The sequence below is a fragment of the Pseudomonas sp. GD04158 genome (genome assembly GCF_029834875.1).
In the GTDB taxonomy this organism is placed as follows: Bacteria; Pseudomonadota; Gammaproteobacteria; order Pseudomonadales; family Pseudomonadaceae; genus Aquipseudomonas; species Aquipseudomonas hydrolytica.
The window spans coordinates 1-57,671 of the sequence record NZ_JAODYT010000023.1; the positions used below are offsets into that span (position 1 = coordinate 1).

Here is a 57,671-nt window from a genome sequence, read left to right on the forward strand (position 1 = left end):
GCGCAGCGGCCACGGTGGTCTGCGGGGAATAGAGCGGCGGGTCGAGCAGCAGGGTGTATTCGCGCAGCAACCGGCCATTCGGCCAGAGCACTTCCACCAGGAAGTTAAGGTAGGGTTCGCGTACAACCTTGCTCGAAGTGACACGAATCACACTCTTGCCATTGGGCTTGAGTACCGGCGTGAACTTCAGGTCGGTCAGGAAGTACTGACGATCAACCCCTGCCTTGACGAATTCTTCAGGAGACGCGAGGCTGGGAATCACCTCATTGGAGGCCAGGTCGCGCACCTCCAGCAATTCAATTTCCGCTACCAACGGCTGATTCAGCGAGGACTGCAGGGTGACTTCACCCAACCCCAGCGCATGCGCCATACCGGAAGACAGCGCCGAAGCCGCTGCAATTGCCAGCACCAGTTTGCGAACCCGAACCATAGCGTTATCCCTTGTTTTATCTTTTTTCTCGGCATGCGAGAGGGTGTTGATAATTGCTGCCTGCATCCACTCCAAGAGCGGCTCCCCATTCAGCAATCAACTCAGCCAGTATTGCCAAGCTAGAAAGATTCTTCAAATTTCTAGGTAAGTATCTTTTACAGATAGTGTTTTATCAATAACTCCGCTATTTGCACAGCGTTCAGGGCGGCGCCTTTTCGTACATTATCAGACGCAATCCACAAATTGAGTTGCCTTGGATCGCTGATACCCGCACGAACTCGCCCGACGTAGACCTGATCCTGCCCCACTGCATCACCCACTGCTGTCGGGTAGTCGCCCGCCTCCACCAGTTCGATACCCTGAGCGCTGTGCAGCAACTGCTGCACTGCTGTGATATCGATATCCGCATCGCCCTGCACGCTGAGCGCCAGGCTGTCGCCGAAGAAAACCGGCACCAGGGCGCAAGTCACCGCCACCGACAGCGCAGGCAGCCCCAGCAGCTGTCGAATCTCGGCGGCCAGGCGCCGTTCCAGCTCCGCATGCCCCTGTTCATCCACCGCGCCGACCTGCGCCAGCACATTGAAGGCGACCTGCCGGTCCACGCCCTTGGGTTCCAGCGGTCGTGCATTGAGCAGTTCGGCCGTCTGCCGCGCCAGTTCCTGCACACCACTGCGCCCCAGCGTCGACATCGACAGCATGGCGGTCAGCTGTAGCTGCTGCGGTTGCAACAAAGGCTTCAACGTGGCGAGCACCAGCGCGCAGGCAACCGCCGAAGGCGTGGGAGCACTGACCTTCCAAGGTTTGGCCAATGCCGGCAGGCCCTCAATGCCAAGCTCGGGCAATACGCAGGGCGCGTGCTCCAGCGGCAGGGCCGAGCTCAGATCGATGAGCGAACAGCCGGCCGCCAGCACAGTCTCGTGATAGGCGCGGGTGACCTCCGCGCCAGCGGCAAAGAAAGCCAGTTGCACCTGGGTGAAATCGAAGGCCTCGAGCGACCTGACCCGCACCTGACGACCGCGGAAGGAAAGGCTCTGCCCCGCCGACTCGCTACTGGCCAGCAGATGCAGATCCTTTACCGGAAAGTCGCGCTCTTCGAGCAATTCGACCAGCGCTTCACCGACATTACCGGTGGCGCCGATCAGGGCGATATTGATGGACTGACTCATGGACGAACCTGTGACGCATAGGGAGCGGCACTGTAACTGCGCCCTCTCGCCCAGGCAATCGGCTTGCTCGAGCCATAAAAGACAAAGCCCCTCTGCCGAAGCAGAAGGGCCCTGTTTGACTCCGAATGCCAGCCTCGCGCTTAGCGCTCCAGCAGGATCCGCAGCATGCGGCGCAGCGGCTCGGCGGCGCCCCACAGCAGTTGGTCACCGACGGTGAAGGCGCCGAGGTACTGCGAGCCCATGTTGAGCTTGCGCAGGCGACCGACCGGCACGCTCAGGGTACCGGTAACGGCAGTCGGGCCGAGATCGCGGATAGAGTCTTCGCGGTGGTTCGGCACCAGCTTGACCCAGGGGTTGTGCTGGCTGATCAGGCCTTCGATGTCGGCCATCGGCACATCCTTGTTCAGCTTGATGGTCAGCGCCTGGCTGTGGCAACGCATGGCGCCGATGCGCACGCAGATGCCATCGACCGGGATCGGGCTCTTGAAGCGGCCGAGGATCTTGTTGGTTTCGGCCTGGGCCTTCCACTCCTCACGGCTCTGCCCGTTGGGCAGCTCCTTGTCGATGTAGGGGATCAGACTGCCGGCCAGCGGCACGCCGAAGTTGTCCACCGGGAAGGCCTCGCCGCGCATGGCTTCGGCCACCTTGCGGTCGATGTCGAGAATGGCACTAGCCGGATCGGCCAGTTCATCGGCGACGGCACCGTTGATCGCGCCCATCTGCTTGATCAGCTCGCGCATGTTCTGCGCACCGGCACCCGAGGCCGCCTGGTAGGTCATGGCGCTCATCCACTCGACCAGACCGGCTTCGTACAGACCACCGAGGGCCATCAGCATCAGGCTGACGGTGCAGTTGCCGCCGATGTAGTTCTTGGTGCCGGCGTCCAGCGCCTGGTCGATCACCTTGCGGTTGACCGGGTCGAGCACGATCACCGCACCGTCGTCCATGCGCAGCGACGAGGCGGCATCGATCCAGTAGCCCTGCCAGCCGGCTTCGCGCAGCTTGGGGAAGACTTCGTTGGTGTAGTCGCCGCCCTGGCAGGTCAGGATCACGTCCAGGCCTTTCAGGTCTTCGATGCTGTAGGCGTCCTTCAGCGGGGCAATGTCCTTGCCAATGGCAGGACCCTGGCCACCGACATTGGAGGTGGTGAAGAACACCGGCTCGATCAGGTCGAAGTCCCGCTCTTCCAGCATGCGCTGCATGAGCACGGAACCGACCATGCCACGCCAACCGATCAGACCTACACGTTTCATAACGACTACACCTATATAAACAGCCCGCCGGACCCACCCCGGCGCAGCCGTGGAAGATTACAGACTACGCAGCGCTTCGACTACTGCATCACCCATCGCAGCGGTACCGACCTTGGTCTTGCCCTCGGACCAGATGTCGCCGGTACGCAGGCCCCGATCCAGCACCAGGCTCACCGCTTTTTCGATGGCATCGGCCGCGGCCACCTGGCCGAAGCTGTAACGCAGCATCATGGACACCGAGAGAATGGTGGCCAGCGGGTTGGCGATGCCCTTGCCGGCGATATCCGGCGCGGAGCCGTGGCACGGCTCGTACATGCCCTTGTTGTTGGCATCCAGGGAAGCCGACGGCAGCATGCCGATGGAGCCGGTGAGCATCGAAGCCTCGTCGGACAAAATGTCACCAAACATGTTGTCGGTGACGATCACGTCGAACTGCTTGGGTGCGCGCACCAGTTGCATGGCAGCGTTGTCGACGTACATGTGGCTCAGCTCGACGTCCGGATAGTCCTTGGCCACTTCCTCGACCACCGTGCGCCACAGCTGGCTGGAGGCCAGGACGTTGGCCTTGTCCACCGAGCACAGCTTCTTGCCGCGCACGCGGGCCATGTCGAAACCGACCTTGGCAATGCGACGGATTTCGCTCTCGCTGTACGGCAGGGTGTCGTAGGCCATGCGCTCGCCGTTTTCCAGCACCTTGCTCTCGCGCGGCTGGCCGAAGTAGATGCCGCCGGTCAGCTCACGCACGATGAGGATATCCAACCCCGCCACAACCTCAGGCTTAAGGCTGGAGGCCTCGGCCAGTTGCGGATAGAGGATGGCCGGGCGCAGGTTGCCGAACAGTCCCAGTTGCGAACGGATCTTCAGCAGGCCGCGCTCCGGACGGATGGCCGGATCGATGGTGTCCCACTTCGGCCCGCCAACGGCGCCGAGCAGCACGGCATCGGCGGCCTTGGCGCGCGCCAGGGTCTCGTCGGCCAGCGGCACGCCGTAGCGGTCGATGGCGGCGCCGCCCAGGTCATCGAAGCTCAGTTCGAAACCCAGGGCGTACTTGTCGTTGGCCAGGTTCAGCACCTTGACCGCCTCGGCCATGATTTCCGGACCGATACCGTCGCCGGGGAGAACCAGAATCTGTTTGCTCATTGCATCCTCATCAAACCGTAGGGTGCGCCGTGCGCACCATTCAAATAGTGAGTCAGTCGGTGTGCACAGCCTAGGCGGCCCCGCACACCCTACTTGATCGCGCCGAACAGCCAGGGGCTGCTCTGCTGGTGTTTGGCTTCGAAGGCCCTGATCGCGTCCTGATCCTGCAGGGTCAGGCCGATGTCGTCCAGGCCGTTGAGCAGGCAGTGCTTGCGGAAGGCATCGACCTCGAAGCGGTACTGCACGCCATCGGGACGGGTCACGGTCTGCGCATCGAGGTCGACGGTCAGTTGATAGCCCTCGGTGGCCTCGGCCTGTTCGAACAGCGCATCGACCTCTTCATCCTTGAGAACGATAGGCAGCAGGCCGTTCTTGAAGCTGTTGTTGAAGAAGATGTCGGCGAAGCTCGGCGCGATCACGGTGCGGAAACCGTACTCGTCCAGCGCCCAGGGCGCGTGTTCGCGCGAGGAACCGCAACCGAAGTTCTCACGGGCCAGCAGCACGCTGGCGCCCTGATAGCGCGGGAAGTTCAGCACGAAATCCTTGTTGATCGGACGCTTGGAATTGTCCTGGTTCGGCTGGCCGACATCCAGGTAGCGCCACTCGTCGAACAGATTGGGGCCGAAGCCGGTGCGCTTGATCGACTTCAGAAACTGCTTGGGAATGATCTGATCGGTGTCGACGTTGGCACGATCGAGCGGGCAGACCAGGCCGGTATGTTGGGTAAAGGCTTTCATCAAAACTCTCCTCAGGCCTGGATCAATTCGCGAACGTCGATGAAGCGGCCGGTCACCGCCGCAGCGGCAGCCATGGCCGGGCTCACCAGGTGGGTACGGCCACCGGCGCCCTGACGCCCTTCGAAGTTGCGGTTGGAGGTGGACGCGCAATGCTCGCCGCTGCCCAGCTTGTCCGGGTTCATCGCCAGGCACATGGAGCAGCCCGGCTCACGCCATTCGAAACCGGCCTCGATAAAGATCTTGTCCAGCCCTTCCGCTTCGGCCTGCGCCTTGACCAGGCCGGAGCCCGGCACCACCAGCGCCTGCTTGACGGTGCTGGCGACCTTGCGACCCTTGGCCACCTCAGCGGCGGCGCGCAGGTCTTCGATGCGCGAGTTGGTGCAGGAACCAATGAACACGCGATCGAGCTGGATATCGGTGATCGGCTGGTTGGCGCTCAGGCCCATGTACTTGAGTGCACGAGTGATCGAATCCTTCTTCACCGGGTCAGTTTCGACGGCCGGATCCGGCACGTTCTGGTCGACGGCCAGGACCATCTCCGGCGAGGTGCCCCAGCTGACCTGCGGCTTGATGTCTTCAGCCTTCAACTCGACCACGGTATCGAACACCGCATCGGCGTCGGACACCAGGTTCTGCCACTGCGCCACGGCCTTGTCCCAGTCGCTGCCCTTGGGCGCGAACGGACGATCCTTGACGTAGGCGATGGTCTTTTCGTCCACCGCCACCAGGCCCACACGGGCGCCAGCCTCGATGGACATGTTGCAGATGGTCATGCGCCCTTCCAGAGAAAGGTCGCGAATCGCGCTGCCGGCGAATTCCAGGGCATGGCCGTTGCCGCCGGCGGTGCCGATCTTGCCGATCACGGCCAGCACGATGTCCTTGGCGGTGACGCCGAAAGGCAGCTTGCCTTCGACGCGCACCTGCATGTTCTTCATCTTCTTGGCAACCAGGCACTGGGTAGCGAGCACGTGCTCGACCTCGGAAGTGCCGATGCCGTGGGCCAGCGCGCCGAAGGCGCCATGGGTGGAGGTGTGCGAGTCGCCGCAGACCACGGTCATGCCCGGCAGCGTGGCGCCCTGCTCCGGCCCGACCACGTGAACGATGCCCTGACGCACGTCGTTCATCTTGAATTCGAGGATGCCGAAGTCATCGCAATTCTCGTCCAGAGTCTGCACCTGGATGCGCGATACTTCGTCGGCGATGGCCTCGAGGCCGCCCTGGCGCTCGGCCTTGGTGGTCGGCACGTTGTGGTCCGGGGTGGCGATGTTGGCATCGATGCGCCACGGCTTGCGCCCGGCCAGACGCAGACCTTCGAAGGCCTGCGGCGAGGTCACTTCGTGGAGGATGTGACGGTCGATGTAGATCAACGAGGAACCGTCGTCGCGACGTTTCACTTCGTGCATTTCCCAGAGCTTGTCGTAGAGCGTCTTGCCAGTCATCAGCCTTACCTCATCAGCGCCTTGTGAGCACATCCGGAAACTGCCTGCGTTATCACCGCCCGGCGTCAGAAGTGCACTTTTCTATGCCCGGGCGAAAAGGCCCTTTGGCTTATGGGGTGAAATGCTATGATCGCGGGACGAATAACTCAAATTCATATTTTTCATCCAGAAGATTCCACAAAGGAATCGATCTGAAGCTGCAATCCGCGAGCTGCCAACTGCCGACAAAAGATGCAGCGGCCAGCTTGCCTTGCAGCCTGTCGCCCGGAGCTGCCTCTATGGATCTGGCCAATCTCAACGCCTTTATCGCCATTGCCGAAACCGGCAGTTTTTCTGAAGCCGGCGAGCGCCTGCACCTGACCCAACCGGCCGTGAGCAAGCGTATCGCCGGCCTGGAACAGCAGCTGGGCGTGCGCCTGTTCGATCGCCTCGGTCGCGAGATCGGCCTGACCCAGGCCGGCCGCGCATTGCTGCCGCGCGCCTACCAGATCCTCAACGTGCTGGACGACACGCGCCGGGCGCTGACCAACCTGTCCGGCGAAGTCAGCGGCCGCCTGACGCTCGCCACCAGCCACCATATTGGCTTGCACCGCCTCCCTGCCCTGCTGCGCGCCTTTACCCGCGCCCACCCGCAGGTGGCGCTGGATATCCAGTTTCTCGATTCGGAAGTGGCCTACGAAGAAGTCCTGCACGGTCGCGCCGAGCTGGCGGTGATCACCCTCGCCCCGGAAACCCGCGAGCCGATCCGCGCCGTGGCGGTGTGGGACGACCCGCTGGACTTCGTCGCCGCTCCGGAGCACCCGCTGGCCCGCGCCGAGGCGATCAGCCTGGCCGACGTGGCCCGCCACCCGGCGGTCTTTCCCGGCGGCAACACCTTTACCCACCATATCGTGCAACGCCTGTTCGAAGCAGGCGGTCTAACCCCCAACATCGCCATGAGCACCAACTACCTGGAAACCATCAAGATGATGGTCTCCATCGGCCTGGCCTGGAGCGTGCTACCGCGCACCATGCTCGACGAACAAGTGGCGCGCCTGCCCGTGCCGGGAATCCAGCTCACGCGTCAACTGGGCTACATCCTGCATACCGAGCGCACCCTGTCCAACGCTGCGCGGGCCTTCATGGCCCTGCTGGATGCGCAGCGCGACGATCTTGCATAGCCGGCCGGGCTTTGACTAACGTGGTGTTACCCCTATCGCATAGGCTCTGCATGACAGCATCAGGTGTCCTCCCGCCCAAAGCGCCTCGCAGAAGAAGGACCGGCCATGGCCAGATCCACTGACCTGCCCCCACGCCTGCCGCACATCCCGGCCAAGGATCCTGCCGAGTTCGAGCAGACCTGGCGCGATGCGCCGCGACTGCTGGCGGCGCTCAACGGGGCCCGACTGGGAGCCTGGTACTGGGACATCGACAGTGGCCAGGTCAGCTGGTCGCGCGGCGCCCAGGCCCTGTTTGGCCTGGACCCCGAACGCCCGCTGAGCAGCAGCGTCGAGTACATCGAACTGATCCCCGACGAAGAACGGGGTGCGGTGCTGCGCCAGTTCAACGCCATTCTCGCCGGCAACGACGGAGGCCGCGCGCTGCGCCATCGCATCCGCTGGCCGGACGGCAGCCTGCACTGGCTGGAGATCAGCGGCAGCCTGCAGCGCGAGGCGGACGGTCGAAGGCGCATGTTCGGGGTGATTCGCGACATCACCCAGCAGCAGGTTCGCGCCGATGCCTTGCGCGCCTCCGAGGAGAAGTTCGCCAAGGCCTTTCACTCCAGCCCGGACGCCATCACCATCACCGAGCGCGACACCGCGCGCTACATAGAGGTCAATGAGGGCTTCACCCGCCTCACCGGCTACAGCTCGGCCGAAGTGATCGGGCGCACGGCCTTCGAGCTCAACATCTGGGCCTTCCCCGAGGAGCGCGCAGTGATGCTCGATCACCTGGCCAAGAACGGCCAGGTGCTGCACATGGAAATGCACGGGCAACACCGCAATGGCGATGTGCGCCTGGTGGAGGTTTCGGTTCAGCCGCTGGATCTCAATGGCAGCTCCTGCCTGCTGCTCACCGCCCGCGACATCAGCGAGCTGAAACAGGCGCAGGCTCAGGTCCAGCACCTGGCCTATCACGATGCGCTGACCAACCTGCCCAACCGCGCCATGCTGATCAATCGCCTGACCCAGCAGATCGCGCTACTCAAGCGTCACGACATGCGCAGCGCCCTGCTGTTCATCGACCTGGATCACTTCAAACACATCAACGACTCGCTCGGCCACCCGGTCGGCGATGCGGTACTGCGCCTGGTAACCGCCCGCCTGGAAGCCACCGTGCGCCTCGAAGACACCGTGGCGCGCCTGGGGGGCGACGAGTTCGTGGTGCTGCTCTGCGGCCTGCAGGGCAAGCGCTCGGAAGTCACCCGTCAGGTCCGCCAGGTCGCCGAGAAGCTGCGCCACTTGCTGGCCGAGCCCATGCTGCTGGACGGGCACCATCTGCAGGTCACACCGAGCATCGGCATCGCCCTGATTCCCGACCACGGCGAAACCCCCGCCGACCTGCTCAAGCGCGCCGACATCGCCCTATATCGGGCCAAGGATTCGGGCCGCAATGCCATTCAGCTGTTTCGCAGCACCATGCAGGACGCCGTCAGCGCCCGCCTGCGTCTGGAGAACGACCTGCGCCTGGCACTGGCCCGCGGCGAGTTCGAACTGCATTTCCAGCCCCAGGTCGATGCCCGCGACGGCCAGGTGGTCGGCGCCGAAGCCCTGCTGCGCTGGCAACACCCTCAGCACGGTCCGCAGTCGCCGGCGCAGTTCATTCAGGTGTTGGAAGAAAGCGGGCTGATCATCGAGGTTGGTGGCTGGGTGCTGACCGAAGCCTGTCACCTCTGCGCCCGCCTGCTGGCCGACAAGCTGATCGACGCCGAGCGCTTCAGCCTGTGCGTCAACATCAGTCCCAGGCAGTTCCGCCAGCACGATTTCGTCGAGCGCGTGGCCGGCTGCCTGCGTACCAGCCAGCTGCCCCACGCCATGCTCAAACTGGAAATCACCGAAGGCATCGTGATCCAGAACATCGACGACACCGTCGGCAAGATGCTGCGCCTGAAGAAACACGGGGTCAGCTTCGCCATGGACGATTTCGGCACCGGCTACAGCTCGCTGACCTACCTCAAGCGCCTGCCGGTGGACATGCTGAAAATCGATCAGTCGTTCGTGCGCGATGCCACCAGCGACCCCAACGACGCCGGCATCATTCGCGCCATCGTCGCCATGGCGCGCAGCCTGGGCCTGGGGCTGATCGCCGAGGGCGTCGAGCAGCAGGAACAGCTGGACTTCCTGCAAGCGCAGGACTGTCACCTGTATCAGGGCTACCTGTTCAGCAAGCCGGTGCCGGAGGACGCCTTCCGCGCCCTGCTCGACCAACATCGCAGCTGAGCCGGCCGCAGGACCGGCAGCTTCGCTTCATCCTTGGTAAAAACGCAGAAGGCGCCCCGCGGGGCGCCTTCTTTTTCGGCATCGACCGGACTCAGTTTTCCAGCGCCGGACGCTGCTCACCGATCGGTATGCGCTTGGGCTTGGCCTCTTCCGGGACGATACGTTCCAGCTCGATATTGAGCAGGCCGTTGACCAGATCGGCACCTTTGACCTCGATATGGTCGGCCAGGCGGAAGGACAGCTTGAAGGCGCGCTGGGCAATGCCCTGGTGCAGGTAGCTGACGCTCTCGGCGCTGCGGTCACGCTTGTTGCCGACCACGCTCAACACGCCACGCTCGACCTGCAGCTCCAGGTCCTCCTCCTGGAAACCGGCTGCCGCGACCACGATGCGGTAGTGGTCCTCGCCGTGCTTCTCGACGTTGTAGGGAGGATAGGAACTGCCAGCGTCGTTGCTGCGCAGCGCGGACTCGAACAGGTCGTTGAAACGGTCGAAACCGACGGACTGGCGGAACAGGGGGGCCAGGGACAGTACGTTGCTCATGAGTATTCTCCTGAAAATTTCAGCAAGGGTCATATCGCGGAACCCGACTTCGGCATCCCGCATTCCCTTAACTGAGGTCAGGTGGAGAATTTTCAAGCGCCTGAAAAATTCGTTTACAGGTCAGGCTCGCCAGCCTCGGCGATAGGGTTTTGCGAACGCCTAGGCCGTGCGCCCCACTACCCGTGCGGATTGATCGCCCCGCACACGACGCGTCCTATGCAGGCGCCGCTACCGCCCCGAGCAGCCTGTCGATGCGCTCGCAATCCTGCTCGCGGCGAACCTCGGCAAACAACGTCACGGCCTCTGGATAGGTGCGCGTAAGCATCGCCAGCCACTGCTTCAGGCGCCCCGGCGCATAACGCGGTGCCAGCTTGCGCCGCGCCTGCCGCCAGAAGTCCTGCAGCAGCGGCTGCAGTTCCTCCCAACTCATTTCCTGCGGCTGTTCACCCGCCCTGACCGCTGCGATCTGTCGCGCCAGGCCTGGGCGCGAGACCAGCCCGCGCCCGAGCATGATGTCGTCCACGCCGCTGATCTCGCGGCAACGACGCCAGTCCTGCAGCGTCCACACCTCGCCATTGGCGAACACCGGCACGGCCACCACCTCCTGCACCCGCGCCACCCACTCCCAGTGCGCCGGCGGCTTGTACCCTTCGACCTTGGTACGCGCATGCACCACGATCTGGCTCGCGCCGCCTTCGGCGAGCGCCCGCGCACAGTCCAGCGCGACGCTCTTGTCCTCGAAGCCCAGGCGCATCTTGGCCGTTACCGGAATCTCGGCCGGCACGGTGCGCCGCACCTCGCGCACGATCGCGTGCAGCAGCTCCGGCTCCTTGAGCAGCACGGCGCCGCCGCGCGACTTGTTCACCGTCTTGGCCGGACAGCCGAAGTTGAGGTCGATCACCGGCGCGCCCAGGTCACAGGCAAAGGCGGCGTTGTCGGCCAGACACTGCGGGTCGGAGCCGAGGAACTGCACACGCATCGGCGTACCGGCCTGGGTGCGTGAGCCGTTGAGCAGCTCGGGGGCGAGCTTGTGGTAGGTGGCCGCGGGCAACAGTCGCTCGCTCACGCGAATGAACTCGGTGACGCACCAGTCGATACCGCCGATGCGGGTCAGTACGTCGCGCAGGATCTCGTCGACCAGCCCCTCCATGGGTGCCAGGGCGATTTGCATGGAGTCGTCCGAAAAAATGGGGCGCACAGTTTAAGGGGTCGCCGGGCATACGCAAGATGATCCACACTGCTGGGGCCACCAACGGAGGACATCCATGCTTCGCATCATGCTCATGGTTTTCGGCCTGCTCGCCAGCGGCGCCCTGGCCGCCGATCCCCTGCCGCGCGGCGTCGAACACATGCCCGCCGACGCCGCGAGCGATGCCCCGGCGCGCCTGATCTTCAGCCGCGACAGCAACGCGCCCAACGCCTGCGACGTCGAGCTCTACGTCAACCAGCAGGTGGTCGCCACGCTGGGGCCGGGAGAGCGCACCAGCCTCGACCTGCCCAGCGGCGAACTGAGCCTCGCGGTAGCCCTGTCGCCAAGCGGCTATTGCGGCGGCCGCGGCCCTGACGCCATGCAATCGATCCTGCTGCGCCCCGGCGAAACCAGGCAGTTCGCGATCATGGTGGAACCTGAGCAGGTCTTTCTCGCGCCACTGCTGAACTGACCGGCACTACAGCTCCAGCGGATAGGGTTGCAGCAGCGCCTTGCCGTAGCCGTCGACGAACTCCGCGGGCATGCGCTTTGGCCGGCCACTGGAGAGCTCGATACAGACGAAGGTGGTCTTGGCCCGCAACAGCGTCACCGCATCCTCGGGACGCAGCAGCTGAAAGCGCCGGTCCATCTTCAACCGCTGGTCGGATTCGACGATCCAGGTCGCCATTTGCAGATGCTGCCCTTCGTAGGCGCTGGCCAGGTAATCGATCTCATGCCGGACCACGGCCATGGCGCGATCCAGGCGGCGGTATTCCACCAGATCCAGCCCGAGAAACTGCGAATGACGCCAGGCACAGCGCTCCAGCCAACTGACGTATACCGCATTGTTGGCATGGCCGAGACCGTCGATGTCCTCGGCGGACACCTGGATGTCGATGACGAAGGGGCTGGGAAGATCCCAGTTCATGGCTTTACCTCCGGGCTTGCAGCCAGCGCGGGATATGCGTGGCGAGCTGGGTGATCGGTCGCAGGCGCAGCGGCGGCCACGCCCTCGAAGCCCCGCATGATACGCCGCTGCCCAGCCAGGTGCAGCGCCATGCTTTCATCGCACCGTGCCATCACGCCATAATGCGGCGAACTCGCCTGCCAGCACGAGAACCGAGCAATTGACTGCCACCCTGCGCCTCCTGTTGCTGATGCTGCTGCCAGTCCTGGCCTGGGCTGAGAGCCTGCCCCTGCCGATCGGCCAGACGCCCGTGCTGCCAGGCCCCTACATGCAGGTCTGGCAAGATCCGCAGGGCCAGGCGGATTTTGCCCAGGTCAGCGCCCTGCCCGACTCGGCATGGCGCGACGTGGGCCGGCGCGATGCCAGCTTCGGCTATGGCGGCAGCGCCTACTGGCTGCGCCTTGACCTGCACAACCCTCACTCCCGCTCGTTCGGCTGGGTGCTGCTGATCGGCAACCCGCTGCTCGACCAGCTCGACGCCTACGGACTGGACGGCGAGCGCGTATACCGCGCCGGCGATCAGCGCCCCTTCGACTGGCGCTGGGTGGAGCACCGCCAGTTGGTGCTACCGCTGAACCTGGAAACGGGAGAGACGCGGCGCATCTGGCTGCGCATGCAGACCGACGGCTCGGCCAACCTCAGCGCCAGCCTGATGACACGCGAGGCGTTCGACCATCAGGAGCAACGCAGCCTGCTGCTGCAGGGCCTGTTCTTCGGTGCGCTGCTGGCGATGTTCGTCTACAACCTGAGCATCTTCTGCATCACCCGCGACCGCAATTACCTCTGGTACAGCCTGTTCGTCGCCGGTTTCAGCCTCTATCAGTTCATCCAGCTCGGCTTCGCCCTGCAGTGGCTGTGGCCCAACGCCATGGCCTGGCATCAACTGAGCTTTCCGCTCAGCTCGGCCCTGGCCACCCTGTTCGGCATCCACTTCACCCAAGGCGCGCTGGAGCTGGACAAGGCGCCGGCGCCTTACCGCTGGGTCGTGCAATCGCTCAAGGCCTGCACCTGGCTGGTCGTGGCCATGGCCCTGTTCGGCCCCTATACGCCGGCATTGTTCGGCAGCTTCATCCTGCTGGTGGCCTGCGCCGTGGCCGCCTTCCTGATCACCCTGCTGCGCTGGCGCGCCGGCTTTGCGGCTGCGCGCCTGTTCGCCCTCGGCTGGTTCGTGCTGATAGCCGCAAGCCTGGCCAGCATCCTCAGCGGCACCGGTCTGCTGCCTTATTCGCTGCTGACCCTGCATGCCCAGCAGATCGGCGGGCTGATCGAGATGACGGTCTTCTCCATCGCCCTGGCCGCTCGCATCCGCCATATCCAGGAAGCCAAGCGCCAGGCCCAGACTCAGCTGATCGCCCAGGAGCGTCATCTGCGCGCCGAACAGGCCAGGCACCTGGAACTGCAGACGCAGATCAGCGAAAGCCTGGAGCAACGCGTGCAGGAGCGCACCGCCACGCTGCAGGAAACCCTGCACCAACTGTCCAACGCCAACCTGCGCCTGGCAGAACTCAATCGCCGTGACGGCCTGACCGGCCTGTTCAACCGCCAGACCCTCAGCGAAGAGCTGACCCGGGCCTGTGCCCGCGCCGAACGCGGCAAGCAGTCAGTGGCCATCCTGATGCTGGATCTGGACCATTTCAAACAGGTCAACGACCGCTATGGCCACCTCGCCGGGGATGCCTGCCTGCGCCATGCGGCGCAACGCATCCAGCAGCGCCTGCGCAGCAGCGATCTGCTGGCCCGCTTCGGCGGCGAGGAGTTCGTCGCCCTGCTCGACAACACCAGCCTGGACGGCGCGCTCGATCTGGCCGAGCAATTGCGCGACGACCTGGCCCGGCATCCCTGCCCCTACCAGCAGCATTCGATACCGCTGAGCCTGAGCATCGGCCTGCACGCCGGCGTACCGCATGACCCGAGCTGCGGCGAGCACTGGCTCGACCTGGCCGATCGCGCGCTGTATCGCGCCAAGGCAGGCGGCCGCAACCAGGTCGTCAGCTACGAAGCCAAGGCCTTCGACGGCGCCTGACGCACCTCGCCGAGCAGCCCCAGCACCGCCTGCAGAAGCAGCGGATCGCCCAGCACCCGATGATGCCCGCCGGCCGGCAAGCGCAGCAACTGGCTGTCGAACCAGGCGCCGTGAATCAGCTCAGCTTCGCTCACGGGCACCACCTGATCATCCTCGGCATGCACGACCAGCCCAGGCAGCTCCAGTTGATAGCGCTGCACGTCGAGATGCGCCGCCGGAATGCCAGCAGTCCTCTCCACCTGGCGCACGAAATGCGAACGTGCCACCGCCGGCAGCCCCATGAAGCGGGCGAAGCCGCGCAACACGGTAAGTATCCGGCTTGGCGCGGAGATGCTCACCAGCGCCTCGGTACGCAGCCCCATCTGCGTTGCCAACAGCGCGCTGGCACCGCCCATGGAATGACCGATCACGGCCTTCAGCGGCGGCAGCTCGCTGGCGGCTTCGAGCAATGCCCGTGCGAACAGCGCCAGGTTGGCCTCGCGACCAGGCGAACGTCCATGGGCCGGGGCGTCCAGCGCCACGACCCCGTAGCCGGCATCGACCAGACCACGAATCAAGTAGGCGAACTGGGTCGGCCGCCCTTCCCAGCCATGCATCAGCAGCACGGTTGGGCCGCTGCCCCAGCGCAGCGCGGAGAGACCGAAGCGCAGCGTGATGCGCTCGGCACTGGTCAGCAGCGGCAGCTCCCAGTCCCGCGGAGGCAGATTGCGCGGCGTCATGAAACGCTCGCGCAGACGACTGGCGACCATTTGCGGAGCTACTCTGCCCAGGGTTGCATTGACGCCACGTACCCATGTCATCTGGTTCATCACCTTCTCCTTCGAGCCTGATTCACACCACTGCCGACTTGGCAGCACGCAACACGCGGTCGGACAGCTCGCCGGGGCCCAGCGCCCGGGCCAGAGCCAGACCACCCACCATCAGCGCCAGGTCAGCCAGCGCCGCATTCGCCTCTTCCGGCGCACTGCTCATCTGCGCCACCATCAATTCAATGTGTTCGGCCAGGGCCTGACGAAAGCCGTCCGGCTTGCGCGCGATTTCCGCCAGCGAACTGGGCAGCGGGCAACAGGCTTCAGGCGTGTCGCGATGCCGACGCGACAGGTAGAACGCCGCCATCAGGGCCCTGCGGTCCACGCCGGCGAGTTTCGGATCGACCGCTGCCACCCCCTCGCGCCGTGCGCTGAGCAACTGACGGAAGGCCTCGAGCATCAGGGCGTCCTTGCTGGGGAAATGGGCGTAGAAGCCCCCCACCGTCAGCCCTGCTGCGGCCATCACCTCCGCGACCGCGGGATCGCTGGGGCCGCGCTCTGCAAGCACGCGCTGCGCAGCAGCGAGAATGCGTTTGCGGGTTTGAATCTTGCCGTCGCTCATGGCCAAGTCCTTTCATATGATGAACACAATATTACGACCGTCATATTAATTTGCAAGTTGCCGCAGCGACCGTTGGTCCGCCGGCAACGCGACGGCGCACAGACCCGAGAAAGAGAAGGCAGAAACAAAAAGGGGCCGCCTCTGAAGAGGCAGCCCCTGGGTTCCGCAAATGCGGCAAGAAAATTGGCGTCCCCTAGGGGACTCGAACCCCTGTTACCGCCGTGAAAGGGCGGTGTCCTAGGCCACTAGACGAAGGGGACGAAACCTTCGAACGACAAGGCCAGCACTAGGCTGGCCTTGAGTGTGATTGGTGGAGCTAAACGGGATCGAACCGTTGACCTCTTGCATGCCATGCAAGCGCTCTCCCAGCTGAGCTATAGCCCCGAAACCTTGCGGTCGGCTCGCAGCGCCTGCGCGCTGCGACTGGAAAGTGGCGTCCCCTAGGGGACTCGAACCCCTGTTACCGCCGTGAAAGGGCGGTGTCCTAGGCCACTAGACGAAGGGGACATAACCTTCGAAGAACAAGGCCAGCACTAAGCTGGCCTTGTCAGTGTTTGGTGGAGCTAAACGGGATCGAACCGTTGACCTCTTGCATGCCATGCAAGCGCTCTCCCAGCTGAGCTATAGCCCCGAAACCTTTCGGTCTGGCTACAGTGCCTGAGCACTGCGGCTGGAATAAGTGGCGTCCCCTAGGGGACTCGAACCCCTGTTACCGCCGTGAAAGGGCGGTGTCCTAGGCCACTAGACGAAGGGGACGCAAGACCCTGATCGTGAATCGACTCACATCGATTCTGGCACTCCCGAAGGAGTCGAGATTGGTGGAGCTAAACGGGATCGAACCGTTGACCTCTTGCATGCCATGCAAGCGCTCTCCCAGCTGAGCTATAGCCCCATCTCGAGGACGGGGCGCATGTTAAGAGCGCCCCGATTGGCTGTCAACAACATTTTTCCTGCTAGCCAAAAGTTTTTGCCACTAGAACAATTACTTAGGGTCGTACGGCACCCGTAGGGTGCGCCGCGCGCACCACGGCAATTAAGATACCCCGGTGCGCGTGGCGCACCCTACGTCAGGCGATGCTCGCCAGCAGCTTCTCCCACTCCTTGGTCTCTTTCTTCGAGGTGCCGCCGAGCAGCTCCAGCGCCTGGCGCAGGCGGAAGCGGGTCAGATCCGGGCCGAGGATTTCCATGGCATCGAGCACCGACACCGAGCTGGCCTGGCCAGTGATGGCCGCGAACATCAGCGGCATGGCGTCACGCAGCTTCAGTTCCAGGTGCTCGACCACCGCCTGGATGCAGCCGGTGATGCGCTCCTTTTCCCACTGGCGCAGCGACTCGAGCTTCCACAGGATCAGCTGCATCAGCTGGCGCACCTGGTCGGGCGACAGCTTCTTGTGCTCGAACAGCTTGGCGTCCAGGTTCAGCGCGCCGGAGAAGAAGAAGCCGGCCAGCGGTGCGATCTGGCTGAAGGTTTCCACCCTGCCCTGCACGTGCGGCGCGATCTTCATCAGGTACTCGGGGTTGAGCGCCCATTTCTGCACTTCCGCGGCGAAGGTTTCCACCGGCAGCTCGCGCAGCCACTGGCCGTTGAGCCAGGACAGCTTCTCCAGATCGAAGATCGGCCCGCCCAGCGACACGCGGTTGATGTCGAAGTGCTCGATCATCTCGTTCAGGGAGAATTTCTCGCGCTCGTCCGGCATCGACCAGCCCATGCGGCCGAGGTAGTTGAGCATGGCCTGCGGCAGGTAGCCCATGCGCTCGTAGAAAGTGATGCTGGTGGGGTTCTTGCGCTTGGACAGCTTGCTCTTGTCCGGATTGCGCAGCAGCGGCATATAGCACAGCGCCGGCTGTTCCCAGCCGAAGTACTCGTACAGCTTGATCAGCTTGGGCGCCGACGGCAGCCATTCCTCGCCGCGCAGTACATGGGTGATGCCCATCAGGTGGTCATCGACCACGTTGGCCAGGAAGTAGGTCGGTAGGCCATCGGCCTTCATCAGCACCTGCATGTCCATGCGATCCCAGGGGATCTCGACATCGCCACGCAGCATGTCCGGCACCACGCAGACGCCTTCGCTCGGCACCTTCATGCGCACCACGTGCGACTCGCCTGCGGCGATGCGGCGCTGCGCCTCGGCCGGGTCGAGGTGCATGCAGTGGCCGTCGTAACGCGGGGTTTCCTTGTTGGCCATCTGCTGCGCACGCACTTCGTCGAGGCGCTCGGCGGAGCAGAAGCACGGGAAGGCATGGCCCTTGGCGACCAGTTCGTCCGAATACTGCTTGTAGATCTCGCCGCGCTCGCTCTGCCGATACGGGCCATGCGGGCCGCCAACATCCGGGCCTTCGTCCCATTCAATGCCCAGCCAGCGCAGGGCGTCGAAGATCTGCTGCTCGGACTCGCGGGTCGAACGCAGCTGGTCGGTGTCTTCGATACGCAGGATGAACTGACCGCCGTGCTGGCGAGCGAAGCACAGGTTGAACAGTGCGATGTAGGCAGTGCCGACATGGGGATCGCCAGTCGGCGAAGGCGCGATACGGGTACGGACGGTGGTCATGAATGCTCTCGGAAGGAAGACACGAGGTTTTGAATCAAGCGGGCGATGTTAGCAGGCCGGCGCCCCCCGGCTCCAGCAGGCCGCCCCGGGTGATGGGCAAGCTGGCGATGAGAAAGTCGAGGAAGGTCTTGACCTTCATCGCCTGGAAGCGCCGCGATGGGTAGATGGCATAGACCTCCCCCACCGGCAGGCGCGCCTCGGGCAGCAGCTCGACCAGGCGCCCACTGCGCACCGCCTCCTCGCTGATCATTACCGGCAGCCCGGAGATACCCGCACCGGCCAGGGTCGCCTCGCGGGCGAAGGTGATGTTGTTGCAGGTCATCACCCGCTGGCAGGGCAGATGCTCGCCCAGCAGCGGCCAGTAGCGTGGGGCATCGTGCTGCAGGAGGATCGCCCGATGCCCCTCCAGCTCGGCGACGCTGCGCGGCGTACCGTGCGCCGCCAGGTAAGCAGGACTGGCGCACAGACGCCGGCCACTTTCGAACAACTTGCGCGCGATCAGCGTGGAATCCTGCGGCTGGCCGACCTGGATGGCGATGTCCACGCCCTCTTCCAGCGGGTCCACCGAGCGCGAGGTCAGCTCCACTTCGGCGTCGATCTGCGGGTACTGGCGCATGAACTCACCCAGCACTCGCCCGAGAAAAAGCTGGCCGAACTCGATGGGTGAGGTGATGCGCAACAGCCCCGACGGCTCGCGCTGCAGCTGCATCACCGCCTGCTCGGCCTCGGCGAAGTCGAGCATGATCTGCCGACAGCGCTCGTAGTAGGCCTGCCCCACCTCGGTGAGGCGCAACTTGCGCGTCGTCCGGTTGAGCAGGCGCACACCCAGACGCTCTTCGAGCAGCGCGATACGTCGGCTTACCGTGGATTTCTGCATGCCCAGGCTGGTCGCAGCCTGGGTGAAACTGTGGCACTCCACCACTCGGGTAAAGATCAGCGCATCGTCCAGCCCCATCATTGTTCCCCATAAGCAACAAAGCATGCCAAGTCTAGCGCCTACTAGCGAAAAGGGAACACTGTTAAATTTGCTTACATTTTCCCGAGCACACCCGAGCCGCAAGCATGCCCGCCAAACTGCAACGCCGTCTTCTCGTCTTCCTGATCCTGCTGGCGCTGATCGTCGGCGCCCTGTTCACCCAGTGGCTGCTGGTCGGCCGTTACCACGAGAGCACCGACAACGCCTACGTACAGGGCGAGATCACCCGCGTCTCCAGCCAGTTGAATGCGCGCATCGACAAGGTGCTGGTGCGCGACAACCAGCACGTGGAGGCTGGTCAGTTGCTGGCGGTACTTGAGGATGCCGACTTCCGCCTGGCTCGCCAGCGCGCCCTCGCCGCCTTGCAAACCCACCAGGCCGAACGCGCTCAGGCGCAGAGCAAGCTCGACCAGCAGGCCAGCCTGATCGCGGCCAGCCAGGCCGACGTTGCCGCCAGCCAGGCCACGCTCGAACGTGCCAAGCTCGATCTCGGCCGCGCCCAGACCCTGCGCAAGCCGGGTTACGTCTCCGAAGAACGCGTCACCACCCTGGCCGCCGACAACCGCGTGGCCCGCTCGCAAGTGGCCAAGGCCCAGGCCGATCTGCAGGCTCAGCGCCAGCAGGTCGCCAGTCTGGAAGCCGAGCTCAAGCGCCTGGACGCGCTGATCCTGTCCGCTCAGGCCGACCTGGAGCAGGCCGACCTCAATCTCTCGCGCACGCAGATTCACGCGCCGATCAGCGGCATGGTCGGCCAGCGCTCGGCGCGTGAAGGCCAGGTGGTGCAAAGCGGCGCCTACCTGCTGTCGCTGGTACCGGATCAGGCCATCTGGATCCAGGCCAACTTCAAGGAAACCCAGATCGGCCGCATGCATCCGGGGCAGACGGCCGAGTTGCTGTTCGACAGCTATCCCGACACGCCCATCGAAGGCCGCATCGACAGCCTGTTCGCCGCCTCCGGCGCGCAATTCAGCCTGCTGCCGCCAGACAACGCCACCGGCAACTTCACCAAGGTGGTGCAGCGCATCCCGGTGAAACTGACCTTTGCTGCCGACAATCCGCTGCGTGGACTGATCCGCCCCGGCATGTCGGTGGAAGTCACGGTCGATCTGCGCAGCGACGACAGCCATGGCGGGTGATGCGCTGATCCGCCCCACGGCGGAACCCAGGCGCCGCGACTGGATTGCGGTGATGAGCGCCATGCTCGGCGCCTTCATGGCAGTACTGGATATCCAGATCACCAACTCGTCGCTCAAGGACATCCAGGGTGCGCTGTCCGCCACCCTGGCAGAGGGTTCGTGGATTTCCACCTCCTACCTGGTGGCCGAGATCATCATGATCCCGCTGACCGCCTGGCTGGTGCAGCTGCTCTCGGCGCGGCGCCTGGCGGTGTGGGTGTCGGTGGGCTTTCTGATCGCCTCGCTGCTCTGCTCCCTGGCCTGGAGCCTGGAGAGCATGATCGTCTTCCGCGCCCTGCAGGGCTTCACCGGCGGCGCGCTGATCCCGCTGGCGTTCACCATGACGCTGATCAAGCTGCCCGAGCACCACCGCGCCAAGGGCATGGCCCTGTTCGCCATCACCGCCACCTTCGCCCCCTCCATCGGCCCGACGCTCGGCGGCTGGCTGACGGAGAACTGGGGCTGGGAATACATCTTCTACATCAACGTGCCGCCCGGCCTGATCATGATCGCCGGGCTGCTTTACGGCCTGGAGAAGAAGGCGCCGCACTGGGAGCTGCTGAAGACCACCGACTACGCCGGCATCATCACCCTCGGCCTGGGCCTGGGCTGCTTGCAGGTGTTTCTCGAGGAAGGCCATCGCAAGGACTGGCTGGAGTCGCACCTGATCGTCGGCCTCGGCAGCGTGGCGCTGATCAGCCTGATCCTGTTCGTCATCCTGCAGCTCTCGCGGCCCAACCCGCTGATCAACCTGGGCGTACTGCGCGAGCGCAATTTCGGCCTGGCCAGTATTTCCAGCCTGGGGCTAGGTGTCGGTCTGTACGGCTCGATCTATGTGCTGCCGCTGTACCTGGCGCAGATCCAGGGCTACAACGCCATGCAGATCGGTGAAGTGATCATGTGGATGGGTGTGCCGCAGCTGTTCCTGATTCCGCTGGTGCCCAGGCTGATGAAGGTCATCTCGCCGAAATGGCTGTGCGCTCTGGGTTTCGCCCTGTTCGGCGCGGCGAGCTTCTTCTCCGGCGTGCTCAACCCGGACTTCGCCGGCGAGCAGTTCCAGCACATCCAGATCATCCGCGCACTTGGCCAGCCGCTGGTGATGGTGACAGTATCGCTGATCGCCACCGTCTACATCCTGCCGCAGGATGCCGGCTCGGCGTCCAGCCTGTTCAACATCCTGCGCAACCTGGGTGGCGCCATCGGCATCGCCCTGCTCGCCACCCTCCTCGATGGTCGCGCCAAGGTCTATTTCGACTACCTGCGCGAATCCGTCGTGCCGACCAACCCGCAGGTCGAGGAGCGGCTGCAGCTGCTGACGCAGACATTGGGCAGCGAGCAGGCGGCCTTGGCCAGGCTCAGTCAGATCGTCCATGAGCAGGCGACCATCATGGCCTACAACGATGCCTTCCACTTCATCGGCATCGCCCTGGGCGTGAGCATGCTGGCGATCCTGCTGACGCGAAAGCTGCCGCAGAACATGGCCAGTGGTGGCGCGGCGCATTGACACCGCTCGAATGTAGGAGCCTGCTTGAAGGCGATCGAGTCCGGGCAGATCGCCCGCAAGCGGGCTCCTACGAAGCCACAAGCAGGATGTAGCCGGACGGCCGGCGCTACACCTGCAACAAGCGATCGCGCAGTTTCTGGATCTCGTCACGCAACTGCGCCGCGGCCTCGAACTCCAGATCGCGCGCCAGGGCGTACATCTTCTCTTCCAGCTGACGAATGCGCTTGGTGATCTCGCTCGGCGAGCGCAGCTCGCTCTCGTAACGCGCGCTCTCCTCCGCCGCCTTGGCCATGCCCTTGCGCTTGTTGCTGCGCGCGCCCGGCACCACGGCGCCTTCGAGGATGTCCTTGACGTCCTTCTGCACACCCTTGGGCACGATGCCGTTGGCCTCGTTGAAGGCGATCTGCTTGGCGCGGCGCCGCTCGGTCTCGCCAATGGCGCGCTGCATCGAGCCGGTCATGTTGTCGGCGTACAGAATCGCTCGGCCGTTGAGGTTACGCGCCGCACGACCGATGGTCTGGATCAGCGAACGCTCGCTGCGCAGGAAGCCCTCCTTGTCCGCATCGAGTATCGCCACCAGCGACACTTCAGGCATGTCCAGGCCCTCGCGCAGCAGGTTGATGCCCACCAGCACGTCGAACGTGCCCAGGCGCAGATCGCGGATGATCTCCACCCGCTCAACCGTGTCGATATCCGAGTGCAGGTAACGCACCTTGACGTCGTGGTCGCCCAGGTAGTCGGTCAGGTCTTCGGCCATGCGCTTGGTCAGGGTGGTGACCAGCACGCGATCCCCTGCCGCCACACGCAGACGAATTTCCGACAGCAGGTCGTCGACCTGAGTGCGCGCCGGTCGCACCTCCACTGCCGGGTCGACCAGACCGGTGGGGCGCACCACCTGCTCGATCACGCGCCCGGCATGCTCGGCCTCGTAAGGCCCCGGCGTGGCGGAGACGAAGATGGTCTGTGGGCTGGCGGCCTCCCATTCCTCGAAACGCATCGGCCGGTTGTCCAGCGCAGAGGGCAGACGGAAGCCGTATTCGACCAGGGTTTCCTTGCGCGAACGGTCGCCCTTGTACATGGCGCCGACCTGTGGCACCGAAACGTGGGATTCGTCGATCACCAGCAGCGCATCGTCCGGCAGGTAGTCGTACAGCGTCGGTGGCGGCGCACCGGCCGGACGCCCCGACAGGTAGCGTGAGTAGTTCTCGATGCCGTTGCAGTAGCCCAGTTCGAGGATCATCTCCAGGTCGAAGCGCGTGCGCTGCTCAAGGCGCTGCGCCTCCACCAGCTTGTTCGCCCCGCGCAGGTACTCCAGGCGCTGCTGCAACTCCACCTTGATCTGCTCCACCGCCTCCAGCAGGGTCTCGCGCGGGGTGACGTAGTGGCTCTTGGGGTAGAAGGTGAAGCGCGGCAGCTTCTGGATCACCTCGCCGGTCAGCGGATCGAAGGCGCTGATGCTCTCCACCTCGTCGTCGAACAGCTCGACGCGAATGGCCTCCAGATCCGATTCCGCCGGAAAGATATCGATCACGTCGCCGCGCACGCGGAAGGTGGCGCGGGCGAAATCCATGTCGTTGCGCGTGTACTGCAGCTCGGCCAGGCGGCGCAGCAACGCGCGCTGGTCCATCTTGTCGCCACGGTCGAGGTGCAGCACCATTTTCAGGTACTCCTCGGGGCTGCCCAGGCCGTAGATCGACGACACGGTGCAGACCACGATGACGTCCTTGCGCTCGATCAGCGCCTTGGTCGCCGACAGGCGCATCTGCTCGATATGGTCGTTGATCGAGGCATCCTTCTCGATGAAGGTGTCCGACGACGGCACATAGGCTTCCGGCTGGTAGTAGTCGTAATAGGAGACGAAATACTCCACCGCGTTGTTCGGGAAGAACGCCTTGAACTCGCCGTAGAGCTGCGCGGCCAGGGTCTTGTTCGGCGCCAGCACCAGGGTTGGCCGCTGCACCTGGGCAATCACGTTGGCCACGGAAAAGGTCTTGCCCGAGCCGGTCACGCCCAGCAGGGTCTGGTGCGAAAGCCCGGCTTCCAGCCCCTCGATCATCTGCCGGATCGCCTCGGGCTGATCGCCGGCCGGTTTGAAGCGGGTCACCAACTGAAATTCGGACATGCAGCACCTCGACAAATGGCTGTGACGCATCCCTTCGGACTGCGTCAAAAGCCATGAATTGCAGGGCGATCTGGCGATAGGTCCAAGTAGAGTCGAATTACCTGGCAAAAGGCCTTAATTCAGGGCTTTGCGCTGTCGCCCCCTGAGTTCAGGGTCGTTATACTAACGCCCCGTTTACGCGCCCCCTAGCGCTTTGTTTACGCGGGGCGTCTGGCCACCCACCCCTCACTCGAGCTGCCGCACCCATCATGAGTCTCTTCTCTGCCGTCGAAATGGCTCCGCGCGATCCCATCCTGGGCCTCAACGAAGCATTCAACGCGGACACCCGCACCACCAAGGTCAACCTTGGCGTGGGCGTCTACTACAACGAGGAGGGGCGAATTCCGCTGCTGCGCGCCGTCGCAGAAGCCGAAAAGGCTCGCATCGAGGCCCATGCTCCGCGTGGCTACCTGCCGATCGAGGGCATCGCCGCCTACGACAAGGCCGTGCAGGAACTGCTGTTCGGCAAGGGCGCAGCCCTGATCGAAGCCGGCCGCGTGATCACCACCCAGGCCCTGGGCGGTACCGGCGCACTGAAGATCGGCGCCGACTTCCTCAAGCGCCTGCTGCCGGACGCCACCGTGGCCATCAGCGACCCGAGCTGGGAAAACCACCGCGCCCTGTTCGAATCCGCCGGTTTCCCGGTGCAGAACTACCGCTACTACGATCCGTTCAGCAATGGCGTGAACCGTGGCGGCATGCTCGAAGACCTGCGCAACCTGCCGGCCCGCTCCATCGTTGTGCTGCATGCCTGCTGCCACAACCCCACCGGCGTCGACCTGCAGCTGGATGACTGGAAAGCCGTACTGGACGTGCTGCGCGAGCGCGAGCACGTGCCCTTCCTCGACATCGCCTACCAGGGCTTTGGCGACGGCATCGAGCAAGACGCCGAAGCCGTACGCCTGTTCGCCGAGTCAGGCCTGGAATTCTTCGTCTCCAGCTCCTTCTCCAAGTCGTTCTCGCTGTATGGCGAACGCGTCGGCGCCCTGTCGCTGGTCACCAGCAGCCGCGAAGAGTCGACCCGCGTGCTCTCGCAGCTCAAGCGCGTGATCCGCACCAACTACTCCAACCCGCCGACCCACGGCGCCACCGTGGTCGCCAGCGTGCTCAACAGCTCCGAGCTGCGCGCCATGTGGGAAGCCGAGCTGGGCGAGATGCGCGAGCGTATTCGCAGTATGCGCCTGGCCATGGTCGAGCAGCTGGCGGCCCTGGGCGCCAAGCGCGACTTCGGCTTCGTCGCCGAGCAGCGCGGCATGTTCTCCTACTCCGGCCTCACCGTTGAGCAGGTCGAGCGCCTCAAGGAAGAGTTCGGCATCTACGCCGTCGGCACCGGCCGCATCTGCGTCGCCGCGCTGAACAACGGCAACCTGGACAGCGTCACTCGCGCGATCCACGCCGTTCTTTAAGTTTCAGCGAAACCCAAGAAAACGCCGGCTCATAGCCGGCGTTTTTGTATGAGCAACTATTAAGTGGATAGTCCAAGCATAGGCCGGGGATGTCTACCGGAGCGGGGTAGTCCAGTCGGGGCTCAAGAATGCCTAACCACCAAGGGTCGATGCACTCGGTGCGCACAACGCACCCTGCACACGAAAGTCCCAGCGGAGTGTTGACTTCTCTTTTTTAATCAGTAACATACGCGCCGTTGTTCCGCGATAGCTCAGTCGGTAGAGCAAATGACTGTTAATCATTGGGTCCCTGGTTCGAGTCCAGGTCGCGGAGCCAAATTCCAGAACCCAGCCTAGCGCTGGGTTTTTTATTGCCTGCGGATTCTAACCAGGAATCCTGCCCCCAGCTCATGCCCTTCCCACCGATCTGGAGCCGTGTCCCGAAGCAAATAGCGATAGCATCGGATCACGTGTAATCCCTGGTTTTCACCCCAGCTTGACCTCCCCAAGAGATCTGAAAAATCGTAATAACTCGTGCAACTATTCCCAAAACGAAAAAGGCCGGTCAAAGACCGGCCTCAATAGCAACACCACTTGGTGTCAGTTCACACTCAACTTGTCGCGGTTCTTCTCCAGAGTTGCCGGGCCAATTCCCTTGACTTCGAGCAGCTCGTCAACCGAAGCGAAGTTACCATGCTCCTCACGGTAGGCAACGATCGCCTGCGCCTTGGTCGCGCCAATACCTGCCAGCTCCTTCTGCAGGGTCGCTGCATCGGCAGTGTTCAGATTGACGGTGACTACCTGTGCAGACTGAACTGCCGCAGGCTTGGCACTTTCGGTTTTGGGAGACTCAGCTGCGGCGGCAGCTACGGAGAGAGAAGCGAGAACAGCGAACAGCAGGGAAGAAAGACGAGCTTTCAGCATGATGTGCTTTCCTTGTCGTAAGTTGATCCATGTGGGACTTCCAAGCTCCACGAGGGAAAAATTAGACGCTACTCTCAGATTGTCAAACTACCTCTCATGCATCGGTTCGGCGCTGGATATAAATGTGATCGACAATTTCACCGTCCGGCACATAGCCGCTCACGGTTTCGCGCAGCAACTGCCGAACTCGCACAAAGTCATCTGCTTCAACCGCAGTAAGCAAGGAAGCAAGACGCTCCTTGAACACGTCCCAAGCAAGGTATTCCTCATTGGCCCGCATAATCATGGGATGCTCGGTCGGTTGCACGTTATCGCCGATCAGCAATTCCTCGTAGAGCTTTTCACCAGGGCGCAAACCGGAGAACTCGATGGCGATATCTCCATGCGGATTGGACTCAGAGCGCACGCTGAGACCGGACAGCCTGATCATCTTCTCCGCCAGATCGACGATCTTGACCGGTGACCCCATGTCGAGCACAAATACATCGCCGCCCTTCCCCATCGAGCCCGCCTGAATCACCAACTGCGCAGCCTCCGGGATAGTCATGAAGTAGCGGGTGATGTTCGGGTGGGTCACCGTGACCGGGCCGCCGCGCTTGATCTGCTCACGAAACAAGGGGATCACAGAGCCCGATGACCCCAGGACATTACCAAAGCGCACCATGGTGAAACGAGTCTTGTTGACCTGATGCACACCTGCGTCGCCGAACAGCGCAGGCGCGGCCTCGCGACTCAAGGCCTGCAAGACCATCTCAGCCAGTCGCTTGGTGCTCCCCATGACATTGGTCGGACGCACCGCCTTGTCCGTTGAGATCAAGACAAAATTCGCCACACCAGCCTTGATCGCCGCCTGCGCGGTATACAACGTGCCCAACAGGTTGTTCAGCACCCCTTCAGCGATATTGTGCTCGACCATCGGCACATGCTTATAGGCAGCGGCGTGATAAACGGTATTGACCTGCCAGGTGCGCAATACATCTTGCAACCGCGACGGATTGCGAATCGAGCCGAGTATCGGCACCAGCTGAATGCTCAGCGACTGACGCACGATGCGCCGCTCCAACTCGCGATGAATGCTGTAGAGGTTGAACTCAGAGTGCTCGAATAGGATCAGAACTCGGGCGCCAGAGGACAGAATCTGCCGGCACAGTTCGGACCCAATCGAGCCGCCTGCGCCAGTCACCAGTACCGATTGCCCCTTGATGCAGCGCTCGAACAACTCCTGCTGTGGCGGTACCGCATCACGGCCGAGCAAGTCGGCGATATCCACCTCTTGCAGATCATCGACCTTGACCTTGCCACTGGCCAAGTCCATGAATCCCGGCACCGAACGGACGTGCAACGGGTAAGCTTCCAGCATGCCCAACATTTCCCGGCGGCGAGCACGCGAGGTCGAAGGGATAGCCAGCAACACCTCTTCAGCTCCGGTTTCGTCGATCATCTGCTGGATATGCTTGGGCTTGTACACTCGCAGACCGGCGATGATCCGGCCGGCAATCGAAGAATCATCGTCGATAAAAGCTACCGGCAACATGGAGCGCCCCATCCGCAGAGCGGCGACCAATTGATTGCCTGCCGCCCCAGCGCCATAGATGGCCACGCGCACACGACCATCACCGCGGGCAACATTCGTCCTCACATTGGGATCGAACCAGTCGCCCATAAAGAACTGCCGCATCATCAGACGCAGGCCACCCAGCAGGACGAGGCTCAGCCACCAGTAGTTGAAGACCATCGAGCGCGGTATCGCTATAGGGCTTTCCCGGTACCAGTACACCACCAAGGCCAATATAAGGGCCGAAAGCGAAACAGCCTTGGCAATAGCAATCAGCGCATCGTTACCCAGATAGCGCATCACAGCCCGGTACATGCCAAAGCGAATGAACAAAGGCAGCGCAATCAGCGGTGCACTGATGAACAACCAGCCATGCCCGGCAAAAGGATGCACGGCACCGAAGTCGCCCAAGCGCACAACAAAGGCCAGCCACAGGGCGATCCAGACCAAAACTACATCGACTACCACCTGCAGCACGCGCTTTTTCCGCCGGGGCAAGCGCAACAGCTGCTGACGAAATTGATCAACCCGATGCCAAACCATATCCGTTCCTTACTCCATGGAAGTCAGGGCAGTGCCGGGAAGAACAACGACACCACGCTCAACCACAACCCCGTAACCTGCATTGCAGCCGGCCTGTAACCAAGCCGCAGCCCCTACCCGAACTCCGCCAGCCAAACTGACGCCGACGCCCAGATGCGCGAAATCCGCCACCACCGCATCGTGATCGACAATCGCACCGGCATTCACAATAACACCGTCTCCGAGACGCGCATTGGTGCCTACCACGGCCATGGCCATAACGGCACAACCACCCCCAACTTCAGCCTTAGGGCTAATCCAAGCTCGCGGGTGCACCACACGCCCCAGCGGGATCTGTGCAGCAGTGAGCGCCTCCTGCCAGCGCTGACGCAGCGCATTGTTGCCCACGGCCGCGATCCCGGCATTGACCTCGCGGGACAAGGCGGCCACAGACTGCAGATTGCCGACTACCGCAATGCCAGACGACTCCGTCAGTTGCGGCCAGCGATCATCCACGAACAACACATGCTGCCAATCACCGGATAGCAATGCCGCCTCGGCAACCGCCTGACCATGACCGCCAGCCCCCAGCACCAGTAAAGTACGCTCCGACTTCATTTACGCTCCAGTTCGCCAGCCCGAAACCTGACGGCCAAGGCCAATAGGGGTGTATAGGCCAGTACTACACCCAGAACCCCATCAAGCCCTCCCGCGCCAACCCACAGGGCAATGGGTAGCAACCACAGCAGATTGATCGCACCGACCGCCAGGGTTACGGGCAAATGTCGACCAAACCGGCGTGAGGCATATTGATAAGCATGGCTGCGATGCGCCTCATAAACCTTGTCGCCGCGCAATAAACGCCGCAATAGGGTGAAGGTCGCATCCACCACGAACACACCGAGCAAAATCAGCCAACTCCACAACAACTGCGGCGCCACCCAAGCCGCTTGAAGCGACAAAATGCCCAGGGAAACGCCCAGGAAACCACTACCGGCATCCCCCATGAAAATGCGAGCGGGTGGAAAATTCCAAAACAGAAAGCCGGCTACAGCCGCCGCCATCAGCAACGGCAAGGCCGCTTCGTCCGCATGCCCGGATAAGACGAAGAGCAAAGCGCCGCCGATACATACGCAGATGGCCTCTAAACTGGCGATACCGTCGATACCGTCCATAAAGTTGTAGAGATTGAGCAACCAAACCAGGTAGAGCGCGGCCAACGTATGCCCCAGCCAGCCCAGGTCGAAGCTCATGCCGAACAGGCTCAGCGGCGGCAGCCCGCCCAGCCAGAACAAGGCCCAAATGGCCGCGACGAAATGCCCCAACAATCGCCAACGCGCAGCGATATGACCGTGGTCATCGAGAAAACCGATCACAGCCACCCCTGCGCCAGCCCCCAACAGCGCCCACATCACGGCCCAATGCAACAGATCGGCCAAGGCCAAAACCGGTGAAGCCGCCAGGAAGGCCAACACAATGGCCACCCCGCCACCACGCGGCGTCGGCACCGAGTGCGAACTGCGCGAGTTGGGGATGTCCATCAGGCTGCGGCTCAAGGCGTAACGGCGCAATGCGCCGGTCATAACAAGCGAAACGCCGGCCACCGCCGGCAGCAACCACCAGATAGTCATTTGCTCTGCTGTTCCAGAAAATGCTTCGCCGTCTTGCGCAGCGCCTCGTCGACGCTGACCGGCGGTGTCCAGTCCAATAATTCACGGGTCTTGCCGATATCGACCTGTAGCGAGCCGCACAGCCGTTGAGACAGCGCCTGCTTACCCAGCAGCGCTGCCGCCGTCTCCAGCAGCCGGCTCGGCACCGGTAACAAGCACGCCGGCTTGCCCAAGGCAGCGGCCATCCTACGCAACAACTCGGTGGTCGAAAGGTCCTCGCCATCACTGACCAGAAAGGTCTGATTCGCCGCGGCCGGGTGATCGATACAGGTCACGATCAGGTCGGCCAGGTTGTCCAAGGCCACCAGGCTGCGCCTGTTATGGATCGCCCCAAACGGCAGAGGCACGCCCTTGTGCAGCCAGCGCATCATATTGAGGAAGTTGGCTTTCACTCCCGGCCCATAGACCAGTGTCGGCCGGATAATCACCACCTCCATCCCAGTTTCGGCCGCAAGGGCACGCAACCCCTGCTCGGCCTCCATCTTGGAGATGCCGTACGGATCAGCAGGCGCAGCCTGGGCATCCGCAAGGTAAGGCACACCTACAGGCGTGCCTTCACCGTTGACCTTGATCGAGCTGATAAAGATGAAACGACGTACACCCGCAGCCGCGGCCTGACGTGCGAGATTCAAGGTGCCCTCAACATTGACCTTGCGGAACTCGGCAAGCGGGTCTGATGCTTGGTCTCTCATTACATGAACACGAGCTGCTGAATGAACTACAACATCAACCCCCACGAGCGGTATTAACTGACTCGCCCCCCCAAAGTCGGGTAACAACAGAGGGGTCACGCCAACGGGCCATACCGGTTCACTGCTCCGACTACCTGCAATCACGCATATATTACTCACAGTCAACAGCCGTCCTATCACGGCAGAACCGACAAAGCCGGTTGCTCCGCTAACCATTACCTTATGCAGGCTCAAGCGTCACTCTCCAATTCTTGGTAGATGTCTAGATGTCGCCGAACGACTTTCTCGATCGCAAACTCACGCTCGGCTAATTCCCGGCCCGCGCGCCCCATTTGCTGACGCAACGTGGGATCGTCAATGAGACGCTGAATGGCATCCGCCAATGCGAGAGGATCACGAACCGGTACTAGTAAGCCGGTTACATCTGGCTCTATTGCATCACGACAACCCGGTACATCTGTGGTTACTACAGCACGGCCACAAGCCGCGGCCTCGACCAAAACCTTTGGCAAACCCTCACGATAAGATGGCAAAACTACAATATGAGAGTTGGCGAATAACTGTGCAATGTCCTTTCGAAAGCCCAAGAGCTCCACAAGACCTTCGGCGCGCAATGCATCTAAGTCGTTACTAGTAAGTGAGGAAGGATTTCCAGGATCAGTATCGCCGATCAGACAGAACCTTGCTTCGACACCTCGCCGTTTGAGAAGACGCGCGGCCTCGATAAACTCGCCAATTCCTTTGTCCACCAACAACCGAGCCGCGAGTGAGACAACTGCTTTACCATCCGGCTCGGGCAAGACGGAATAGTGGGTTAAGTCGACCCCGGCCCCTCTAATCATCTCGACCTTCCTTGGATCGAGGGCTGCCATAGCGAGTAGCACATCTCTATCGTCAGGATTCTGGAATATCACCCGCAGGTTCTTCTTTCCAAATGCAAAACGGTATAGCCATTTCACGCCGGTACGAACGAACGACGCCTTCAAACCAGCTGCCATGAAAACAAATCCCAACCCGGAAACGGCAGCGACCACGCCACGCACACCCGCCAAACGTGCAGCAATGTTTCCATAGATTACAGGTTTTATGGTCACCAGATGAACAAGATCCGGCCGCCAGTTAAGGAACAATCGATAGATAGAGAACAGCACCAAAAGCTCGGAAATTGGATTCTTTCCACTGCGCGTCAATGGCAATTCAACGTGGGAAAAACCATGCTTTTTGATTTCTGCAACCGCTGGCCCTGGCATACTTGCGACGCGTACTTCGTAGCCACTGCACTGAGCACCTAAAGCAATAGGTAGCCGATGGGATAAGAAAAAGGCCGCATCATTGACCACAAAAAGTAAACGCTTCTTCATATATACCCTGCTATCTGATCACGAGACATAAAAAGCGCCCGCTACCAGACCAAGCAAATACACCTTGAAAATTTCTCGACTACACCTTTCTCCATACGGTGCGATTGATATAATCCACATAACTTAAAACGACACGCACCACCTGAATCGAAACGGGACCGCCTTGGTAATCCGCAACAGTAGGAATAACCTTACGGGCTCGATCATGCTGGCTCGTGACGACTTTAACTGCCTCAAGGACACGTTCGACTTTCAGACCACTCATGATCAACGTGCCTTCGTCCATCCCCTCAGGCCGCTCATGCGCATTTCTAATTGTGATGGCTGGCAGATTGAGCAACGAAGCCTCTTCCGTAATAGTGCCGCTATCAGAAAGCACACAGAAGGCCGCCATCTGCAGCTTGATGTAATCCAGCAGACCAAAGGGTTTGACGAAGCGAATCAGCGGATGATCCAGCGACTCGCCCAATGCCTCCAAACGCTTACGGGTACGGGGATGCGTGGAGACGATGATCGGGTACTGGTAGGTTTCAGCTAGCGCCCGCAGGGTTTCCAGCAGGTCGCGAAGGTTCTCGGGCGTATCGACGTTCTCTTCCCGATGGGTACTGACGATGAAGAATTTGCCCTCCTCCAGCCCTTCGCGCTGCAGTACATCCGAAGCCTGGATACGCGGCATGTAGTAATCCAGCACTTCCTGCATGTGCGAACCGGTCTTGATGATGGTTTCCGGGCGAATGCCCTCGGCAATCAGGTAACGGCGCGCATGCTCGGTCAGCACCATATTGATATCGCTCAGATGGTCGAGAACCTTACGGTTCAACTCCTCCGGCACACGCTGATCGAAACAACGATTACCCGCCTCCATATGGAAGACCGGGATTTTCCGGCGCTTGGCCGCTATCACCGCCAGGCAGGTGTTGGTGTCGCCATACAGCAAGAGCGCATCGGGTTGTTCTAGCTCGAACACCTCATCGGCCTTGGCGATCACTTCGGCGATGGTCTTCGCCGCCGTATCGCCGGCAGCCCCTAGGAAATGATCCGGCTTGCGAATCTCCAGATCATCGAAAAAAACCTGGTTCAGTTCGAAGTCGTAGTTCTGCCCCGAATGCACCAGCACATGCTGAACCTGCTTATCCAACTCCGCGATCACGCGGCTCATCTTGATCAGCTCCGGACGGGTGCCGACCAGCGTCATCACCTTAAGCATCGAGCTGCTCCTGAATGTAGTCCAGCTTGAGCAGTACATCCTTAATGCCTTGAATGCTCAGACGCTCGGTATTGTGCGAGGTGTAGTCGTCCAGTTCGGAAATATGTTGCTCGCCCTCGACGAAAAACTTCTTGTAGTTGAGGTCGCGGTTATCCGCAGGAATTCGGTAATAACGGTCCATGTCTTCAGCCTTGGCCATTTCCTCGCGGGAAATCAGCGATTCATACAACTTCTCGCCATGCCGAGTGCCGATCACCTTTACCGGGTTGTCGCGGGAAAACAGCTCTTTGAGCGCCTGCGCAAGGTCCGCAACCGTCGAGGCAGGGGCCTTCTGCACAAAGATGTCGCCCTGTTCGGCATGCTCGAAGGCATGCAGGACCAGGTCCACGGAATCTTCCAGCGACATCAAGAATCGGGTCATATTCGGATCGGTGACGGTCAGCGGCTCGCCACTCTTGAGCTGGCTGATGAACAGCGGGATCACCGAGCCACGCGAAGCCATCACATTACCGTAGCGAGTCGCACAAATAACCGGACCGGACTCTGGAATCATCCGCGACTTGGCGACCATGAGTTTTTCCGCCATGGCTTTGGAGATGCCCATAGCATTTATCGGGTACACCGCCTTGTCCGTACTGAGTACCACCACGCGCTTGACGCCAGTGGCAATTGCCGCGTTCAGCACATTTTCCGTACCGATGACATTAGTGCGTACGGCCTCCATGGGGTAGAACTCACAGGAAGGCACTTGCTTAAGAGCCGCGGCATGAAAGATATAATCAACTCCGACCATGGCCTGAGAAACGCTGCTGTAGTCCCGCACATCGCCGATGTAAAATTTTACTTTATCGTTAGATAGAGCAATTCGCATGTCTTCCTGTTTTTTCTCATCGCGACTGAAAATACGTATCTCCCGCACTCCAGTATCCAGAAAGCGGTTGAGTACAGTATTACCAAAAGAGCCGGTACCACCCGTTATCATCAAGACTTTATCGTCGAACATAAATCCCCAACTAATTTCCCAATGTCGAATTAAGCTGCCTGATCTTTCACTTCTTTCAGTGAAGTCTACACCCTCAGTCAGCAATTTCCGTAACCCGCGGAGTCGCTACAACTATCGATTTATTTTCCGGCTATAACCGTCAAACATTTTCTCGATCAATTTCGGCCAAGTCGGCGCGACATAACCGGTAGCTTGTTGGAAACGCTCACAGTTTAGGGAGCGATCAATTACCAGGCGTTCGTCGGGAACTATGTCGATTGCTTTTTTGTACTGGTCGGCGATCAAGCGAAGAAGTTCCAGCTTAGCGATTGGCGCCGCGGCAACATGATACAACCCATGAAGCTCCGGGCGAGTGAGCACACAATCCTTGATAACCGAAGCCAGTTCGACAGTCGGTAAACCGGAAAAAATCGCCTTGGCATAACCTCTCACGTCCGCTGTCTGGGAAAGGAACCAGTCCACCAGCGCAAAGTTGGAGTTCAGTTCATGCCCGATAATCGAAGTTCGAAGTGTGATCGCATGTGGCAACTCATGGAGTTCTCCGATGAACTTGGATTTGCCATACAGATCTTCGGCATCCGATAGATCGCCTTCCGTGTACGCTCCCTTTCGTCCAGAAAAGACACAATCCGTGCTGACGTGAATCATACGGATACCCGCTAGCCCGCAGAGCCTTGCAAGGCGATGCGGGAACATCGCATTCACTGGCAGCGTCGAAAGCGGATCCTTGGCGTCTGCCAATTGCTTGATCAACCCGACGCAGTTGATGACCACGTCCGGGCGCACCGCCTCGAGCGTCCGCACCAGCGCATCCTGATCCAGCACATCGACTCCCACCAGCAACCGAGAGCGCTGCTCCTCCGAGAAAAAGCGCAGAGCAGAGACACTGCGAAGCGTTCCCCAGGTTTCATAAAACGAATCCTGACTGAACACATCCATCACCGCGTTACCCAACATCCCGGAGACACCAAGGACTAATACACGCATTACTCCGCCCTCTAATTTCGCAAAATTACAAAACCAACTACAGCAATTAATCTAGCCCCCGACACTTGATTCAATACCAAATTCCGTGGCACCCACAATTATTCCCAATGTCACTCGCCTGCCTGAAAACCCGCCTTAATAAATAGTAAAACTCCGCAATCCAAAGTATTGTGCCGCTCAAGCAAGGCGCCTGCGCAACAGCTCAGTTATGAATCGCGCCTCTTTTATTCGGAATATCAAGAGGCAAGTAAAATAAACGAGAAAAAAAGGAACAAAAAGAATCAGCCAATAATTTGAAAACACGCCATGGAGCCAGTTTAGTAAAAAGTAGGCGATGACGCCACAGATGCTACAAATCACCAGAATCCTCAAGCAGGGAACAAGCAAATCAAACTTTATCTTGCGTTGAACCAGGAAAATCACGACAAGGCTATTGAAAATAGTGGAGACCACCGCCGAGGCGGCCAGTCCAACCAAGCCATACTCTTGATAGAACGTATAACTAAGCGAGAAATTGATGGATAGAGCAGCCAGAGACAGCAAAACAGGCGTCAACGTATTGCCATGTGAGAAGAACACTCGGTTCATAATATCCCGAACCAAGCAGAAGGGAAGCGCAAGCAGCACCACGGAAAAAACCGAAGCGACTTTGATGACATCGTCGATCATGAAGTTACCACGCCGAAACAAAAGCCCCACGATCTCCACTGCGTAGAAATTCATATAGATAACTGCGGGAATCGAACACATGACAATCAGTCGAATACATCCAGTCAGGTAACGATACAACTCATCCTGATCACCGCGAGCCGAAACAGCGGCAATACGAGGAAATAGCGACGCTGTCAAAAAAACCAAAAACACAGAAAGAAATATCATATTTAGCTTATTCGAGTAGGCAAACACTGATATGGCGCCAACACCGAGCTCAGACGCGAAATATATCCCCACAAAACCATTTACCTGCTCCACATAAAACGCAATAACAGCCGGAAGGAACAATAAAATGAACTTTCTGTCTGCAAAGAAAGAAAATGCCGCGCCAAACTGAAACGAAAAGCCCCTACGAGATATAAGATAATTTGATATCAGCAATATAACCCAAGCCAGGACTCCCAACATTAGGACCTTATCAAAGTCGGCAGCAGAACTAAAAAAATACAGGCCCACACAGAAAATAGAATTATTAACGATCGGCACGGCGTAGGAGGGGATTACAACCTTATTAACTGTCTGCATGGAATTAAAGAAAGAAACCAAAGTCGAAAGCCCGAAGGTTACGGCCATAATGGACAGATAGTTAACGGTAAGCTCCTTAACCTGCCTGTTGATCGAACCAGAAAACAGATCAACCAGCCAATCCGCCGCACCAAAAACGAAGAAAGCCATGCACACGGAAAGAAAGAAAAAGAAAGACATCGCTGAAGAAAGCTCTCTTTTAACCACCACACCACTCTCAGAGATTAAAAGTCGCGAATAAAGCGGCACGACAAGTATCGGTATGGTAGAGTAAATAGCCATGTACAACACGGAAGAAATAGAATTCGACAGAAAGTAGGAATCTGTAACAACAGATACACCATGGTAAAAAGTTATTAAAACATCCTTGAAAAATCCACTCACCTTACCAAGGAAAATGAGAAAAAAAACAAGCGCAAACTTCCAATATCTACTCATCTCGCTCCCTCATGGCGACCGAGACCGTCATCTTCTAACAAGCTCTGATACGATAAATTTCGCGAGAACATCCATCCCAAAAAGAGCACAACCAGCACAATCACACCAGCCAAACCGTGCATTATCTGATTATTGGCGTAGCTGAATATTAGCCCCAAAGAAAGATAAATAAACAAAGGCCCGGAGAACGGATTGCTAGCCGTTATGGCTTGCAACCAAAGCCTTGCATACATAAACGAAAACATGGGCGTAATTAAAAGCACACCAAGAAAAGTAACGTCCGAAGCAAGCCAAGAAAACATTGAGTGCCACTTATCAAACCCCCAACCGTAAGTTGCGCCGACACGATAAGGGTAAGTATGTTCCAAAATGAAACCATCTGCAGAAAAAATAATCTCTATAATCCTCCCAAGAGAATACGAGTTCCCAGAGAAGTAAGACCACTCAAAAGGTAATGTCAGGCTTAGATAGAGCCCATATAGCCCATTACTAAAATAGCCAAGAAAAATACCTAATGCCAGAGCATAGTCGGAACCAACAAGACTAAAGAGCACTGAGCCTTCATCCCAACTAATCAATGGATGAGCTTTCTCTTGGATGTTATCAAGCCCAATGCCAGCAGCCTGGTAGCGCTGACGAAGAATTTCCACGAACAGAAAGAAAACTATAAAAAGAGCGGCAGCAGCGCCCCCCAAGGTCCGCATTTTGAATTTCTTGCCTTTGGCTGCAAAGTTGATCAGCAAGCAGAAAAAAATAAATATAACCAAATCACCCAGATATTTTTGCTTACCGGTGCCCACAACATTAATCAGAAGATATGTGGCCACCACAAACAAAATAGCATATCTAGCCCCCCTCCCAACCACTCTAAAATAATAAAAGGAGAATAGAAGAGCTAGAGTAGCCAAGGCCTGATCAAAAATGTCTAAAACGTAAAAAAAATCAATAGTAGCCCGCCCTCTTTCATACCCCTCATAGCCTTTAACGTAACTGTCACCAACACTATCAAGATTCAATCCACCTCCCGAAGCAAGAAAGGAATACCATTGCAGCAATGAACTAACCACACTCAAGATCAAAAGAACCTGAAAAAACCTTCTGATCCTCCGATAGGAAACGGCGCGCTCGTAAATATTGATCGAAAAATATCGATAGCCTCCCCGAGCACCAGCCATATATCCAAGTGCAAACAGAAAAATCAGCACAAAAATAAATCCCCCCAAGACCAAAAAATCTAAATTTTTATATTCTATGGGGCCTAAAAACAAGCTCAGCAACACAAAAAATGAATAGCCGAGATATACATTAAGCGGAAGGTATCGATAGCTAAAAATTTTCATTTTTTGTCAAAAAATTTCTTGTACGCCAACACCTTGTCTTTACCGGTCAAATGGCCAAACTTTAAAGATTTTTGCTGGGCCCGAAGCAAGAAGTCTTCCGTTTTGCTCACTAGTCGGGCAGGATTCCCTGCGACAACAGATCCATCAGGCACGCTTCTTGTTACTACAGACTTAGCCCCCACTATACAATCATTACCAATAGTCACATTTGGGAGGATCAGTGCTCCCGCACCTATAAAAACATTATCTCCCACTCGAATTTCTCCTGCCAACTCTAGGTCGGGAATGTCCTTTCGGAAAGGCAACGTTGAGCCATCATGACAAACGAAACTCGCCCCAACACTTATATATACGTTATCACCTAAAGTTACCAGATAAGGTTCCGAACTAAACATAGCATAACTTGAACCATATATTGTCACGCGCCCTTTAAGCTCAACACCTATTCTTTTTGCATAGGAAACAGGGTACAAGACCGCATGCAACATATTGAGAGGAGCTGTGAATATTTTCAACAATCTACGAACTTTCATTTCAAACCTCTAACTCAGCCATAAATGCAGAAACTTCATCTACGTAGTTTCTGTAGTCGAATGCTCGCGAGTGGTAAGCACGCTGCTTGATAGCATTTATTTCGGCAGAGGAAAACGTCATAACTCGTTTGACCAAAGCAAATTCCTCGCCACGCGCGGCAAGAAATAAACCTTCGTTTTGAGCATGACGTTCCAGGCTCACCATCTTGTTTGAAATTACAGGAGTACCACAGCTTATCGACTCCGCCAATTTAGAGGGAAAACCAGCCAAGGTTACCCGTGTTTCATCGCGGAAAAATATACTGAAGTCACACTCAGCAACGCGTTTCAGTACCAGTTGGTTTGGTTGCCTGCCCTTGAAAGTCGTACATTGCGCCATTTCCTGCAACATAGCGGCATGTTCAGGAAACACACGCAAGTAGTCGTCGACGCCGATACCATATATTTCGAAACTGAAATTTCCACCTGCAAGATAAAGCTGATAAAAAACTTCGATGCAAACATCAAGACGTTCCTTGAGGTTGCTCCGCGCCTTGTTCACCCGACCGACATCAAAAGGCGACCCGACATAAATGAAGTCTTTTCGAAGATTATCTTCCCTAGACGGTGGGGATTGAAATTTTTCGCCATCGAATAGTGTAGGAAGTTCAACTGTCGTCTTGCCCCTGCGGCCATAAAATGCAGTCAAAAATTTGCTGGTGGTGATGACCCCGTCTGCAAGACGATGGACGATATGCATGCGCAACGAAGTGTCGAGAAACTTGATTACTCGATGAGTAAGACTCCCTGCGCTTGCGTCATACCACTCCGTGGCGTCGGCGATCATCTTCATGTTTTCACGCCGACATAGAAGCTTTATGCGTCCCTGAGCCACAGCTGGGTAGTTGTAGCAAATTACACTTACAACCTTGGTGGAGCGGTCCTTCTTAAGGAACTTGAGTACCGTAGCCAAACCTAGAACGTATTTCAGCCATGCCCCCCCCCCCGCTGGATAGGGTACGCTCCAGCATTCAAAGCCGAAAAAATCGTGTCGCAAGAGTTCGGTCCCTACTGATCGAGCTCTGTCGACGCCAACGAATACAACTTCGTAGCCGAGTTCTCGCAGGATCTTGCCATTCGCAAGAACCCGATGGGCCGCGGCATTTCTATCGGGTAGTTCGAAACCGCCGATGTAGATTATTGTCCCTTTGCCCATATTCAGTCGGTAACCCTCATATTAAAACAGCCACTGTCAGAGACAAGCAGCAGTCTTTACGCAACATTCGAATTCAATAGATACACTATACGTATCCATCTAAAAATCACTTGAAAAATTCGATGTACCAAGGCATGGCACGTCGGATACCCGCCTGAATACTGAAATTGGGAACGTAGCCCAGCAGGTTTGCCGCTTTGCTGATATTGGCCTGGGAATGGCGTACATCGCCTTCGCGAAAATCGCGGTAAACTGCTTCCTTACCATAGTCGATACCGTTGGCCACAAGCGTCTCCTTGAGGTAGGAGAACAACAGATTCAGGGGCGTCCGATCACCAATAGCTACGTTATAGACTTGGTTTTTCGCATTGGGGTCGGCAGTTGCAGCGAGCAAATTTGCCTGAACGGCATTTTCCACGAAACAGAAATCGCGACTCGTTTCGCCGTCGCCATTGATGAATACATCTTCGCCCCTGATCATCGAGGCGGTCCATTTCGGAATCACCGCAGCGTAGGCACCGTTCGGATCCTGGCGCTTGCCGAACACGTTGAAATATCGGAGACCTATGGTGGCGAAGCCATAACAGCGAGCAAACACATCTGCATAGAGTTCGTTAACATACTTCGTCACAGCATAAGGCGACAACGGTTTACCGATCAGATCTTCGACCTTTGGCAGCCCGGGATGGTCGCCATAGGTGGAACTGCTTGCAGCGTAGGTGAAGCTTTTCACTTCAGCATCGCGAGCAGCGACCAGCATATTTAGGAACCCATCGATATTGGCGCCATTAGTAGTAACCGGGTCGTTTATTGAGCGCGGCACGGAACCAAGCGCGGCCTGATGAAGTACGTAGTCCACACCCTCGCAAGCTTTACTGCAATCATCCAAACTGCGGATGTCGCCCTCTATAAGGGTAAAACGCTGCCATTGCTCAGCACTGACCTGACTTTTGACTTCATCCAAATTACGCTGATGGCCGGTAACAAAGCTGTCTAGACCTACCACATGCTGATCAAGGCCAAGCAGGGTTTCAAGCAGATTGGAACCAATAAATCCAGCAACTCCTGTTATTAACCAAACCTTTGGAGACTGTCGAAGGTCGAGAGAGATTTTTTCGTATTTAGACATTATCAAACCTTTGCAGATACTATACAGAACAGCTTTCTACAACACAGGCGACAGCACACCCAAAAACTGCATCACAATCTTAAATCCGATTCTTCAGCCGCAAGTATATATTTAAGATCGTAAAGCACATGTTTTGCCTTGCCTAACTTCCTAATATTAGCAGCCCCCAGAGTGCGAAATTCGCTATGGGCAACAGCAACAACTATCGCATCATAAGAACCAATAGCCGGCTCTATTACAGGGACCAAGTTATATTCATGCTCGGCCTCTTTAGGGCTCACCCAGGGGTCGTATATATCAACGCTTATGTTGTACTCTGCCAACTCCCTAACGATGTCCACAACCTTAGTGTTGCGCAAATCAGGGCAGTTTTCCTTGAAGGTCAGTCCCATAACCAATACTCGAGCGCCATCAACATGGATCCGCCGCTTGAGCATAGCTTTGACCAGCTGGGATACCACATAAGCCCCCATCCCATCATTCAAGCGGCGACCAGCAAGAATAATCTCAGGGTGATAGCCGATGGATTGCGCTTTGTGCGTGAGATAATACGGATCGACTCCGATACAATGTCCACCGACCAGTCCAGGACGAAAAGGCAGGAAGTTCCATTTGGTGCCGGCGGCCTGGAGTACAGCCTCAGTATCGATTCCCATCCTATTGAAGATGATGGCTAACTCATTAATCAATGCAATGTTGAGATCGCGCTGGGTGTTTTCGATCACCTTGGCTGCTTCAGCTACCTTGATACTGCTCGCTTTATGTGTGCCAGCAATGATGATTTGCTTATAGAGCGCATCTACCAACTCTGCAACTTCTATAGTAGAGCCAGAAGTTACCTTCTTTATGGTGGTAACACGATGCTCCTTGTCACCCGGATTGATACGCTCAGGGCTGTACCCAACAAAAAAGTCGACATTGAACTTCAGGCCGGAAACTTGCTCTAGAACCGGCACACAGTCTTCTTCTGTTGCACCTGGGTATACTGTTGACTCATAGATGACGATATCGCCACGTTTCAAAATTTTCCCGATAGTTTCCGAAGCTTTCACCAGCGGAGTCAGATCAGGTTGCCGATGCTCATCAATAGGCGTCGGGACAGTAACGATAAATACATTGCATTCAGTCAAACTTGCAATACTCGTTGTGAAACTCAGCTGCTTTGCACTGGCGAGGTCGTCATCACTTACCTCTAGTGTCGTATCATGTCCCGTTTCAAGAGCAGAAATACGCTCAGCGTTGATATCAAATCCTACGACTGAACGTAGTTTACCGAACTCAACAGCAAGCGGCAGTCCGACATAGCCAAGGCCAATAATGGCCAGTCTTATATCTTCAAGCTTAAGCATTGTCTTTCCTAAAAATATCACTGAATCAAGGTAGTGGAGCCAAATCCAGAGACTGCCTCGCATCTGCGATGCCAAGCCTAAGAACCTCCCCTGTCAAGTTTTCCATGCAGCATGACATGAAATAGCGCCACTTAAATCCCACTTTTTATTAATAAAAAGCATATTCTGATTAATCTGGAGAGTATGGCGCTCATTACAACCTATGCAAAACTCATCAAGACACAGCGCCCTAAGAAGCGTATTAACCTCGCGCAGGGGCTCGACGCAATAGATTCCGCATCAACGCTACAAACACGCCAAGCATCCCGCCCAACACCAACCCTAGCGCCAGAATCAGCACCTTCTTCGGCTTGATCGGTGTCTGCGGCACTTCGGCACTGCTATCCAGGGTATAGACCGAAACATTGTCAGGGTTGACATCTACACGCTTGAGAAACTCCAACTGGCTCTCCAGCCCGCGCAACTCGGGGATAAAGGGGTCATCATTCTTGCGCTGCTCCAGCACGGTCAACTCGGCACGTATGGCCTTGGCACCGCGCATATACATCAGGTTGCCATCCATGAACTCGGCCAGATCACCGTCGGATGAGGTCTTGCCGGTCGTGACCTGAGGGGCATTAATGCCGACAGCCTCTGCAACCTGCTGGGCTTCACGCAGACGAGTAATGCGGTCTTCTCGGCGCCTCTGCGCACTGGTACGTAGCACCTCAATCTGCCGCTCTATGGATTGCGCCTTGGTGCCGATCTCGACCAACAGGTTAGCCTTCATTTCGGCCTCGGTTTTTTCCGCCACCATACTCACGTAGCGATTGGCCCATTCGGTGGCAGTTTGCGGATCCTCATGCTGCACCGTGATGGTGAAATAGTCCGGATTGTTTTTGGCATCCGGAGCGCGCACCGTTACCAGATTGATGAATCTGACCCAAAGCTGATCCTGAGCTCCTCTGGCTTCCACTTCACTCAAACTGGGCAAATAGGCACCCAGAAAAAGTTCGCGCTTGACCCCATCGGAAAGCAGATTGCGCTTGAACACTGCATAAACATTCTCAACCTTGAACTCAGCTAGCTTGGCTTCGCTACGCCCCAGATTGTAGCCAGCGATATCACTCAGACGTGGCGGTAGCACTCCCGACCTGGCCTCATAGGTTGGCGTACTGAGAAAGGCAAAAGCGGCAGCGCCAGCCACTGCAACTGCCGTAAAGGCGGCAATCAGCCATTTCTGCGCCCAGAGGCCTTGGAACAACTCAATCAGATCGATTTCATCTTGTTGATTGCTTGTATTAGGCGAGGAATTGGGGTTCAACTTGGGCTCCACTTCTATTGCATTGGTTCTGGCCATGACTTGCAATCGACCAGAGAATCAGGGTTAACGGGAAAAGCACTCTGCAGTGCTACTGCCTTCCCCTACAGCCAGCAAGGACTGCCAGGGTATTACAATCTCCATCGCGACCGCTCTGGCTATAGAACTTCCGCAGCGCATCTGTCAGAGCTTGCTTGACTGCGGGCTCCCATGCACGATCCGCACCTCTGACGGCCAATGGCGCATCCGAGTAACGAATCGACCAACCCATTGGTCAGTCTGAACGGAATAACCGCTTATAGTATGGACTTGTGCCTTTATGGCATAGCGCTGCCCGTCCATCTCTAGGAATCCCTTCGGCCCGAGCAGCCGGATCTGCCTACCTGAAGTGCCCTCAGCTTGGTAACCGACGAGCAGCAGATTATGCGGGGCATCGCCAAGCATGGTTTTGACGTAGCGGAGGATGCGACCGCGAGAGCACATGCCGTTACCTGCAACGAGGACCGACTGCACCGTTTGCATTAGGCTGCCAACCATAGCCAAAGCCTGATGACCGTCCGTTTTAAGCAGATTAGCGGTTTGTGCCTACTTCTGGCTCGAGTCAGCGCTTCGGCATCCCAAAAGGGTTCAATTTCCCGGTAGACATGGTTGGCGACCAAGGTCCTAACGCCCACAAGGGAGAAATCGATATGGAGGCTATTGGCCGCCGCCCGCCCCTCTGGCGAAGTTTCTGACCCTTGGAATAATCCGCCGTCGACAAGAAGCGCGTGCTCGCCCCCCATCTGCAATTGATGGCAGAAGCCCGTCACGCCGGTAACGGCGCCGTGATGGAGAATGAAGGGGTACCGCACTAGTCAATCCCTTAACGCCGACGAAACTACAGGGACTCAGCCCCTAGGTGCGGATTACTAGAGTTCACAGAGATACCATGAACCACGAGGAAAACCAGCAATATAGCGATGTGATAGCCCGCACATTTTGCATGCTTTTTATTTTTTCGCAAGCTGTGCGGCGACTGGTAGAGAACCGATCATCTGTCGTCGGGGCGATCACCTACGCTCAATCACTCGTCTTCGTTCACCCGATCCCGCAGCTCCTTGCCGGGCTTGAAGTGCGGCACGAACTTACCATCCAGCCGCACCGATTGGCCGGTTTTCGGATTACGGCCAACCCTCGGCGCGCGGTAATGCAGCGAGAAGCTGCCAAAACCGCGAATCTCGATCCGGTCTCCCGTGGCCAAGGCTTGGGACATCTGTTCCAGCATGGTCTTGATGGCCAGCTCAACATCCTTGGAGGACAGCTGGCCTTGGTGGGTGACAATTCTTTCGATCAACTCCGACTTGGTCATGGTTTTCCCTTCTTTTTCAAGCGGCTAGAAGACTCGACGGTTCGGTTTTAGCACGCTGGTCAGCTTTTGAACAGCCTAAAAAACAAGGTGTTAGCGCAATCTGGGGACAGAGCCTCGCCACACGACACGCGAGAGGATCGAATTGAGGAACCAAAGCGGTCTCCCTCTAGATGGGCGAGCCCAAGCGCGTTCGCGCATTCACTGGTTACCGGCACGCAAGAAGCTTCCGAGCAGAGCTCGTCTTAACCGGCCGACTCCGTGACAGCACCAAGAGGAAGGAGTGCCCGACTGCCGTGTTATGCCGCGCACCAGGAGTTACGCATCGATTGGTGCGCGTGGCGCACCCTACAGGACGCGGAAACGAAAAAGGCGGCCCGAGGGCCGCCTTTTTCTTGGATGAATTACCGGAACTTAGTTCTGGTTTTCCATCTGAGCACGGATCAGATCACCGATGGTGGTCGGGCCGGTGCTTTCAACGTCTTGCTTGTTACGCAGTTCCTTCATCGCGTCCTTCTCGTCCTCGACGTCTTTCGACTTGATGGACAGGCTGATAACGCGGGACTTGCGGTCGACGCTGATGATCTTGGCTTCTACTTCGTCGCCTTCCTTCAGGACGTTGCGCGCGTCTTCAACGCGGTCACGGCTGATTTCGGAGGCTTTCAGGGTAGCTTCGATCTCGTTGCCCAGGTCGATGATGGCGCCCTTAGCATCTACTTCCTTCACAACGCCGCGGACGATGGTGCCCTTGTCGTTGAGGGAGACGTAGTTGCTGAACGGATCGTCTTCCAGTTGCTTGATGCCCAGGGAGATGCGCTCGCGCTCCGGGTCAACCGACAGGATGACGGTTTCCAGCTCGTCGCCCTTCTTGAAGCGACGCACGGCTTCTTCGCCGGCTTCGTTCCAGGAGATGTCGGACAGGTGAACCAGGCCGTCGATGCCGCCGTCCAGACCAATGAAGATACCGAAATCGGTGATCGACTTGATGGTGCCGGAGATCTTGTCACCCTTGTTGAACTGACCGGAGAAGTCTTCCCACGGGTTGGTCTTGCACTGCTTGATACCCAGGGAGATACGACGACGCTCTTCGTCGATGTCCAGAACCATGACTTCCACTTCGTCGCCGACGTTGACGACCTTCGACGGGTGGATGTTCTTGTTGGTCCAGTCCATTTCGGAAACGTGTACCAGACCTTCAACGCCTTCTTCCAGCTCAGCGAAGCAGCCGTAGTCGGTCAGGTTGGTGACGCGCGCCATGACGCGGGTGTTTTCCGGGTAACGAGCCTTGATGGCAACCCACGGATCTTCGCCCAGCTGCTTCAGGCCCAGGGATACGCGGTTACGCTCGCGATCGTACTTCAGAACCTTGACGTCGATCTCGTCGCCAACGTTGACGATCTCGGACGGGTGCTTGATGCGCTTCCAAGCCATGTCGGTGATGTGCAGCAGGCCGTCTACGCCGCCCAGGTCAACGAACGCACCGTAGTCGGTGAGGTTCTTGACGATACCTTTGACTTGCTGGCCTTCCTGCAGGGATTCCAGCAGAGCTTCGCGCTCGGCGCTGTTCTCGGCTTCCAAGACGCTGCGACGGGAAACGACAACGTTGTTGCGCTTCTGGTCCAGTTTGATGACCTTGAATTCCAGCTCTTTGCCTTCCAGGTGAGTGGTATCACGCACCGGACGGACGTCGACCAAGGAACCCGGCAGGAACGCGCGGATGCCGTTGACGTCAACGGTGAAGCCGCCTTTGACCTTACCGTTGATAACGCCCTTGACCACTTCTTCAGCGTTGAACGCAGCTTCCAGAACCAGCCAGGATTCAGCGCGCTTGGCTTTCTCGCGGGACAGCTTGGTTTCACCGAAGCCATCTTCAACCGCGTCCAGCGCAACGTGGACTTCGTCACCGACCTTGATGGTCAGCTCGCCTTGTTCGTTGAAGAACTGGTCGAGCGGGATGACGCCCTCGGACTTCAGGCCGGCGTGGACGGTAACCCAGTCACCGTCGATGTCGACCACGATGCCGGTGATGATGGCGCCCGGCTGCATGTCGAGGGATTTCAGGCTTTCTTCAAAAAGTTCTGCAAAGCTTTCGCTCATGTTGATTCCTGTTGTCAAGGGCGGGGATTCGCCCAAACCACACTCCAGACAATGTGGGTTCGTTCATGTAAAAAGAGGCCTGCGGGACAAGGACTGGTCTCCCGCATGCCTCCTTGCGAGCCTATCGACTTAAGCAGCCGCGGCTCATTACCCGGCGAGATCGCGATCGGCGACCTCGCGCAGAATTCGTTCTAGCACCTGCTCGATGGACAACTCGGTGGAATCCAGCAGGATTGCGTCGGCTGCCGGCTTGAGCGGAGCCACCGCGCGCTGGGTATCGCGCTCGTCGCGCGCCCGTATCTCGTCGAGAAGACTCGCGAGATTAACATCATCGCCCTTTGCCTTCAACTGCAGGTAGCGACGACGGGCACGCTCCTCGGCGCTGGCGGTGAGGAATACCTTGAGCGGCGCATCGGGAAACACCACGGTACCCATGTCGCGGCCATCGGCTACCAGGCCCGGCTGCTCCTGGAAGGCGCGTTGACGCTGCAGCAGCGCCTCACGCACGGCCGGCAGCGAGGCGACCATGGAGGCGCCTGCGCCAACCTGCTCGTTGCGGATGGCGTCGGTCACCTCCTCACCTTCGAGCACGATGCGCTTGTCGATGAATTGCACATCGAGATGGGCCGCCAGCTGCTTGAGCGCCTCCTCGTTGGTCAGATCGATGCCGTGGTTGCCGGCGGCGAACGCCAGCAGGCGATAGAGGGCGCCGGAGTCGAGCAGATTCCAACCCAGCTGCTTGGCCAGCAGCGCGCAGAGAGTGCCCTTGCCCGAGCCGCTCGGCCCGTCGACGGTGATGACCGGGGCGTTCATACCTTGCCCTCTTCTGCCACCTGGATGCCGACTTCGGCCGCCAGCGCGAGGAAGTTGGGGAAGGAGGTGGCGACGTTGGCGCAGTCGTGGATGCGAATCGGCGCGCTGGCGCGCAGCGAGGCGACGCTGAAAGACATGGCGATACGGTGGTCGCCATGGGCCCAGACCTCGCCACCGCCAATTGAACCACCCTCGATGATGATGCCGTCCGGGGTCGGCTCGGCCTTGACGCCCAGGGTGATCAGGCCGTCGGCCATGACCTGGATGCGGTCGGATTCCTTGACCCGCAACTCCTCGGCGCCGCGCAGCACGGTGCGACCTTCGGCGCAGGCGGCGGCAACGAACAGCACGGGGAACTCGTCGATGGCCAGGGGCACCAGGTCTTCGGGAATGTCGATGCCTTTGAGTTTGGCGCTACGCACGCGGATATCGGCCACCGGCTCGCCACCCACCTCACGCTGGTTTTCCAGGGTGATATCGCCGCCCATCAGTTTGAGGATATCGATCACCCCGGTGCGGGTCGGGTTGATGCCAACGTGCTCGAGCACCAGCTCGGAGCCTTCGGCGATGCTCGCCGCGACCAGGAAGAAGGCGGCCGAGGAAATATCGGCGGGCACCTCGATGCGCGTGGCGGTCAGCTTGTGGCCGGACTCGACGCTGGCGGTGCTGCCCTCCACGCTCACCGGGTAGCCGAAGCCGCGCAGCATGCGCTCGGTGTGGTCACGGGTCGGCGCCGGCTCGGTCACCGAGGTGCGGCCTGCGGCATACAGGCCGGCCAGCAGCAGGCAGGATTTGACCTGCGCACTGGCCATCGGCATTTCGTAGTCCATGCCGGTCAGGCGCTGGCCGCCCTTGATGCTCAGCGGCGGACGGCCTTCCGGACCAGTCTCGATCACTGCGCCCATCTCGCGCAGCGGCTTGGCCACGCGATTCATCGGGCGCTTGGACAGCGAGGCATCGCCGGTCAGCACGGTGTCGAACGGCTGCGCGGCGAGCAGGCCGGAGAGCAGGCGCATGGAGGTGCCGGAGTTGCCCATGTACAGCGGGCCAGCAGGAGCCTTCAGGCCCTTGAGCCCAACGCCGTGAATGGTCACGCGGCCGTGGTGCGGGCCCTCGATGACCACGCCCATGTCGCGGAACGCCTGCAGGGTGGCCAGGGCGTCCTCGCCTTCGAGGAAGCCTTCAACCTCGGTGGTGCCTTCAGCCAGCGAACCCAGCATGATCGAACGATGCGAGATGGATTTGTCGCCGGGCACACGAATGCGTCCGGACAGGCTGCTACCGGGTTTTGCCAGGAAAATCAGATCGGTCGAGTGCATAGCGTCCACATAGGCCCTGCGGGCCAGAATTTTGCTGAAATGTTCGCGGGCAACGCGGGCGCGAGTGAACACGCCCAGGAGTTGATGCCCATCCCCGGCGTCGACCGCATCGCGCAAGGCGTCGAGGTCGTCGCGAAATGTATCAAGTGTGCGCAGCACCGCCTCGCGGTTGGCGAGGAAGATATCGTGCCACATCACCGGGTCACTGCCGGCGATCCGCGTGAAGTCGCGGAAGCCGCCAGCGGCATAGCGGAAAATTTCCAGGTTCTCGCTGCGCTTGGCCAGCGAGTCGACCAGGGTGAAGGCCAACAGGTGCGGCAGGTGGCTGGTGGCGGCGAGCACTTGGTCGTGGTGTTCTACCTCCATCGTCTCGACGTCCGCACCCAGCTCGCGCCACAGGCTCTCCACCAAGGCTAGCGCGGCCTCGTCGCTGTGCTCGCAGGGTGTCAGGATAACCTTGTGGCGACGGAACAGCTCCGCGTTGGCAGCCTCCACACCGCTCTGCTCGGACCCCGCGATGGGATGACCAGGCACCAGCCGCACGGTTTTGCCCTGAAACGCCAGGCGCGCAGCGCGCACCACGTTGCCCTTGGCACTACCGACGTCGGTCAGCACGGCGTCGCCCAAGTCGAGCTTGGCCAGTTCGGCCAGCAGCTTTTCCATGGCCAGGATAGGCACCGCCAGCTGGATCACCTCGGCCCCCTGACAGGCGGCCGCCAGATCGGTCTCGCAACGATCGACCACCCCCAACTGCACGGCCAGGCGGCGCGATTCGGCATCCAGATCGACGCCCACCACCTCGCGGCACAGGCCGCGCGCGCGCAGGCCCTTGGCGAAGGAGCCGCCGATCAGACCGAGGCCGACCACCACCAGGCGGCCGATCTTAGGGGCGCTCGATTGCACTGCGGTTACAGTCACGCCGACAACACCTTGGCCAGGGCCTCCAGGAAACGGGCATTCTCGCGCGGCAAGCCGATGGATACGCGCAGGAAGTTGGGCATGCGGTAGCCGGCCATCGGCCGCACGATCACCCCTTCACGCAGCAGCGCCTGGTTGATCGCCGCGGTATCGCGACCGAAGTCGACAGCGATGAAGTTGCCCTTGGAGGGAATCCAGCTCAGATCCAGCGCGCGCAGGCCGTCCTGCAGCTGTTGCATGCCGGCGTCGTTGAGGCGACGGCTCTCGGCCAGGTACTCGGCATCGGACAACGCGGCGCAGGCAGCGGCCAGGGCCAGGCTGTTGACGTTGAACGGCTGGCGCACGCGGTTGAGCACGTCGGCGATGGCCGGCGAGCTGATCGCGTAGCCCACGCGCAGCGCGGCCAGACCATAGGCCTTGGAGAAGGTGCGCGAGACCAACAGGTTGGGATGGCGCGCCAGATAATCCAGGCCATCGGGCAGTTCGTCGCCTTCGGCGTATTCGATATAGGCCTCGTCCAGCACCACCAGCACCGACTCCGGCACCTTGGCCAGGAAGCTTTCCAGCGCATCCGGACCGAACCAGGTGCCGGTCGGATTGTTGGGGTTGGCGATGAACACCACGCGCGTCTTATCGTCGATGGCCGCCAGCATCGCGTCCAGATCGTGACCGTAGTCCCTGGCCGGCACCACCTTGCCCTGCGCGCCGACGGCCTGAGTGGCGATGGGGTAGACGGCGAAGGCGTAGTCGCTGAACACGGCGTTGAGGCCAGGCGCCAGGTAGGCGCGAGCGACCAGCTCGAGGATGTCGTTGGAGCCGTTGCCCAGGGTGACCTGAGCCGCATCCACGCCATAACGCGCGGCCAGCGCGCTCTTGAGGGTGAAGCCGTTGCCATCGGGATAGCGGGTCAGCTCGTCCAGCTCGGCACGGATCGCGGCCAGCGCCTTGGCGCTGGGGCCGAGCGGATTTTCGTTGCTGGCCAGCTTGACGATACCGGCCGGGTCGAGGCCCAGCTCGCGGGCCAGCTCATCGACCGGCTTGCCCGGCACATAGGGGGACAGCTTCTGCACACCCGGCTGGGCCAGGGCGATGAAATCACAAGTCATAGCTACACGCCTCAAACTGCAAGCCGCAAGTCAGAAGCCGCGCGTCGATCCGCCTGCAGCTTGTGGCTTGCAGCTTGCGGCTGCTGTTTAGAGTACCGCCTTGGGATAGGAACCCAACACCTTCAGCGCCACGGCCTCCTGGCCGATCTTCTCCAGCACGTCCTTGATCAGCGGGTCGCGGTGGTGGCCGACGAAGTCGATGAAGAACACGTAGGTCCACTTGCCACTGCGCGACGGCCGCGTCTCGATGCGGGTCAGGTCGATGCCGTTGTTGTGGAACGGCACCAGAAGTTCGTGCAGCGCGCCCGGCTTGTTGCGCATGGAGACGATGATCGAGGTCTTGTCGTCGCCGGTCGGCGGCACTTCCTGGCTGCCGATGATGAGAAAACGCGTGGAGTTGTCCGGGCGATCCTCGATCTTTTCCGCCAGCTTGGTCAGGCCATACAGATTGGCCGCCATGTCGCCGGCGATGGCCGCACTGTTCCACTCGCTCTTGACCCGTTTGGCGGCGTCGGCGTTGCTGGAGACCGCCACGCGCTCGACGTTCGGGTAGTGCGCGTCCAGCCACTTGCGGCACTGCGCCAGCGACTGGGCATGGGAATAGATGCGGGTGATCTTGTCGGTCTTGGTGGTTTCGCCGACCAGCAGGTGATGGTGGATGCGCAGCTCGACTTCGCCGCAGATCACCATGTCGTGCTCGAGGAAGCTGTCGAGGGTGTGGTTGATCGCGCCCTCGGTGGAGTTCTCCACCGGCACCACGCCGAAGTTCACCGCACCGGCGGCCACCTCACGGAACACTTCGTCGATGGCGGCCATCGGCACGCTGATCACGGCATGACCGAAGTGCTTCATCGCCGCAGCCTGGCTGAAGGTGCCCTCGGGGCCGAGGTAGGCGACCTTGAGCGGGTTCTCCAGGGCCAGGCAGGAAGACATGATTTCGCGGAACAGCCGCGCCATTTCCTCATTGCCCAGCGGGCCCTTGTTGCGCTCCATGATGCGCTTGAGCACCTGAGCCTCGCGCTCGGGGCGATAGAACACCGGCGACTCGCCTTCCTTGAGCTCCTTCATCTTCACCCGCGCCACTTCTTCGGCGCAGCGCGCGCGGTCACTGATCAGCTCGAGGATGCGCTCGTCGAGGTTGTCGATGCGCAGGCGCAGCGCCTGCAGCTCCTGTTCCGACATATCAGGCGTGCTCCTTCTCGAACTCGGCCATATAGGCCACCAGCGCCTCGACCGCATCCAGGCCGACGGCGTTGTAGATGGAAGCGCGCATGCCGCCTACCGAGCGATGGCCCTTGAGGTTGAGCAGGCCGCGCTCATCGGCGCCGGCGAGGAAGGCCTTGTCCAGCTTCTCGTCGGCCAGGCGGAACGGCACGTTCATCCAGGAACGGGCGTTGTGGGCGATGGGGTTGCTGTAGAAATCGCTGCCGTCGATGGCCTTGTACAGCAGGTCCTTCTTGGCGCGGTTGATGCGTTCCATGGCCTCGACGCCGCCCTGCTCCTTGAGCCACTGGAACACCAGGCCGGACAGGTACCAGGAATAGGTGGCCGGAGTGTTGTACATCGAGCCGTTGTCGGCCGAGATCTTGTAGTCGAGCATGGTCGGGCAGCTGGAGCGGGCGCGACCGAGCAGATCCTCGCGCACGATCACCACCACCAGACCGCTGGGGCCGATGTTCTTCTGCGCACCGGCGTAGATGAGGCCGAACTGCGAGACGTCGATGGGACGCGAGAGGATATCCGAGGACATGTCCACCACCAGCGGGATGTCGCCGGTCTGCGGCACCCAGTCGAACTGCAGACCGCCGATGGTCTCGTTGCTGCAGTAATGCACGTAGGCGGCATTCTTCGACAGTTGCCAGTCGTTCTGCCCGGGAATGGCGAAGTAGTCGTAGGACTTGGCGCTGGCGGCGACATTGATGGCGCCGTAGCGACGAGCCTCCTCGATGGCCTTCTTCGACCAGATGCCGGTCTCGACATAGTCGGCCACGCCGTCTTCGGGCAGCAGGTTGAGCGGGATCTCAGCGAACTGCTGGCTGGCGCCGCCCTGCAGGAACAGCACCTTGTAGTCGTTGGGCACGGCGAGCAGATCGCGCAGGTCCTGCTCAGCCTGGCTGGCGATGGCCACGTACTCGTCGCTGCGATGGCTCATCTCCATCACCGACAGGCCCTTGCCTTGCCAGTCGAGCATCTCGGCCTGGGCGCGTTGCAGTACAGCGGTCGGCAGCGCGGCGGGGCCGGCGCAGAAGTTAAAAGCTCGCTTGCTCACGTCTGTCTCTCTCAGATTCACAGAACGCCACCACCAGACGATGGCATGTCCAAACTGTCTGCCGTGCTCGCGCGAGGCGCTTCAGCCGCGACTGAAGCGCCACCTGCGCAGCCGGGTTTTACTCCTCGCTGCCTTCCTCGGCGTCGACGATCGGCGCATCGGCGCTGTCGGCGACTTCAGCGCCCTCTTCGCCCTCGAGCAGTTCGTCCTCTTCCACCGGCGTCGGCTCCTGCACACGCTCCAGGCCGACCAGGGTCTCGTCCTTGGCCAGCTTGATCAGGGTCACGCCCTGTGTGTTACGGCCGGAGCTGGACACTTCGTCGACACGGGTACGCACCAGGGTGCCCTGATCGGAAATCAGCATGATTTCCTCGCCGTCCTGTACCTGGATGGCGCCGACCAGCTTGCCGTTACGCTCACTGGTGACCATGGCGATGACGCCCTGACCGCCACGACCGCGACGGGGGAACTTGCCCAACCCGGTGCGCTTGCCGAAGCCACGCTCGGAGGCGGTGAGGATCTGCGCGCCGGACTCGGGAATCAGCATGGAGATCAGGCGCTGATCCTTGCCCAGGCGCATGCCGCGCACGCCGCGGGCGGTACGGCCCATGGTGCGCACCTTGCTCTCGGCGAAACGCAGTACCTTGCCGGCGTCCGAGAACAGCATGACTTCCTTGGCGCCGTCGGTGATGGCGGCGGCGATCAGGGTGTCGCCCTCTTCCAGCTTCAGGGCGATCAGGCCGGCGCTACGCGGACGGCTGAACTGCACCAGCGGAGTCTTCTTCACGGTACCGAACGCGGTGGCCATGAAGATGAAGGCGCCAGTCGGCTCGGCGACCAGCTCGGGGGTTTCGCCCTCGACTTCCTCGACTTCCTCGGCCTCGACCACTTCGGTGGCTTCGCCTTCGATCACCAGGCCTTCGTCGTCCAGGTCCTCATCAGCCCCGGCGCTCTGCTGCAGGGCTTCCAGGTCGATCTGCAGCATGGCGGTGATGCGCTCACCCTCGTCCAGCGGCAGCAGGTTGACCAGCGGACGACCGCGGGCGGCACGCGAGGCCTCGGGGATTTCGAAGGTGCGCAGCCAGTAGACCTTGCCCTTGCTGGAGAACAGCAACAGGGTCGCATGACTGTTGGCCACCAGCAGGTGCTCGACGTAGTCCTCGTCCTTCACCCCGGTGGCGGACTTGCCCTTGCCACCGCGGCGCTGCGCCTCGTAGGCGGCCAGCGGCTGGCTCTTGGCGTAGCCACCATGGGAGATGGTGACGACACGCTCTTCCTCGGTGATCAGATCGGCGATGGTCAGGTCCTGACGCGAGGCGATGATCTCGGTGCGACGGGCGTCGCCGAATTCGGCCTTGACCTTCTCCAGCTCCTCGCGGATGACTTCCATCAGGCGCTCGGGGCTGGTCAGGATGCGGATCAGCTCGCCGATCAGGCTGAGAATTTCCTGGTATTCGGCCAGCAGCTTCTCGTGCTCCAGACCGGTGAGGCGGTGCAGACGCAGTTCGAGGATGGCCTGAGCCTGCTCCGGCGACAGGTAGTACTTGCCTTCGCGCAGGCCGTATTGCGGATCCAGCCCTTCCGGGCGGCAGGAGTCGGCGCCGGCGCGCTCGACCATGGCTTCGACCGCGCTGGATTCCCAGGCGGTGGCGATCAGACGCTCCTTGGCTTCGGCCGGAGTCGGCGAGGCCTTGATCAGCTCGATCACCGGGTCGATGTTGGACAGCGCCACCGCCTGACCTTCGAGGATGTGGCCGCGCTCGCGCGCCTTGCGCAGTTCGTAGACGGTACGCCGGGTCACCACTTCGCGGCGGTGACGGACGAACACTTCGAGCATGTCCTTGAGGTTCATGGTCTTCGGCTGACCGTCGACCAGCGCCACGACGTTGATGCCGAACACGCTCTGCATCTGGGTCTGGGCGTACAGATTGTTCAGCACCACGTCCGGCACTTCGCCGCGACGCAGCTCGATCACCACGCGCATACCATCCTTGTCGGACTCGTCGCGCAGTTCGGTGATGCCTTCGATCTTCTTCTCTTTGACCAGCTCGGCGATCTTCTCGATCAGACGCGCCTTGTTCAGCTGATACGGCAGCTCGGTGACCACCAGTTGCTGACGACCGCCGACCTTGTCGATGTCCTCGACCTCGACACGAGCACGGATGTAGATGCGCCCGCGGCCGGTACGGTAGGCCTCGATAATGCCGGCACGGCCGTTGATGATGCCCGCGGTGGGGAAATCAGGGCCGGGGATGTACTGCATCAGGTCATCGACTGTCAGGTCAGCGTTGTCGATCAGCGCCAGGCAGCCATCGATCACCTCGGAGAGGTTGTGCGGCGGGATGTTGGTGGCCATGCCCACGGCGATACCGGACGAGCCGTTGACCAGCAGGTTCGGCACCTTGGTCGGCATCACCGCCGGAATCTGCTCGGTGCCGTCGTAGTTGGGCACCCAGTCGACGGTTTCCTTGTCCAGGTCGGCCAGCAGTTCATGAGCCAGCTTGGTCATGCGCACTTCGGTGTATCGCATGGCCGCGGCGTTGTCGCCGTCCACCGAACCGAAGTTGCCCTGGCCGTCGACCAGCAGGTAACGCAGGGAGAAGTCCTGAGCCATCCGCACGATGGTGTCGTACACCGCGGTGTCGCCGTGCGGGTGGTATTTACCGATCACGTCACCGACCACACGGGCCGATTTCTTGTAGGGCTTGTTCCAGTCGTTGCCCAGTTCGCTCATGGCATAGAGCACACGGCGGTGTACCGGCTTCAAGCCATCGCGCGCATCCGGCAGCGCACGCCCGACGATCACGCTCATCGCGTAGTCGAGGTAGGACTGTTTCAGCTCGTCTTCGATATTGACCGGGAGGATTTCTTTGGCCAGTTCGCCCATGAGAAGCCTGGTTCCTTTTTCTGGTGAAACTCCGCGTCATTCTTCCTGGAACGCCATGGAGCACGTCGCGATAGCTTCAAGCCATCAACGACTCACGACAAATCAACGAGTTATGTCACGATTCGATGCAGTGACGGAGGCTGCAGCCAGCCCCCTTGAGAACTGCCGGAGATTACCACAAAGCGTGCCGCGCACCTACCCCGCAACAGGGTGCGCCTGGCGAACTCAGTGCAGTCGCTTGCGGCACATCAGTTGCGCCAGCTTGGTGCTGTCCGGACGCTCGATCACACCCTTCTCGGTCACGATGTAGTCGACCAGATCCGCCGGCGTCACATCGAATACCGGGTTGACCGCAGGCACATCGGCTGCCACCGGCTGCCCCGCCACTTCCAGCAGCTCACTGCCACTGCGTTCCTCCAGCAGGATGTCGTCGCCACTTTCCAGACTCATGTCGATGGTCGAGCTGGGCGCCACCACCATGAAGCGCACGCCGTGGTGCATGGCGTTGACCGCCAACTGGTAGGTGCCGATCTTGTTGGCGACATCACCGTTTGCCGTGATCCGATCGGCGCCGACTATCACCCAGGTGATGCCCTTGGTCTTCATCAGGTGCGCCGCAGCCGCATCGACATTCAGACTGACCGGCACGCCATCGCCGGCCAGCTCCCAGGCGGTCAGCCGCGCCCCCTGCAGCCAGGGCCGGGTTTCATCGACATAGACATGCTCGAGCAAGCCTTCCAGATGCGCGGCACGAATCACCCCCAGCGCCGTACCGAAGCCGCCGGTAGCCAGCGCTCCGGCATTGCAATGGGTCAGCACCACCTGCGGATTGCCCTGATGCTTGCGAATCAGCTCCATGCCCAGCTGCGCCATGGTCAGATTGGCCTCGCGGTCACTGGCGTGAATGCCGACCGCCTCGGCCTCCAGCTGCCCCAGCACCTCACCATCGTCCTTGAGCCGTGCCAGACGCTCGCGCATGCGCTGCAGCGCCCAGAAAAGATTCACCGCCGTAGGCCGCGACTGCTCGAGACGGGCAAAATCCGCCTCC

At 59.8% G+C, this 57,671-nt stretch carries 46 protein-coding genes, 7 tRNA genes and 1 pseudogene (1 of these 54 running past the window's edge); 8 read left to right on the forward strand and 46 right to left on the reverse strand.

Annotated elements, in window-relative coordinates; genetic code table 11:
* The 6 genes and pseudogenes from N7333_RS11095 to leuC all read right to left on the reverse strand — a co-directional run.
* Positions 1-430: pseudogene (locus tag N7333_RS11095) on the reverse strand (peptigoglycan-binding protein LysM); the annotation flags it as partial.
* 155 nt (positions 431-585) lie between these two features.
* Positions 586-1,596 (reverse strand): aspartate-semialdehyde dehydrogenase, encoded by a 1,011-nt coding sequence (locus N7333_RS11100; RefSeq protein ID WP_279858831.1) that lies wholly within the window; start codon positions 1,594-1,596, stop codon positions 586-588.
* Between the two features lie 140 nt (positions 1,597-1,736).
* Positions 1,737-2,849 carry an aspartate-semialdehyde dehydrogenase gene (gene asd, locus N7333_RS11105; RefSeq protein ID WP_012018946.1) on the reverse strand — a complete coding sequence of 371 codons (1,113 nt, stop codon included), beginning with the start codon at positions 2,847-2,849 and terminating at the stop codon, positions 1,737-1,739.
* A 57-nt stretch (positions 2,850-2,906) separates the two neighbouring features.
* Positions 2,907-3,989, reverse strand: coding sequence for a 3-isopropylmalate dehydrogenase (gene leuB / locus N7333_RS11110; RefSeq protein WP_148117897.1), 1,083 nt, complete (start codon positions 3,987-3,989; stop codon positions 2,907-2,909).
* Between the two features lie 89 nt (positions 3,990-4,078).
* Entirely contained in the window at positions 4,079-4,726 is a 648-nt protein-coding gene (leuD, locus tag N7333_RS11115; RefSeq protein ID WP_279858833.1) for a 3-isopropylmalate dehydratase small subunit, read from the reverse strand.
* Positions 4,727-4,737: 11 nt separating this feature from the next.
* Entirely contained in the window at positions 4,738-6,165 is a 1,428-nt protein-coding gene (gene leuC, locus N7333_RS11120; RefSeq protein WP_129483543.1) for a 3-isopropylmalate dehydratase large subunit, read from the reverse strand.
* Between the two features lie 278 nt (positions 6,166-6,443).
* Between leuC and N7333_RS11125 the strand changes: the two genes are divergently transcribed.
* Together N7333_RS11125 and N7333_RS11130 are read left to right on the forward strand one after the other, a co-directional pair.
* Positions 6,444-7,325: a LysR family transcriptional regulator gene (locus tag N7333_RS11125; protein ID WP_003243618.1), complete on the forward strand. Its 882-nt coding sequence runs from the start codon at positions 6,444-6,446 to the stop codon at positions 7,323-7,325.
* A gap of 105 nt (positions 7,326-7,430) precedes the next feature.
* Positions 7,431-9,584, forward strand: a complete 2,154-nt coding sequence (locus tag N7333_RS11130; RefSeq protein WP_279858834.1) for a bifunctional diguanylate cyclase/phosphodiesterase — start codon at positions 7,431-7,433, stop codon at positions 9,582-9,584.
* A 91-nt stretch (positions 9,585-9,675) separates the two neighbouring features.
* Here the strand turns inward: N7333_RS11130 and N7333_RS11135 are convergent, their stop codons facing one another.
* Both N7333_RS11135 and N7333_RS11140 read right to left on the reverse strand, forming a co-directional pair.
* Positions 9,676-10,125, reverse strand: coding sequence for an Hsp20 family protein (locus N7333_RS11135; protein WP_041772897.1), 450 nt, complete (start codon positions 10,123-10,125; stop codon positions 9,676-9,678).
* Between the two features lie 214 nt (positions 10,126-10,339).
* Complete coding sequence (locus N7333_RS11140) at positions 10,340-11,296, reverse strand: tRNA-dihydrouridine synthase (RefSeq protein WP_279858835.1); 957 nt, start codon at positions 11,294-11,296, stop codon at positions 10,340-10,342.
* A 94-nt stretch (positions 11,297-11,390) separates the two neighbouring features.
* On the opposite strand from N7333_RS11140, the gene N7333_RS11145 reads away from it, so the two are divergent.
* On the forward strand, positions 11,391-11,786 hold the full coding sequence (locus N7333_RS11145) for a hypothetical protein (RefSeq protein WP_003243613.1): 396 nt from the start codon (positions 11,391-11,393) through the stop codon (positions 11,784-11,786).
* A 6-nt stretch (positions 11,787-11,792) separates the two neighbouring features.
* Here N7333_RS11145 and N7333_RS11150 read toward each other — a convergent pair whose 3' ends face one another.
* The gene (locus N7333_RS11150) at positions 11,793-12,242 is read right to left on the reverse strand and encodes a thioesterase family protein (RefSeq protein WP_003243611.1); all 450 of its coding nucleotides are present in this window, start codon (positions 12,240-12,242) and stop codon (positions 11,793-11,795) included.
* Positions 12,243-12,471: 229 nt separating this feature from the next.
* Between N7333_RS11150 and N7333_RS11155 the strand changes: the two genes are divergently transcribed.
* Entirely contained in the window at positions 12,472-14,304 is a 1,833-nt protein-coding gene (locus N7333_RS11155; protein ID WP_347815289.1) for a diguanylate cyclase, read from the forward strand.
* Here the strand turns inward: N7333_RS11155 and N7333_RS11160 are convergent.
* The 10 genes from N7333_RS11160 to N7333_RS11205 form a co-directional block, all read right to left on the reverse strand.
* On the reverse strand, positions 14,274-15,113 hold the full coding sequence (locus N7333_RS11160; RefSeq protein WP_279858837.1) for an alpha/beta fold hydrolase: 840 nt from the start codon (positions 15,111-15,113) through the stop codon (positions 14,274-14,276). The two genes, N7333_RS11155 and N7333_RS11160, sit on opposite strands and share 31 nt — an antisense overlap.
* Positions 15,114-15,135: 22 nt before the next feature.
* Positions 15,136-15,675 (reverse strand): TetR/AcrR family transcriptional regulator, encoded by a 540-nt coding sequence (locus N7333_RS11165; RefSeq protein WP_279858838.1) that lies wholly within the window; start codon positions 15,673-15,675, stop codon positions 15,136-15,138.
* 184 nt (positions 15,676-15,859) lie between these two features.
* A tRNA-Glu gene (locus tag N7333_RS11170) sits at positions 15,860-15,935 on the reverse strand.
* Between the two features lie 48 nt (positions 15,936-15,983).
* A tRNA-Ala gene (locus tag N7333_RS11175) sits at positions 15,984-16,059 on the reverse strand.
* Between the two features lie 47 nt (positions 16,060-16,106).
* Positions 16,107-16,182, reverse strand: a tRNA-Glu gene (locus N7333_RS11180).
* Between the two features lie 48 nt (positions 16,183-16,230).
* A tRNA-Ala gene (locus tag N7333_RS11185) sits at positions 16,231-16,306 on the reverse strand.
* 49 nt (positions 16,307-16,355) lie between these two features.
* Positions 16,356-16,431 (reverse strand) — tRNA-Glu (locus N7333_RS11190).
* A gap of 60 nt (positions 16,432-16,491) precedes the next feature.
* Positions 16,492-16,567: transfer RNA gene (locus N7333_RS11195), tRNA-Ala, on the reverse strand.
* A gap of 175 nt (positions 16,568-16,742) precedes the next feature.
* Positions 16,743-18,224, reverse strand: a complete 1,482-nt coding sequence (gene gltX, locus N7333_RS11200; protein WP_012018956.1) for a glutamate--tRNA ligase — start codon at positions 18,222-18,224, stop codon at positions 16,743-16,745.
* A 34-nt stretch (positions 18,225-18,258) separates the two neighbouring features.
* A complete protein-coding gene (locus N7333_RS11205) occupies positions 18,259-19,179 on the reverse strand; it encodes a LysR family transcriptional regulator (protein ID WP_012018957.1) in 921 nt (306 codons plus the stop codon).
* A gap of 107 nt (positions 19,180-19,286) precedes the next feature.
* Here N7333_RS11205 and N7333_RS11210 point away from each other — a divergent pair, with 107 nt between their 5' ends.
* Together N7333_RS11210 and N7333_RS11215 are read left to right on the forward strand one after the other, a co-directional pair.
* A complete protein-coding gene (locus N7333_RS11210; RefSeq protein ID WP_279858839.1) occupies positions 19,287-20,336 on the forward strand; it encodes an HlyD family secretion protein in 1,050 nt (349 codons plus the stop codon).
* 49 nt (positions 20,337-20,385) lie between these two features.
* Positions 20,386-21,879, forward strand: a complete 1,494-nt coding sequence (locus N7333_RS11215) for an MDR family MFS transporter (protein ID WP_279858857.1) — start codon at positions 20,386-20,388, stop codon at positions 21,877-21,879.
* Between the two features lie 106 nt (positions 21,880-21,985).
* Here N7333_RS11215 and uvrB read toward each other — a convergent pair whose 3' ends face one another.
* Entirely contained in the window at positions 21,986-24,001 is a 2,016-nt protein-coding gene (uvrB, locus tag N7333_RS11220) for an excinuclease ABC subunit UvrB (protein WP_003243597.1), read from the reverse strand.
* 248 nt (positions 24,002-24,249) lie between these two features.
* On the opposite strand from uvrB, the gene N7333_RS11225 reads away from it, so the two are divergent.
* Together N7333_RS11225 and N7333_RS11230 are read left to right on the forward strand one after the other, a co-directional pair.
* On the forward strand, positions 24,250-25,446 hold the full coding sequence (locus tag N7333_RS11225; protein WP_279858841.1) for an aspartate/tyrosine/aromatic aminotransferase: 1,197 nt from the start codon (positions 24,250-24,252) through the stop codon (positions 25,444-25,446).
* A gap of 240 nt (positions 25,447-25,686) precedes the next feature.
* Positions 25,687-25,762, forward strand: a tRNA-Asn gene (locus N7333_RS11230).
* Between the two features lie 263 nt (positions 25,763-26,025).
* On the opposite strand, the gene N7333_RS11235 is transcribed toward N7333_RS11230, so the two are convergent.
* The 26 genes from N7333_RS11235 to mtnA all read right to left on the reverse strand — a co-directional run.
* Positions 26,026-26,349 carry a helix-hairpin-helix domain-containing protein gene (locus N7333_RS11235; RefSeq protein WP_148117888.1) on the reverse strand — a complete coding sequence of 108 codons (324 nt, stop codon included), beginning with the start codon at positions 26,347-26,349 and terminating at the stop codon, positions 26,026-26,028.
* A 94-nt stretch (positions 26,350-26,443) separates the two neighbouring features.
* Complete coding sequence (locus tag N7333_RS11240) at positions 26,444-28,447, reverse strand: nucleoside-diphosphate sugar epimerase/dehydratase (RefSeq protein WP_148117887.1); 2,004 nt, start codon at positions 28,445-28,447, stop codon at positions 26,444-26,446.
* A 9-nt stretch (positions 28,448-28,456) separates the two neighbouring features.
* On the reverse strand, positions 28,457-29,044 hold the full coding sequence (locus N7333_RS11245; RefSeq protein WP_148117886.1) for an acetyltransferase: 588 nt from the start codon (positions 29,042-29,044) through the stop codon (positions 28,457-28,459).
* Entirely contained in the window at positions 29,041-30,057 is a 1,017-nt protein-coding gene (locus N7333_RS11250; protein WP_148117885.1) for a glycosyltransferase family 4 protein, read from the reverse strand. The genes N7333_RS11245 and N7333_RS11250 overlap by 4 nt, the downstream gene beginning before the upstream one ends.
* Positions 30,054-31,004: an SDR family oxidoreductase gene (locus tag N7333_RS11255; protein WP_148119417.1), complete on the reverse strand. Its 951-nt coding sequence runs from the start codon at positions 31,002-31,004 to the stop codon at positions 30,054-30,056. The genes N7333_RS11250 and N7333_RS11255 overlap by 4 nt, the downstream gene beginning before the upstream one ends.
* 14 nt (positions 31,005-31,018) lie before the next feature.
* Positions 31,019-32,149: a glycosyltransferase family 4 protein gene (locus N7333_RS11260; protein ID WP_148117884.1), complete on the reverse strand. Its 1,131-nt coding sequence runs from the start codon at positions 32,147-32,149 to the stop codon at positions 31,019-31,021.
* 79 nt (positions 32,150-32,228) lie between these two features.
* Positions 32,229-33,356 carry a UDP-N-acetylglucosamine 2-epimerase (non-hydrolyzing) gene (gene wecB / locus N7333_RS11265; RefSeq protein ID WP_148117883.1) on the reverse strand — a complete coding sequence of 376 codons (1,128 nt, stop codon included), beginning with the start codon at positions 33,354-33,356 and terminating at the stop codon, positions 32,229-32,231.
* A complete protein-coding gene (locus N7333_RS11270) occupies positions 33,349-34,359 on the reverse strand; it encodes a polysaccharide biosynthesis protein (RefSeq protein WP_148117882.1) in 1,011 nt (336 codons plus the stop codon). Before N7333_RS11270 ends, wecB begins: the two co-directional genes overlap by 8 nt.
* 111 nt (positions 34,360-34,470) lie before the next feature.
* Positions 34,471-35,346, reverse strand: a complete 876-nt coding sequence (locus N7333_RS11275; protein WP_148117881.1) for an SDR family oxidoreductase — start codon at positions 35,344-35,346, stop codon at positions 34,471-34,473.
* Between the two features lie 177 nt (positions 35,347-35,523).
* A complete protein-coding gene (locus N7333_RS11280; protein ID WP_279858843.1) occupies positions 35,524-37,023 on the reverse strand; it encodes a lipid II flippase MurJ in 1,500 nt (499 codons plus the stop codon).
* Positions 37,020-38,363 (reverse strand): hypothetical protein, encoded by a 1,344-nt coding sequence (locus tag N7333_RS11285; RefSeq protein WP_157666344.1) that lies wholly within the window; start codon positions 38,361-38,363, stop codon positions 37,020-37,022. Before N7333_RS11285 ends, N7333_RS11280 begins: the two co-directional genes overlap by 4 nt.
* Positions 38,360-38,896 (reverse strand): acyltransferase, encoded by a 537-nt coding sequence (locus tag N7333_RS11290; RefSeq protein WP_148117877.1) that lies wholly within the window; start codon positions 38,894-38,896, stop codon positions 38,360-38,362. The genes N7333_RS11285 and N7333_RS11290 overlap by 4 nt, the downstream gene beginning before the upstream one ends.
* Before the next feature lies 1 nt (position 38,897).
* Positions 38,898-39,728 carry a hypothetical protein gene (locus N7333_RS11295; RefSeq protein WP_157666343.1) on the reverse strand — a complete coding sequence of 277 codons (831 nt, stop codon included), beginning with the start codon at positions 39,726-39,728 and terminating at the stop codon, positions 38,898-38,900.
* A 469-nt stretch (positions 39,729-40,197) separates the two neighbouring features.
* Positions 40,198-41,220, reverse strand: coding sequence for an NAD-dependent epimerase/dehydratase family protein (locus tag N7333_RS11300; RefSeq protein WP_148117875.1), 1,023 nt, complete (start codon positions 41,218-41,220; stop codon positions 40,198-40,200).
* A gap of 71 nt (positions 41,221-41,291) precedes the next feature.
* Entirely contained in the window at positions 41,292-42,569 is a 1,278-nt protein-coding gene (gene tviB / locus N7333_RS11305) for a Vi polysaccharide biosynthesis UDP-N-acetylglucosamine C-6 dehydrogenase TviB (RefSeq protein WP_279858846.1), read from the reverse strand.
* A 241-nt stretch (positions 42,570-42,810) separates the two neighbouring features.
* Positions 42,811-43,908: a Wzz/FepE/Etk N-terminal domain-containing protein gene (locus N7333_RS11310; protein ID WP_279858847.1), complete on the reverse strand. Its 1,098-nt coding sequence runs from the start codon at positions 43,906-43,908 to the stop codon at positions 42,811-42,813.
* Positions 43,909-44,052: 144 nt separating this feature from the next.
* Positions 44,053-44,406 (reverse strand): hypothetical protein, encoded by a 354-nt coding sequence (locus N7333_RS11315; RefSeq protein ID WP_347815288.1) that lies wholly within the window; start codon positions 44,404-44,406, stop codon positions 44,053-44,055.
* Between the two features lie 526 nt (positions 44,407-44,932).
* Complete coding sequence (gene ihfB / locus N7333_RS11320) at positions 44,933-45,217, reverse strand: integration host factor subunit beta (protein WP_003243558.1); 285 nt, start codon at positions 45,215-45,217, stop codon at positions 44,933-44,935.
* A 411-nt stretch (positions 45,218-45,628) separates the two neighbouring features.
* The gene (gene rpsA / locus N7333_RS11325; RefSeq protein ID WP_012018329.1) at positions 45,629-47,311 is read right to left on the reverse strand and encodes a 30S ribosomal protein S1; all 1,683 of its coding nucleotides are present in this window, start codon (positions 47,309-47,311) and stop codon (positions 45,629-45,631) included.
* A gap of 147 nt (positions 47,312-47,458) precedes the next feature.
* On the reverse strand, positions 47,459-48,124 hold the full coding sequence (gene cmk, locus N7333_RS11330; RefSeq protein WP_279858849.1) for a (d)CMP kinase: 666 nt from the start codon (positions 48,122-48,124) through the stop codon (positions 47,459-47,461).
* A complete protein-coding gene (locus N7333_RS11335) occupies positions 48,121-50,361 on the reverse strand; it encodes a bifunctional prephenate dehydrogenase/3-phosphoshikimate 1-carboxyvinyltransferase (RefSeq protein WP_279858850.1) in 2,241 nt (746 codons plus the stop codon). Before N7333_RS11335 ends, cmk begins: the two co-directional genes overlap by 4 nt.
* Positions 50,358-51,467: a histidinol-phosphate transaminase gene (gene hisC / locus N7333_RS11340; RefSeq protein ID WP_279858851.1), complete on the reverse strand. Its 1,110-nt coding sequence runs from the start codon at positions 51,465-51,467 to the stop codon at positions 50,358-50,360. The genes N7333_RS11335 and hisC overlap by 4 nt, the downstream gene beginning before the upstream one ends.
* A gap of 87 nt (positions 51,468-51,554) precedes the next feature.
* Positions 51,555-52,649 (reverse strand): prephenate dehydratase, encoded by a 1,095-nt coding sequence (pheA, locus tag N7333_RS11345; RefSeq protein WP_003243546.1) that lies wholly within the window; start codon positions 52,647-52,649, stop codon positions 51,555-51,557.
* A gap of 1 nt (position 52,650) precedes the next feature.
* On the reverse strand, positions 52,651-53,736 hold the full coding sequence (gene serC, locus N7333_RS11350) for a 3-phosphoserine/phosphohydroxythreonine transaminase (RefSeq protein ID WP_012018326.1): 1,086 nt from the start codon (positions 53,734-53,736) through the stop codon (positions 52,651-52,653).
* Positions 53,737-53,854: 118 nt separating this feature from the next.
* Positions 53,855-56,623 (reverse strand): DNA gyrase subunit A, encoded by a 2,769-nt coding sequence (gyrA, locus tag N7333_RS11355; RefSeq protein WP_012018325.1) that lies wholly within the window; start codon positions 56,621-56,623, stop codon positions 53,855-53,857.
* 225 nt (positions 56,624-56,848) lie between these two features.
* Positions 56,849-57,671 carry the 3' portion of an S-methyl-5-thioribose-1-phosphate isomerase gene (gene mtnA, locus N7333_RS11360; protein ID WP_279858852.1) on the reverse strand. Its footprint extends 254 nt past the window's final position, so 823 of the gene's 1,077 nt are visible here — the last part of the coding sequence; its start codon lies off the right edge, out of view; its stop codon occupies positions 56,849-56,851.

What these genes read in the sequence shown, in the direction of transcription:
- ihfB (WP_003243558.1), bottom strand. Translation starts at nt 45,217, where the DNA reads ATGACCAAGTCGGAGTTGATCGAAAGAATTGTCACCCACCAAGGCCAG.
- N7333_RS11225 (WP_279858841.1), top strand. Translation starts at nt 24,250, where the DNA reads ATGAGTCTCTTCTCTGCCGTCGAAATGGCTCCGCGCGATCCCATCCTG.
- tviB (WP_279858846.1), bottom strand. Translation starts at nt 42,569, where the DNA reads ATGCTTAAGCTTGAAGATATAAGACTGGCCATTATTGGCCTTGGCTAT.
- gyrA (WP_012018325.1), bottom strand. Translation starts at nt 56,623, where the DNA reads ATGGGCGAACTGGCCAAAGAAATCCTCCCGGTCAATATCGAAGACGAG.
- N7333_RS11240 (WP_148117887.1), bottom strand. Translation starts at nt 28,447, where the DNA reads ATGGTTTGGCATCGGGTTGATCAATTTCGTCAGCAGCTGTTGCGCTTG.
- N7333_RS11100 (WP_279858831.1), bottom strand. Translation starts at nt 1,596, where the DNA reads ATGAGTCAGTCCATCAATATCGCCCTGATCGGCGCCACCGGTAATGTC.
- N7333_RS11285 (WP_157666344.1), bottom strand. Translation starts at nt 38,363, where the DNA reads ATGAAAATTTTTAGCTATCGATACCTTCCGCTTAATGTATATCTCGGC.
- leuC (WP_129483543.1), bottom strand. Translation starts at nt 6,165, where the DNA reads ATGACTGGCAAGACGCTCTACGACAAGCTCTGGGAAATGCACGAAGTG.
- N7333_RS11145 (WP_003243613.1), top strand. Translation starts at nt 11,391, where the DNA reads ATGCTTCGCATCATGCTCATGGTTTTCGGCCTGCTCGCCAGCGGCGCC.
- N7333_RS11255 (WP_148119417.1), bottom strand. Translation starts at nt 31,004, where the DNA reads ATGGTTAGCGGAGCAACCGGCTTTGTCGGTTCTGCCGTGATAGGACGG.
- N7333_RS11310 (WP_279858847.1), bottom strand. Translation starts at nt 43,908, where the DNA reads ATGGCCAGAACCAATGCAATAGAAGTGGAGCCCAAGTTGAACCCCAAT.
- N7333_RS11130 (WP_279858834.1), top strand. Translation starts at nt 7,431, where the DNA reads ATGGCCAGATCCACTGACCTGCCCCCACGCCTGCCGCACATCCCGGCC.
- N7333_RS11210 (WP_279858839.1), top strand. Translation starts at nt 19,287, where the DNA reads ATGCCCGCCAAACTGCAACGCCGTCTTCTCGTCTTCCTGATCCTGCTG.
- asd (WP_012018946.1), bottom strand. Translation starts at nt 2,849, where the DNA reads ATGAAACGTGTAGGTCTGATCGGTTGGCGTGGCATGGTCGGTTCCGTG.
- N7333_RS11300 (WP_148117875.1), bottom strand. Translation starts at nt 41,220, where the DNA reads ATGTCTAAATACGAAAAAATCTCTCTCGACCTTCGACAGTCTCCAAAG.
- wecB (WP_148117883.1), bottom strand. Translation starts at nt 33,356, where the DNA reads ATGCTTAAGGTGATGACGCTGGTCGGCACCCGTCCGGAGCTGATCAAG.
- pheA (WP_003243546.1), bottom strand. Translation starts at nt 52,649, where the DNA reads ATGTCGGAACAGGAGCTGCAGGCGCTGCGCCTGCGCATCGACAACCTC.
- N7333_RS11245 (WP_148117886.1), bottom strand. Translation starts at nt 29,044, where the DNA reads ATGAAGTCGGAGCGTACTTTACTGGTGCTGGGGGCTGGCGGTCATGGT.
- cmk (WP_279858849.1), bottom strand. Translation starts at nt 48,124, where the DNA reads ATGAACGCCCCGGTCATCACCGTCGACGGGCCGAGCGGCTCGGGCAAG.
- N7333_RS11160 (WP_279858837.1), bottom strand. Translation starts at nt 15,113, where the DNA reads ATGAACCAGATGACATGGGTACGTGGCGTCAATGCAACCCTGGGCAGA.
- N7333_RS11270 (WP_148117882.1), bottom strand. Translation starts at nt 34,359, where the DNA reads ATGTTCGACGATAAAGTCTTGATGATAACGGGTGGTACCGGCTCTTTT.
- N7333_RS11135 (WP_041772897.1), bottom strand. Translation starts at nt 10,125, where the DNA reads ATGAGCAACGTACTGTCCCTGGCCCCCCTGTTCCGCCAGTCCGTCGGT.
- N7333_RS11155 (WP_347815289.1), top strand. Translation starts at nt 12,472, where the DNA reads ATGCTGCTGCCAGTCCTGGCCTGGGCTGAGAGCCTGCCCCTGCCGATC.
- uvrB (WP_003243597.1), bottom strand. Translation starts at nt 24,001, where the DNA reads ATGTCCGAATTTCAGTTGGTGACCCGCTTCAAACCGGCCGGCGATCAG.
- rpsA (WP_012018329.1), bottom strand. Translation starts at nt 47,311, where the DNA reads ATGAGCGAAAGCTTTGCAGAACTTTTTGAAGAAAGCCTGAAATCCCTC.
- N7333_RS11280 (WP_279858843.1), bottom strand. Translation starts at nt 37,023, where the DNA reads ATGAGTAGATATTGGAAGTTTGCGCTTGTTTTTTTTCTCATTTTCCTT.
- N7333_RS11260 (WP_148117884.1), bottom strand. Translation starts at nt 32,149, where the DNA reads ATGAAGAAGCGTTTACTTTTTGTGGTCAATGATGCGGCCTTTTTCTTA.
- N7333_RS11165 (WP_279858838.1), bottom strand. Translation starts at nt 15,675, where the DNA reads ATGAGCGACGGCAAGATTCAAACCCGCAAACGCATTCTCGCTGCTGCG.
- N7333_RS11250 (WP_148117885.1), bottom strand. Translation starts at nt 30,057, where the DNA reads ATGACTATCTGGTGGTTGCTGCCGGCGGTGGCCGGCGTTTCGCTTGTT.
- N7333_RS11275 (WP_148117881.1), bottom strand. Translation starts at nt 35,346, where the DNA reads ATGCGTGTATTAGTCCTTGGTGTCTCCGGGATGTTGGGTAACGCGGTG.
- N7333_RS11315 (WP_347815288.1), bottom strand. Translation starts at nt 44,406, where the DNA reads ATGGTTGGCAGCCTAATGCAAACGGTGCAGTCGGTCCTCGTTGCAGGT.
- N7333_RS11290 (WP_148117877.1), bottom strand. Translation starts at nt 38,896, where the DNA reads ATGAAAGTTCGTAGATTGTTGAAAATATTCACAGCTCCTCTCAATATG.
- N7333_RS11150 (WP_003243611.1), bottom strand. Translation starts at nt 12,242, where the DNA reads ATGAACTGGGATCTTCCCAGCCCCTTCGTCATCGACATCCAGGTGTCC.
- N7333_RS11235 (WP_148117888.1), bottom strand. Translation starts at nt 26,349, where the DNA reads ATGCTGAAAGCTCGTCTTTCTTCCCTGCTGTTCGCTGTTCTCGCTTCT.
- hisC (WP_279858851.1), bottom strand. Translation starts at nt 51,467, where the DNA reads ATGACTTGTGATTTCATCGCCCTGGCCCAGCCGGGTGTGCAGAAGCTG.
- N7333_RS11140 (WP_279858835.1), bottom strand. Translation starts at nt 11,296, where the DNA reads ATGCAAATCGCCCTGGCACCCATGGAGGGGCTGGTCGACGAGATCCTG.
- gltX (WP_012018956.1), bottom strand. Translation starts at nt 18,224, where the DNA reads ATGACCACCGTCCGTACCCGTATCGCGCCTTCGCCGACTGGCGATCCC.
- N7333_RS11295 (WP_157666343.1), bottom strand. Translation starts at nt 39,728, where the DNA reads ATGAAGATGATCGCCGACGCCACGGAGTGGTATGACGCAAGCGCAGGG.
- leuB (WP_148117897.1), bottom strand. Translation starts at nt 3,989, where the DNA reads ATGAGCAAACAGATTCTGGTTCTCCCCGGCGACGGTATCGGTCCGGAA.
- N7333_RS11125 (WP_003243618.1), top strand. Translation starts at nt 6,444, where the DNA reads ATGGATCTGGCCAATCTCAACGCCTTTATCGCCATTGCCGAAACCGGC.
- N7333_RS11205 (WP_012018957.1), bottom strand. Translation starts at nt 19,179, where the DNA reads ATGGGGCTGGACGATGCGCTGATCTTTACCCGAGTGGTGGAGTGCCAC.
- leuD (WP_279858833.1), bottom strand. Translation starts at nt 4,726, where the DNA reads ATGAAAGCCTTTACCCAACATACCGGCCTGGTCTGCCCGCTCGATCGT.